Source organism: Streptomyces sp. NPDC087844 (assembly GCF_044742785.1).
Lineage (GTDB): Bacteria > Actinomycetota > Actinomycetes > Streptomycetales > Streptomycetaceae > Streptomyces.
This window is the reverse complement of the sequence record NZ_JBIUVD010000031.1, coordinates 48,893-105,236: the sequence shown is the minus strand read 5'-3', so window position 1 is coordinate 105,236 and position 56,344 is coordinate 48,893. Positions and strand designations below refer to the sequence as shown.

42 protein-coding genes are annotated in these 56,344 nt (G+C 70.9%); 25 read left to right on the top strand and 17 right to left on the bottom strand.

The window, feature by feature from the left end:
• The first annotated feature begins 279 nt into the window (after positions 1–279).
• Both ACIOKD_RS38750 and ACIOKD_RS38745 read left to right on the top strand, forming a co-directional pair.
• Positions 280–642, top strand: a complete 363-nt coding sequence (locus ACIOKD_RS38750; protein ID WP_402092955.1) for an STAS domain-containing protein — start codon at positions 280–282, stop codon at positions 640–642.
• The gene (locus ACIOKD_RS38745) at positions 639–1,565 is read left to right on the top strand and encodes an anti-sigma factor RsbA family regulatory protein (RefSeq protein ID WP_402092954.1); all 927 of its coding nucleotides are present in this window, start codon (positions 639–641) and stop codon (positions 1,563–1,565) included. Before ACIOKD_RS38750 ends, ACIOKD_RS38745 begins: the two co-directional genes overlap by 4 nt.
• Before the next feature lie 419 nt (positions 1,566–1,984).
• Here the strand turns inward: ACIOKD_RS38745 and ACIOKD_RS38740 are convergent, their stop codons facing one another.
• A complete protein-coding gene (locus ACIOKD_RS38740; RefSeq protein WP_402092952.1) occupies positions 1,985–2,845 on the bottom strand; it encodes an alpha/beta fold hydrolase in 861 nt (286 codons plus the stop codon).
• Positions 2,846–2,944: 99 nt separating this feature from the next.
• On the bottom strand, positions 2,945–3,403 hold the full coding sequence (locus ACIOKD_RS38735) for an SRPBCC family protein (protein ID WP_402092951.1): 459 nt from the start codon (positions 3,401–3,403) through the stop codon (positions 2,945–2,947).
• A gap of 149 nt (positions 3,404–3,552) precedes the next feature.
• Between ACIOKD_RS38735 and ACIOKD_RS38730 the strand changes: the two genes are divergently transcribed.
• Positions 3,553–4,560 carry a YihY/virulence factor BrkB family protein gene (locus ACIOKD_RS38730; protein ID WP_402092950.1) on the top strand — a complete coding sequence of 336 codons (1,008 nt, stop codon included), beginning with the start codon at positions 3,553–3,555 and terminating at the stop codon, positions 4,558–4,560.
• 57 nt (positions 4,561–4,617) lie between these two features.
• Here ACIOKD_RS38730 and ACIOKD_RS38725 read toward each other — a convergent pair whose 3' ends face one another.
• Positions 4,618–5,859: an aminotransferase class V-fold PLP-dependent enzyme gene (locus ACIOKD_RS38725; protein ID WP_402092948.1), complete on the bottom strand. Its 1,242-nt coding sequence runs from the start codon at positions 5,857–5,859 to the stop codon at positions 4,618–4,620.
• Positions 5,860–6,142: 283 nt separating this feature from the next.
• Between ACIOKD_RS38725 and ACIOKD_RS38720 the strand changes: the two genes are divergently transcribed.
• Positions 6,143–8,689 (top strand): discoidin domain-containing protein, encoded by a 2,547-nt coding sequence (locus ACIOKD_RS38720; protein WP_402092964.1) that lies wholly within the window; start codon positions 6,143–6,145, stop codon positions 8,687–8,689.
• A 149-nt stretch (positions 8,690–8,838) separates the two neighbouring features.
• Positions 8,839–10,293 (top strand): glyceraldehyde-3-phosphate dehydrogenase, encoded by a 1,455-nt coding sequence (locus tag ACIOKD_RS38715; RefSeq protein WP_402092947.1) that lies wholly within the window; start codon positions 8,839–8,841, stop codon positions 10,291–10,293.
• 97 nt (positions 10,294–10,390) lie between these two features.
• Here the strand turns inward: ACIOKD_RS38715 and ACIOKD_RS38710 are convergent, their stop codons facing one another.
• From ACIOKD_RS38710 to ACIOKD_RS38700, 3 genes are all read right to left on the bottom strand, one after another.
• The gene (locus tag ACIOKD_RS38710; RefSeq protein ID WP_402092946.1) at positions 10,391–13,678 is read right to left on the bottom strand and encodes a family 78 glycoside hydrolase catalytic domain; all 3,288 of its coding nucleotides are present in this window, start codon (positions 13,676–13,678) and stop codon (positions 10,391–10,393) included.
• Between the two features lie 49 nt (positions 13,679–13,727).
• Positions 13,728–17,135, bottom strand: coding sequence for a glycosylhydrolase-like jelly roll fold domain-containing protein (locus tag ACIOKD_RS38705; protein WP_402092944.1), 3,408 nt, complete (start codon positions 17,133–17,135; stop codon positions 13,728–13,730).
• Positions 17,136–17,351: 216 nt separating this feature from the next.
• Positions 17,352–19,907 (bottom strand): beta-L-arabinofuranosidase domain-containing protein, encoded by a 2,556-nt coding sequence (locus ACIOKD_RS38700; RefSeq protein WP_402092942.1) that lies wholly within the window; start codon positions 19,905–19,907, stop codon positions 17,352–17,354.
• 267 nt (positions 19,908–20,174) lie between these two features.
• Here ACIOKD_RS38700 and ACIOKD_RS38695 point away from each other — a divergent pair, with 267 nt between their 5' ends.
• The 4 genes from ACIOKD_RS38695 to ACIOKD_RS38680 all read left to right on the top strand — a co-directional run bounded on the left by ACIOKD_RS38695 (position 20,175) and on the right by ACIOKD_RS38680 (position 23,046).
• Complete coding sequence (locus tag ACIOKD_RS38695; RefSeq protein ID WP_402092940.1) at positions 20,175–20,753, top strand: RNA polymerase sigma factor; 579 nt, start codon at positions 20,175–20,177, stop codon at positions 20,751–20,753.
• The gene (locus ACIOKD_RS38690) at positions 20,740–21,480 is read left to right on the top strand and encodes a hypothetical protein (RefSeq protein ID WP_402092939.1); all 741 of its coding nucleotides are present in this window, start codon (positions 20,740–20,742) and stop codon (positions 21,478–21,480) included. Before ACIOKD_RS38695 ends, ACIOKD_RS38690 begins: the two co-directional genes overlap by 14 nt.
• A gap of 201 nt (positions 21,481–21,681) precedes the next feature.
• Positions 21,682–22,494: an SAM-dependent methyltransferase gene (locus tag ACIOKD_RS38685; RefSeq protein ID WP_402092938.1), complete on the top strand. Its 813-nt coding sequence runs from the start codon at positions 21,682–21,684 to the stop codon at positions 22,492–22,494.
• A gap of 129 nt (positions 22,495–22,623) precedes the next feature.
• Positions 22,624–23,046 carry a PPOX class F420-dependent oxidoreductase gene (locus tag ACIOKD_RS38680; protein ID WP_402092936.1) on the top strand — a complete coding sequence of 141 codons (423 nt, stop codon included), beginning with the start codon at positions 22,624–22,626 and terminating at the stop codon, positions 23,044–23,046.
• 110 nt (positions 23,047–23,156) lie between these two features.
• Here ACIOKD_RS38680 and ACIOKD_RS38675 read toward each other — a convergent pair whose 3' ends face one another.
• The 4 genes from ACIOKD_RS38675 to ACIOKD_RS38660 form a co-directional block, all read right to left on the bottom strand.
• Positions 23,157–25,541: a bifunctional salicylyl-CoA 5-hydroxylase/oxidoreductase gene (locus ACIOKD_RS38675; RefSeq protein ID WP_402092934.1), complete on the bottom strand. Its 2,385-nt coding sequence runs from the start codon at positions 25,539–25,541 to the stop codon at positions 23,157–23,159.
• A 13-nt stretch (positions 25,542–25,554) separates the two neighbouring features.
• On the bottom strand, positions 25,555–27,267 hold the full coding sequence (locus tag ACIOKD_RS38670) for an AMP-binding protein (protein ID WP_402092932.1): 1,713 nt from the start codon (positions 27,265–27,267) through the stop codon (positions 25,555–25,557).
• Positions 27,268–27,348: 81 nt separating this feature from the next.
• The gene (locus ACIOKD_RS38665) at positions 27,349–28,275 is read right to left on the bottom strand and encodes an acyl-CoA thioesterase (RefSeq protein ID WP_402092931.1); all 927 of its coding nucleotides are present in this window, start codon (positions 28,273–28,275) and stop codon (positions 27,349–27,351) included.
• On the bottom strand, positions 28,272–28,754 hold the full coding sequence (locus tag ACIOKD_RS38660; RefSeq protein WP_402092930.1) for a cupin domain-containing protein: 483 nt from the start codon (positions 28,752–28,754) through the stop codon (positions 28,272–28,274). The genes ACIOKD_RS38665 and ACIOKD_RS38660 overlap by 4 nt, the downstream gene beginning before the upstream one ends.
• Positions 28,755–28,944: 190 nt before the next feature.
• Between ACIOKD_RS38660 and ACIOKD_RS38655 the strand changes: the two genes are divergently transcribed.
• From ACIOKD_RS38655 to ACIOKD_RS38630, 6 genes are all read left to right on the top strand, one after another.
• Positions 28,945–29,361, top strand: a complete 417-nt coding sequence (locus tag ACIOKD_RS38655) for a RidA family protein (RefSeq protein ID WP_402092929.1) — start codon at positions 28,945–28,947, stop codon at positions 29,359–29,361.
• Between the two features lie 128 nt (positions 29,362–29,489).
• Positions 29,490–30,989 carry a metallophosphoesterase family protein gene (locus ACIOKD_RS38650; RefSeq protein ID WP_402092928.1) on the top strand — a complete coding sequence of 500 codons (1,500 nt, stop codon included), beginning with the start codon at positions 29,490–29,492 and terminating at the stop codon, positions 30,987–30,989.
• A 157-nt stretch (positions 30,990–31,146) separates the two neighbouring features.
• Positions 31,147–31,509 (top strand): cupin domain-containing protein, encoded by a 363-nt coding sequence (locus tag ACIOKD_RS38645; protein WP_402092927.1) that lies wholly within the window; start codon positions 31,147–31,149, stop codon positions 31,507–31,509.
• Between the two features lie 162 nt (positions 31,510–31,671).
• The gene (locus ACIOKD_RS38640) at positions 31,672–34,044 is read left to right on the top strand and encodes a tetratricopeptide repeat protein (RefSeq protein WP_402092926.1); all 2,373 of its coding nucleotides are present in this window, start codon (positions 31,672–31,674) and stop codon (positions 34,042–34,044) included.
• On the top strand, positions 34,041–35,216 hold the full coding sequence (locus ACIOKD_RS38635) for a hypothetical protein (RefSeq protein ID WP_402092925.1): 1,176 nt from the start codon (positions 34,041–34,043) through the stop codon (positions 35,214–35,216). Before ACIOKD_RS38640 ends, ACIOKD_RS38635 begins: the two co-directional genes overlap by 4 nt.
• Positions 35,213–36,532, top strand: a complete 1,320-nt coding sequence (locus ACIOKD_RS38630) for an alpha-glucoside ABC transporter substrate-binding protein (RefSeq protein ID WP_402092924.1) — start codon at positions 35,213–35,215, stop codon at positions 36,530–36,532. The genes ACIOKD_RS38635 and ACIOKD_RS38630 overlap by 4 nt, the downstream gene beginning before the upstream one ends.
• Before the next feature lie 85 nt (positions 36,533–36,617).
• On the opposite strand, the gene ACIOKD_RS38625 is transcribed toward ACIOKD_RS38630, so the two are convergent.
• The 4 genes from ACIOKD_RS38625 to ACIOKD_RS38610 all read right to left on the bottom strand — a co-directional run bounded on the left by ACIOKD_RS38625 (position 36,618) and on the right by ACIOKD_RS38610 (position 40,309).
• Positions 36,618–37,268, bottom strand: coding sequence for a DUF4360 domain-containing protein (locus tag ACIOKD_RS38625; protein WP_402092922.1), 651 nt, complete (start codon positions 37,266–37,268; stop codon positions 36,618–36,620).
• Between the two features lie 374 nt (positions 37,269–37,642).
• Positions 37,643–38,176 carry a GNAT family N-acetyltransferase gene (locus ACIOKD_RS38620; RefSeq protein WP_402092920.1) on the bottom strand — a complete coding sequence of 178 codons (534 nt, stop codon included), beginning with the start codon at positions 38,174–38,176 and terminating at the stop codon, positions 37,643–37,645.
• Between the two features lie 197 nt (positions 38,177–38,373).
• Positions 38,374–39,252 (bottom strand): SRPBCC family protein, encoded by an 879-nt coding sequence (locus tag ACIOKD_RS38615; protein WP_402092919.1) that lies wholly within the window; start codon positions 39,250–39,252, stop codon positions 38,374–38,376.
• A gap of 97 nt (positions 39,253–39,349) precedes the next feature.
• Complete coding sequence (locus tag ACIOKD_RS38610) at positions 39,350–40,309, bottom strand: LysR family transcriptional regulator (RefSeq protein WP_402092918.1); 960 nt, start codon at positions 40,307–40,309, stop codon at positions 39,350–39,352.
• Positions 40,310–40,484: 175 nt separating this feature from the next.
• On the opposite strand from ACIOKD_RS38610, the gene ACIOKD_RS38605 reads away from it, so the two are divergent.
• From ACIOKD_RS38605 to ACIOKD_RS38580, 6 genes are read left to right on the top strand one after another with little or no spacing between them, the layout of a single operon-like run.
• Entirely contained in the window at positions 40,485–41,375 is an 891-nt protein-coding gene (locus ACIOKD_RS38605) for an FAD binding domain-containing protein (RefSeq protein WP_402092917.1), read from the top strand.
• A gap of 5 nt (positions 41,376–41,380) precedes the next feature.
• The gene (locus ACIOKD_RS38600) at positions 41,381–41,890 is read left to right on the top strand and encodes a (2Fe-2S)-binding protein (RefSeq protein WP_402092963.1); all 510 of its coding nucleotides are present in this window, start codon (positions 41,381–41,383) and stop codon (positions 41,888–41,890) included.
• Positions 41,887–44,274 (top strand): aerobic carbon-monoxide dehydrogenase large subunit, encoded by a 2,388-nt coding sequence (locus tag ACIOKD_RS38595; protein WP_402092916.1) that lies wholly within the window; start codon positions 41,887–41,889, stop codon positions 44,272–44,274. The genes ACIOKD_RS38600 and ACIOKD_RS38595 overlap by 4 nt, the downstream gene beginning before the upstream one ends.
• Positions 44,271–45,296: an XdhC family protein gene (locus tag ACIOKD_RS38590; protein WP_402092914.1), complete on the top strand. Its 1,026-nt coding sequence runs from the start codon at positions 44,271–44,273 to the stop codon at positions 45,294–45,296. Before ACIOKD_RS38595 ends, ACIOKD_RS38590 begins: the two co-directional genes overlap by 4 nt.
• Positions 45,293–46,192 carry an AAA family ATPase gene (locus tag ACIOKD_RS38585; RefSeq protein WP_402092913.1) on the top strand — a complete coding sequence of 300 codons (900 nt, stop codon included), beginning with the start codon at positions 45,293–45,295 and terminating at the stop codon, positions 46,190–46,192. Before ACIOKD_RS38590 ends, ACIOKD_RS38585 begins: the two co-directional genes overlap by 4 nt.
• Positions 46,189–47,448, top strand: a complete 1,260-nt coding sequence (locus tag ACIOKD_RS38580; RefSeq protein ID WP_402092912.1) for a VWA domain-containing protein — start codon at positions 46,189–46,191, stop codon at positions 47,446–47,448. The genes ACIOKD_RS38585 and ACIOKD_RS38580 overlap by 4 nt, the downstream gene beginning before the upstream one ends.
• A 187-nt stretch (positions 47,449–47,635) precedes the next feature.
• Here ACIOKD_RS38580 and ACIOKD_RS38575 read toward each other — a convergent pair whose 3' ends face one another.
• Complete coding sequence (locus tag ACIOKD_RS38575) at positions 47,636–48,655, bottom strand: winged helix-turn-helix domain-containing protein (RefSeq protein WP_402092911.1); 1,020 nt, start codon at positions 48,653–48,655, stop codon at positions 47,636–47,638.
• Positions 48,656–48,855: 200 nt separating this feature from the next.
• Between ACIOKD_RS38575 and ACIOKD_RS38570 the strand changes: the two genes are divergently transcribed.
• Complete coding sequence (locus tag ACIOKD_RS38570; protein ID WP_402092909.1) at positions 48,856–50,331, top strand: hypothetical protein; 1,476 nt, start codon at positions 48,856–48,858, stop codon at positions 50,329–50,331.
• A gap of 63 nt (positions 50,332–50,394) precedes the next feature.
• Here the strand turns inward: ACIOKD_RS38570 and ACIOKD_RS38565 are convergent, their stop codons facing one another.
• Both ACIOKD_RS38565 and ACIOKD_RS38560 read right to left on the bottom strand, forming a co-directional pair.
• Positions 50,395–51,189 (bottom strand): aminotransferase class IV, encoded by a 795-nt coding sequence (locus tag ACIOKD_RS38565; protein WP_402092907.1) that lies wholly within the window; start codon positions 51,187–51,189, stop codon positions 50,395–50,397.
• Between the two features lie 414 nt (positions 51,190–51,603).
• On the bottom strand, positions 51,604–52,593 hold the full coding sequence (locus tag ACIOKD_RS38560; RefSeq protein WP_402092961.1) for a LacI family DNA-binding transcriptional regulator: 990 nt from the start codon (positions 52,591–52,593) through the stop codon (positions 51,604–51,606).
• A gap of 285 nt (positions 52,594–52,878) precedes the next feature.
• On the opposite strand from ACIOKD_RS38560, the gene ACIOKD_RS38555 reads away from it, so the two are divergent.
• The 3 genes from ACIOKD_RS38555 (at position 52,879) to ACIOKD_RS38545 (ending at position 56,204) form a co-directional block, all read left to right on the top strand.
• The gene (locus ACIOKD_RS38555) at positions 52,879–53,805 is read left to right on the top strand and encodes a carbohydrate ABC transporter permease (protein WP_402092906.1); all 927 of its coding nucleotides are present in this window, start codon (positions 52,879–52,881) and stop codon (positions 53,803–53,805) included.
• A gap of 6 nt (positions 53,806–53,811) precedes the next feature.
• Positions 53,812–54,786: a carbohydrate ABC transporter permease gene (locus ACIOKD_RS38550; RefSeq protein ID WP_402092904.1), complete on the top strand. Its 975-nt coding sequence runs from the start codon at positions 53,812–53,814 to the stop codon at positions 54,784–54,786.
• A 77-nt stretch (positions 54,787–54,863) separates the two neighbouring features.
• Positions 54,864–56,204, top strand: a complete 1,341-nt coding sequence (locus ACIOKD_RS38545; RefSeq protein ID WP_402092902.1) for an ABC transporter substrate-binding protein — start codon at positions 54,864–54,866, stop codon at positions 56,202–56,204.
• The last annotated feature ends 140 nt before the right edge of the window (positions 56,205–56,344 follow it).

Here is a 56,344-nt window from a genome sequence, read left to right as displayed (position 1 = left end):
CTACCTCGCAGGCCTCCACCTCCGCGCCTCCATGATCTGGATCAACGACCTGCTGAAGGCAACTGACTGATCACGACATCACACAGGCCCTAGGCGCAGCCCTGGTTTTCGCTTCCCCCGCGCCGGGAAGCGGAAACCGGTCCGTGTCCCACCACGGAAGCGGCACAGGAGCAGCGCAGGAGCGGCACCCGATCGGATCTTCCTTGCCCTGGTGGCTTCACGGGGGTCGCGGAGAGGGAATAATGGGGTGGAAACGACGACACTCCAGGGGTGGTCAGCGTGGACAGAGCGTGGGAGGCGGACCCGCCGGACGTGTCGTCCGCACGGTCCACGGGCACTCTCCAGGTGCGGCCACTGGCCGACCGGACGGGCTGGCAGGCCGCGGGCGAGGTCAGTCTGGCCACGCGCACGGCCTGGGAACGGACGCTGGACCGGCTGGCTCTGGAGGATGTGGAGGTGTGCCACTTGGAACTCTCGGCGGTCACCTTCGTCGACGTCGCCGGTGTCTCCGCCCTCGCGGTGGCGGCTCAAGGTCTTCCCGAAGGACGTCGCATCATGATCGAACAGCCGCCTGCCGCCGTGGAACGGGTACTGGACATGTTCTGGCCCGACCTGCCGGGCGTCGAGGTGGTGGCGCGATGACGGCCCCGCCCTCCGAGTCGTTCGTGCATCCCGCCCTTTTCTACCGGGGCGAGGAGGAGTATGTGGACGGCACTGTGCCGTTCATCCGTGAGGGTCTGGCGGCCGGTGAACCGGTGGCGGTCGCCGTGCCCGGCCCGAAGCTGGACGTCCTGCGCTCAGCCCTGGGCGAGGCCGCCACGGATGTGCGCTTCATCGACATGACGCAGGCCGGACGCAACCCCGGACGGATCATCCCCAAGGTGCTGCGCGTCTTCGCCGACGCCCACCCGAGGACACGGGTCCGGATCATCGGCGAGCCGATCTGGCCCGAACGCACCGGCGTGGAGTACCCGGCCTGCGTGCAGCACGAGGCACTGATCAACTCGGCGTTCGAGGGCCGGGAAGTGACGATCCTCTGTCCGTACGACGAGGCCGGGCTCAGCGAGCAGGTGCTGACCGACGCGTACGCGACGCATCCCGTCGTGATCTCCAACGGCCGGCAGCGCAACAGTCCGTCCTACGCGCCCGAGCGGGTGGTGCAGCGTTACAACGAACCCCTGCCGGTCGCGGAGGCGGCGGAGGGTTACGCCTTCGGGGCGGACGGCCTGCCGGCGGCCCGGGGCTTCGTGGCCGAGCGCGCCGAGCGGTTCGGTCTGTCCGGCGTCCGGCTGGACGATCTGGCGCTGGTCGTGGCCGAGCTGACCATTAACAGCGTGGTGCACGGCGGCGGTTCGGGGACGGTGTATGTGTGGGCCGAGGACGGTCAGGTGGTGTGCGAGGTGCGCGACGGGGGGCAGCTGAAGGATCCGCTCGCCGGGCGGCGGCCTTCCCCGCCTGCGCAACTGGGCGGGCGGGGCCTGCTGCTGGTGAACTACCTCATGGATCTGGTACGCGTTCATACCGGCCCCGACGGCACGGTCGTTCGCTGTTACGTCGACGTCTGAGGGATTCGCCCACCGTCCACCGGGGCGTTCTTGTTCTTGAGGACATTCTTGTTCTTGAGGGGGTGTTCGCGGCTGCGGGTCGGCTGTGGCTGGGTGCGCAGTTCCCCGCGCCCCTAGGGGCTGGGGGACGAGCCCTGCCGAGATGCGTAGGGCAGCCCGAGTGAGGGTGTGCTTGCAGGGGTGCCTTTGCGGCTGCGGGTCGGTCGTGGTCGGGTGCGCAGTTCCCCGCGCCCCTGGGGGCTGGGGGACGAGCCCTGCCGAGATGCGTAGGGCAGCCCGAGTGAGGGTGTGCGTTCGGGGGTGCGGCTGCGGGTCGGTCGTGGCCGGGTGCGCAGTTCGTCGTGCCCCTGGGGGCTGGGGGAAGCCCCGGCGAGATACACAGGTGGGGGCTGCGTCGTGGCCCTTCCTGGGTGGTCTGGTCAGGGGTGGAAGAAGTCGGTCAACGACTCGGCCAGTTCGTCGGGAGCCTGTTCGGCCACGTGGTGGCCGGAGTCGATTCCGTGGCCGCGTACATCGGGGGCCCAGTCGGCCCAGATCTTCAACGGGTCGCCGTAGAGGTCCTCCAGGTCGTCCCGGAGCGACCAGAGCGCCAGCGCGGGGCACGCGATCCGTGTTCCGGCGGCCCGGTCGGCCTCCTCATGTTCCCTGTCGACGGTCAGCCCCGCCCGGTAGTCCTCCAGCATCGCCCGGACCACGTCCGGGTTTCGCATGGCTTCGCGCCACTCGTCGTGGTTCTCCTGCCCCATGCTCCGCGGGTCGCCGTGGTACCAGCTGTCCGGATCGGCGTTGATGACGCGCTCGGGGATGTCCGGCTGCGCGAAGAAGAACCAGTGCCACCACTCGGTGGCGAACTTCGCGGTGATACGGGACAGGTGCTCGCTGAGGGGGAGGCAGTCGATCAGCGCCACGCGCCGGACCGCCTCGGGGTGATCGAGGACCAGACGCAGCGCGACACTGCCTCCGCGGTCGTGCCCGGCCAGCATGAACCGCTCATGACCGAGGTGGCGCATGACCGCCACCACGTCCTGCGCGACAGCGCGCTTGGCGTAACCCGCGTGGTCGGCGGTGAACGCCGGACCACGCGAGCGGCCGTATCCCCGCAGGTCGGGGCAGACGACGGTGAAGCCCCGCTCGACCAGTCGGGGAGCGACCCGGTGCCAGGTCGCGGAGGTCCTGGGGTGGCCGTGCAGCAGGACGACGGGCGGCCCCTCTCCGCCGTGGCGGACGAATGCGGACGACTCCTGGAGCCGGACCACCTCGGAATCGAAACCCTCGAACATCCGTCCGGCCTCCCGGTCCGTTCCTTCTACTGCTCCGGTCGTTCGCCCTGCTGCTCCGGCCTGGCCCCCGCTACGCACCGCACGTGGTGCGCGGCGTGGTCAGCCGGGCGTGACGCGGCCGCGCCAGGAACCGGACGCGCCGCCCTGCTGCTCGATGTACTCCTTGAAGCGCCGCATGTCCCCCTTCACCCGGCGGTCGATCGTCCCCGTCATGTCGGCGGCCTTCTCGGCCACCCCGGTCGGCTCCACGTCCATCACGAGCTGCACCCGCGTACGCGTGTCGTCCAGCCGCTGGAAGCTGACCGTGCCCTTCTGCCTGGTGTCACCGCTGGTGGTGCGCCAGGTGATGCGCTCATCGGGGAACTGGTCGACGATCTCCGTGTCGAACTCGCGCTTCACTCCACCGATCTTGGTGGTCCAGTGGTTGTGGCGGTCGTCGACCTGCCTGATCTCCTCCACGCCCTCCATGAACTTCGGGAACTCCTCGAACTGGGTCCACTGGTTGTAGGCGACGCTGACGGGGACCTCGACCTCGACCGCTTCCTTGACCGTGCTCATCAGGTGGCTCCTTTCCACGTGGATCTCGTCTCGGCGCGGCGGGTACCCGATGAGCGTCTTCCTACAACTCGATGGAGCCATTGCTTCCGGTCAGCAGTCCTCGCCGCCGGTCGGCGCATGGGCGGGGCGGCGCGGGATACCCGGCCGATATGTCAAGGACACCGAAATCCGAGCAGCAGACTCCGGGCCCGGCGGAGCACATAGAGGAACGGGCACCGGACAAGCTCCACGAGTTGCCGAAGCGGTCATGGCTGGCCGTTCTCAAAGGCACGGTCAAGGAGTTCAAGGACGACGAGCTTGCCGACAGGGCCGCGGCACTGACGTACTACGGGGTGCTCTCGCTGTTCCCCGCGCTGCTGCTCCTGGTCTCGCTCCTGGGCATCGCCGGCAAGTCGGCGACCCAGGAGGTCCTGGACAACCTCAAGAAACTGACTCCCGGCTCCGCGCGGGACATCATCAGCGACGCGGTGACGCAGTTGCAGGGCCGGGGCGGCATCGGCTCCGTCATGGCGGTGGTCGGTGTCGTTCTCGCCGTCTGGTCGGCCTCCGGTTATGTGGCGGCCTTCATCCGCTCCGCCAACGCCGTCTACGACATGCCGGAGGGACGCCCCGTCTGGAAGGTGCTGCCCATTCGCGTGGGCGTGACCGTCGTGCTCCTGGTGCTGACGGTGATCAGCGCGCTGATCGTGGTGTTCACCGGTGGCCTGGCCCGCGAGGCGGGCGGCGCGCTGGGCATCGGCGACACGGCGTTGACGGTGTGGTCGATCGCGAAGTGGCCGGTGCTGGTCGTGCTCGTCACGATCATGATCGCCCTTCTCTACTGGGCGACACCGAACGTGAAGGGCCGCGGCTTCAAGTGGATCACTCCCGGTAGCGTGCTGGCCCTGCTGATCTGGATGATCGCCTCGGCCGGGTTCGCGTTCTACGTGGCCAACTTCGGCTCGTACAACAAGACCTACGGCACGCTCGCCGGTGTCATCGTCTTCCTGATCTGGCTGTGGATCAGCAATATCGCGATCCTGCTCGGGCTGGAGTTCGACTCCGAGATGGCACGGCAGCGCGCCATCGCGGGCGGCCTGCCGGACACCGAGGAGCCCTATGTTCCGCCCCGGGACACCCGCGCCTGGAGCGACGAGGAGCAGCGCCGCATGGAATGACGGGCCGCATGGGACGAGGAAGGGGATGACGAGGGAGGGCATGAGGGCGCCGACCGGTCACCCGGCCTTGCGCGCGAGTTCGGCGACGGCCTCCACGGCCCGGTCCAGTTCGGCATGGGTGTTGTAGTAGTGCGGTGAGAGGCGTACCAGGGGGTGGACGTCGCGCACCTCCGTGTCGAACTGGGTGTGCTCGGGGACGGTGGTGCTCACGTTGATCCCCTGCCGCGCGAGCGCCGCGGCGACGTCCGCGGTGGGCACGGCGTCGACCTTCGCGGTCACGATGGCGCACCGGACCCGGCCGAGGTCGTACGTCCTGACGCCGGGCAGAGCGTCGAGGCCCTGGCGCAGATACGCGCCGAGGGCGACGGCCCGCTCCCCGATCGAGTCCATGCCCAGGTCCAGGGCCTGGCGGACGGCCGCTCCCAGCCCCAGTACATTCGCGTAGCTCGCTTCCCAGCTCTCGAAGCGCCGTGCGCCGGCGTGCCAGGTGAAGCCCCGTTCGCCGTCCCAGGTGGCCGCCTCGATGTCGCTGACGAACGGGTCGAGGTACTCCAGGGCCTCGCGGCGGACCCACAGGAAGCCGGTGCCGCGCGGGCCCCGCAGGAACTTGCGGCCGGTGGAGGTGAGCATGTCGCAGCCGATCCGGGTGACGTCGACGGGGAACTGCCCCACGGACTGTGTGGCGTCGAGCAGGAAGGGCACGCCGGCGGCTCGCGCGATCCGGCCGATCTCGTGCGCCGGGTTGACCAGTCCGCCGCTCGTGGGGATGTGGGTGACGCCGATGAGCCTGGTGCGCTCGTCGATCAGTGCGGCCAGCGCCGCGGTGTCGAGTTGGCCGTACTCGTCGTCGGGGACCACCACGATCTCGGCACCGAAACGCCGGGCGGTCTGCAGATAGGCCAGTACGCTGCTGCCGTACTCCGCCCGGCCGGTCAGGATGCGGTCGCCCGGCGTGAAGGTCATCGAGTAGAAGGCGGCGTTCCACGCGTGCGTGGAGTTGTCGAAGAGCGCGATCTCGTCGGGCTGCCCGCCCACCAGTCGGGCGATGGCCGTACGGGTGGCGTCGATGCGGTCCCGTTCCTGGCGGGCGGCCTCGTATCCGCCGATGTCCGCCTCAAGCTCCAGATGGGCGATCATCGTCGCGAGGGTCCGCCGGGTGAGCAGCCCGGCTCCCGCGTTGTTGAGGTGCACCCGGTGCGCGGTACCCGGGGTGTCTTCGCGGAGCGCCTCGATGTCCAGGCCGGGGTGTTCCCCGCTGCTGCTTTCCACGGTGCCTTGTCCCACGCCGGTGTGTTCCATGACGGTGTGTTTCCATCCGTCCGGCCTTCGTATGCGTCTCCCGCCCGGACCAAGACCTCTCCCCCGACACCCGGCCCACGAGCAGCGCCGTAAAGAAGTCGTGTCCGACGGGTTGCCGAGCAGTTGATTCATTACTTAAATCAACACCTGAACTAAGCGTCACAGCATTGGTGTCGGGCCCCTCGCCGCACTGGTTCGGGTTCCTCACGCTCTGGTTCGGGTTCGTCCCGACCGCTCCTCGCCCTCCACACCCGCACGGAGTCAACGTATGAGACGTCAACGTTTGCGACTCAGATCCCTGGGGTTCGCGCTCGCCACAGCGGCCGCGCTCATCACCGTCCCCGCCCAGCTACCGGCCGCCGCGGCCGAAGCACCGCTCTCTCAGGGCAGAACCGCCGCCTCCTCCTCCGACGAGAACGCCGGCACCCCCGCCGCCGGCGCGGTCGACGGTGACACCGGGACCCGGTGGTCGTCGGCCCGTACCGATGCCCAGTGGCTCCAGGTCGACCTCGGGACCTCGGCCACGCTCAGCAAGGTCGTCCTCAACTGGGAGGCGGCCTACGGCAAGGACTACAAGATCCAGGTCTCCGACAACGGCAGCTCCTGGACCGATGTCAAGGCCGTCACCGGCGGCGACGGCGGCACCGATACGCTCGATGTCTCCGGCCAGGGCCGTTACGTCCGGATGCAGGGCGTCTCCCGTGCCACCGAATACGGCTACTCCCTCTGGGAGTTCCAGGTCTTCGGCACCTCCGGCAACCCCCCGGCCGCCGCCTGCTCGACCGCCAACGCCGCCCGGGGCAGGACGGCCACCGCCTCCTCCACGGAGAACGCGGGCACGCCCGCCGCGTCCGCCTTCGACGGCGACACGGGCACCCGCTGGTCCAGCCAGGCGTCCGACCCCCAGTGGGTACGGGTGGACCTCGGCTCGGTCCAGGACATCTGCAAGGTCGACCTCAACTGGGAGGCCGCCTACGGCAAGGACTTCACCGTCCAGGCCTCGGCCGACGGCCAGGCCTGGACGACGTTGAAGGCCGTCACCAACGGCACCGGAGGCACCGCCTCCTACGACGTCAGCGGCTCGGGCCGCTATGTCCGGGTCAACGGGACGGCTCGCGGCACCGGTTACGGCTACTCGCTGTGGGAGGTCGCGGTGCACACCGGCACCGGCGGCAGCACCCCGCCCGTCGAGGGCGGCGGCGACCTCGGCCCCAACGTCATCGTCGTGGACCCGAACACACCGAATCTGCAAGCCAAGTTCGACCAGGTCTTCACCCAGCAGGAGTCCAACCAGTTCGGCTCCGGCCGCTACCAGTTCCTGATGAAGCCGGGCACGTACAACGGCATCAACGCACAACTGGGCTTCTACACCTCGATCTCGGGGCTCGGTCTCAACCCCGACGACGTGAAGATCAACGGTGACATCACCGTGGACGCGGGCTGGTTCGACGGCAACGCCACCCAGAACTTCTGGCGTTCGGCGGAGAACCTGTCGATCAGGCCCGTCAACGGCACGAACCGCTGGGCGGTGGCGCAGGCGGCGCCGTTCCGCCGGATCCACGTCGAGGGCGGCCTCAACCTCGCACCCGCGGGCTACGGCTGGGCCTCCGGCGGTTACATCGCCGACTCGAAGATCGACGGCACGGTCGGTCCGTACTCCCAGCAGCAGTGGTACACCCGCGAGAGTTCGGTCGGCGGCTGGACCAACGGCGTGTGGAACATGACGTTCTCCGGTGTGCAGGGTGCCCCGGCGACGAACTTCGACACCGGTCCGTACACGACGCTGGACACCACACCGGTCTCGCGGGAGAAGCCGTTCCTGTACCTGGACGGCAACGACTACAAGGTGTTCGTGCCCGGCAAGCGGACGAACGCCCGGGGTGTGTCCTGGCCGACGAACGCGGGCGGCACCTCGCTCCCGCTCAGCCAGTTCTACGTGGTGAAGCCCGGCGCGACCGCCGCGACCATCAACGCGGCACTGGCGCAGGGCCTCAACCTCCTGTTCACACCCGGCGTCTACCACCTCGACCAGACCATCAACGTCAACCGCGCCAACACCGTCGTCCTCGGGCTCGGCCTGGCCACGATCATTCCCGACAACGGCGTGGACGCGATGCATGTCGCCGATGTCGACGGGGTCAGGCTGGCGGGCTTCCTCATCGACGCCGGTGCCGCCAAGTCCGACACCCTGCTTCAGGTCGGAGCGCCCGGGTCCTCGGCCGACCACGCCGCCAACCCGACCACCGTGCAGGACGTGTTCGTCCGGATCGGCGGGGCCGGACCCGGCCTGGCCACCCACTCCATGGTCGTCAACAGCGACGACACCATCATCGACCACACGTGGATCTGGCGAGCGGACCACGGTGAGGGGGTCGGCTGGGAGACCAACCGCGCCGACTACGGGCTTGAGGTCAACGGCGACGACGTCCTCGCCACGGGCCTGTTCGTCGAGCACTTCAACAAGTACGACGTGGTCTGGAGCGGCGAACGCGGCCGGACGATCTTCTTCCAGAACGAGAAGGCCTACGACGTGCCGAACGCCGCCGCCGTCACCCATGACGGCATCGTCGGGTACGCCGCCTACAAGGTGGCCGACAGCGTCAACACCCATGAGGCCTGGGGCCTGGGCAGTTACTGCAACTTCACGTCCGACTCGACGATCGTCCAGCACCACGGGTTCCAGGTGCCGGTCAAGTCGGGCGTCAAGCTGCACAGCATCCAGGTGATCTCACTGGGAGGCAAGGGTCAGTACGCCCACGTCGTGAACGACACGGGTGCGCCGACCTCGGGATCGGACACCATCCCTTCCAAGATCACCAGCTTCCCGTGAACCAGCTACCCGTGACAGCCGACTGAGTAGATGAAGAACCTGTGGCCCGCCCTCCCGGCGGGCCACAGGCATGCGGGAGCGGGCCGCGTGCGGGGGGAGATCATCGACCGTTTATCATATGAGCACCGCCTAGCTCGAAAGATAAGCCTGTGACTGTCAATGACGACTCGTTCACCAACTGGAAGAACCGCGAGGAGATCGCGGAGTCGATGATCCCGATCATCGGGAAGCTGCACCGCGAGCGGGACGTCACCGTCCTGCTGCACAGCCGCTCCTTGGTGAACAAGTCGGTGGTCAGCATCCTCAAGACCCACCGGTTCGCCCGGCAGATCACCGGAGTGGAACTGTCGGTCACCGAGACACTGCCCTATCTGCGGGCTCTGACCACGCTCGACCTCGGCCCCTCCCAGATCGACATCGGAATGCTCGCGGCCACGCACCGCGGTGACGACCGCGGCCTCACGGTCGAGGCCTTCACCGCCGAGGCCGTCGCCGGTGCCACGGGCGCCGACAGGATCGGGAGCCGGGAGGGACGCGATGTCGTCCTGTACGGCTTCGGCCGCATCGGCCGTCTCGTCGCCCGCCTGCTCATCGAGAAGGCGGGTTCCGGGAACGGCCTGCGCCTGCGGGCCGTCGTCGTCCGCCGGGGCGGTGGGCGGGCCGCCGAGGATCTCGTCAAGCGCGCCTCGCTGCTGCGCCGCGACTCGATCCACGGCCAGTTCCAGGGCACGATCACCGTCGACGAGGCGAGCAGCACGATCTTCGCCAACGGCAACGCGATCAAGGTGATCTACGCGAACGACCCGTCGGAGGTCGACTACACGGCGTACGGCGTCAAGGACGCCGTCCTCATCGACAACACCGGCATCTGGCGCGACCGCGAGGGCCTGTCGCAGCATCTGCGCCCCGGCATCGACAAGGTCGTGCTGACCGCGCCGGGCAAGGGTGACGTGCCCAACATCGTGCACGGCGTCAACCACGACATGATCAAGCCGGACGAGCGGATCCTGTCCTGCGCGTCCTGCACCACGAACGCGATCGTCCCGCCGCTGAAGGCGATGGCCGACGAGTACGGCGTTGTGCGCGGGCACGTGGAGACCGTCCACTCGTTCACCAACGACCAGAACCTGCTGGACAACTACCACAAGGCCGACCGTCGTGGCCGCTCGGCGCCGCTCAACATGGTGATCACCGAGACGGGCGCCGCCTCCGCCGTGGCCAAGGCGCTGCCCGACCTGGACGCGCCGATCACCGGCAGCTCGATCCGGGTTCCGGTGCCGGACGTCTCGATCGCGATCCTCAGCCTGCGGCTCGGCCGCGAGACGACCCGCGAGGAAGTCCTCGACCATCTGCGGAACGTGTCGCTCACCTCGTCGCTGAAGCGGCAGATCGACTTCACCACCGCCCCCGACGCGGTCTCCAGCGACTTCATGGGCTCGCGCCACGCCTCGATCGTCGATGCCGGCGCCACCAAGGTCGACGGCGACAACGCGATCCTCTACCTCTGGTACGACAACGAGTTCGGCTACTCCTGCCAGGTCGTGCGGGTCGTCCAGCATGTGACGGGGGTCGAGTACCCGACGTACCCGGCGCCCGCGGTCTGATCGCGCCGGCACACCCGGAACGCACGCGGGGAACGCGCACCCAGGTCGCTGACCTGGGTGCGCGTTCGCCGTAGTGCCGCAGGAGACCTCCCCGGCGCTACGAAGCCGCCGAGCGGAAGCTCCAGCGGCCCGACCCGACCTCGTACACCGCCTCGTCGGCGCCCGTACGCACGAGGCGTGCCCCGGCGGGCGCCTGCGCCTTCGCGCCGGAACCGAACAGGGGCACACGCACCTCCGCCGTGCTCCCCGCGGGCACCTCAGCGGTGAGGCGGAACCGGCCGCCGTCCCGCTTCCACTCGGTCCGGGCGACCCCGTACGGAGTGCGGTACGAGCCGGTCGCCGAGGTCATGTCGCCCTCGACGGCCGGGTCGACGAGCAGCTCGGAGTAGCCGACCGAGTCGGCGGTCTGCCCGATGCCCGCGACCCGGGTGGTGAACCAGGAGTCGATGGCGCCGAGCATGAAGTGGTTCTGCGACTGGCCGGGTCCGCCGTCCCAGGACTCGCCGAGCGTGGTGTTGCCGGCGCGCACCTGGTAGCCGTAGCTCGGACTGGTCGTCTGCGTGGCGATCGCGTGGACGATGTCGTCGCGGCCGTTGGTGGACAGGACGCGGAACGCGGCGGGCAGGGAGATCTCGCCGAGGGTCAGGTGGTGGCCGGCGTTCTCGACGGCGGTGGTGAAGTGGCCGAGCAGGCGGTCCTTCTCCCCCGCCGGGTACGCGCCCATGTCGAGGGCGAGGGCTTCGGCGCCCTGTCCTGCGCCACCGAAGGTGCCCGTGGCGGAGTCGTAGTACTTCGCGGCCAGGGCCTGCGTGCTCGCGTCGGCCTTCGCCCGGTAGGTGTCGGCCGCGTCCTGGTCACCGAGGACGGCGGCGGTCCTGCTCAGGGCGTCGACGACACGCCAGTAGCCGTAGGTGCCGGCGACCGCCCGCGGGAAGGTGCGGTCCGGGGTGAACCAGTCGCCGAGGCCGTAGTCGAGGATGCCGCCGGAGACCTGCGTCTCCAGGAAGTCGGCGTACTGCCGCATCCGCGGGTAGTACGTGGCCATCGTGTCCCGGTCCCCGTAGGTGGTGTAGAGCTGCCAGGGGACGAGGACGAACGCGCCGCCCCAGTTGGAGTCGTTGCGGTAGGCGCCGGGCAGGCTGGTGTACTCGGGCACGGTGCTGGGGATCAGCCCGTCCGTGGTCTGCGCGTCGGCCATGTCGCGCACGATCTTGCGCAGGTAGGAGCGCATGTCGTAGTTGCCCGCGAGTGCCGGGAAGACGAGCTGGTTCTGCTCCAGCCAGCCCAGTTTCTCCCGGCTGGGGCAGTCGGTGAGGACGCTCATCATGTTGCCCTCGACGGCACGGCGGATGAGCGAGTGGATGTCGTTGACGAGCGGGTCGGAGCTGCTGAAGTCACCGGCCGAGGTGTTGTCGGTGCGCAGCACCTTGCCGCGTACGGTCACGGTCGCGCCCTCGGGAACGCCTCTGAGTTCCAGGTAGCGGAAGCCGTGGTAGCTGAAGCGCGGATGCCAGGTCTCGCTGCGGGCGCCTCGGGTGGTGTAGCTGTCCCAGAGGGGTGAGCCCACATTGCTGATGGACTGGAACGCGTGGCCGTCCTTGAGGCTTTCGGCCGGGTAGACGCGGACGGCCGTTCCGGCGGGGGCGCTGACGGTGATCTCGGGCCAGCCCGCGATGTTGCGGCCCAGGTCGAACACCCTGCTCTTCGCGGCGCCTTCGACCTCCTTGCCCTTGAGGGTCTCGACGGCCCTGATGGGTTCGGTCTCGCGGGCGCTGAGTTCGGCGAGGTTCTCCGCCGTGCCGGGGCCGGCCACCGTGACGGCCCTGTCCCAGCCGCGCCGGTCGCCGCCCGGCTCGTCCCAGTGGGCGATCTCGCGGCGGGCGTCGTAGTCCTCGCCGCCGTACCAGTTGGAGGAGGTGGTGGGTCCCAGGGTGGTGCGCCAGTCGTCGCCGCTCGTGACGGTACGGACGCTGCCGTCGGCCAGGGTCACCTCCAGGCGGGCGATCAGCTTGGGGTCGCTCAGGTTGCCGTACAGCTTGCGGTAGCGGTCGGCGGTGCTGACGACGTTGGACATGCCGTTGCCGAGGGCGACCCCGAGGGTGTTGGCGCCCGTCCTCAGGCGGTCGGTGACATCGTAGGTCGCGTACTGGACGCGTTCCGCGTAGTCGGTGTTGGCGGGTTCCAGCACGGCGTCACCCACCGGTTCGCCGTTGAGGGTCGCGTCGTAGATACCCAGTCCGCCGATGTGGAGGCGGGCGCTGCGCACCTTCTTCGGGAGCCTGAAGTCGTCGGTGAGCAGGGGGAGTCCGGCCGGGAGGTAGGGCTCGGGGGCCTTCTGTCCGTCCACGTCCGCGAGTGCGGTGAACGGGCCGGTGGCACTGTCGCCGCTCGAAAGCGCGTAGTCCACGGGGAAGTCGGGGACGCGGCCGTCCGCGGTGAGGACGTCGGCGCGCGGGTACAGCGCCACCTCGTCGAAGGTCTTCGCCGACTTGAGGTCGAGGGTGAGGGCCACGGGTGCGCCGGAGACGTCGGCGCCGGTGTGGGCGGCGCTCGCGTATCCGGCGGCCGTCTGCAGGGCGCTGTTGGGCAGACCGTCGACGGCGAGGGCAGGTTCCCAGGTCTTGCGCAGGGTGTTGGTCTCGGAGGCGGTCACCGCGGCGCCGCGGGCGAGGCCGGTGGTGGAGGTGGCGGAGTCACGTACGTCTATCTCGCCGAGCTGGACACGCCAGGTGCGGTCGGGGAAGGCCTCCTCCAGCGGCAGCCCCAACTCGGTGACGTCCAGCCGTACGTAACGGGCCGTGGTGCGGGGGACCTTGACGACGACGGGCTCGACCGTGCGCTCGCTCAGCCGCCAGTCCGGGTGCGTGATCCACTGGGCGTTCCCGCCGGTGTTCCAGTCCGACTGCCGGGTCAGGCCGGTCTCGAAGACGGCGGTGTCGCTCCAGCCGGAGTCGCGCGGCCCGTGCGACGACCAGAGCATGACCCGCCAGTACACGCGGTCACGGGAGCCCAGCTCCTGCCCCGCGTACGTGGTCCCGGGCACCGTCGAGCGGACCTTGCCCGAGTCCCACAGGTCGGGCCGGCCGCGGCGCAGCAGCTCCGGGGAACTGGCCGCCTGGACGCGGTAGGCGCTCTGGCGGGTGTTCGTGGCGCGGGCGTCGGTCTCCCAGCTGAGGTCGGGTGTGGTGTCGTCGATGCCCAGGGCCTGGCTCAGGTGCTGGGTGCGCAGGCGGTCCGGGGTGACGGTGGCGTTGTCGGCCGTGGTGGCGTCGGCGGTGACGGCGCCTGCGAGGACGGTCACGAACGCGGTCAGTCCGGCGAGGAGTACGGGTACGGGCCGCCGGTGTCCGCCGCGGGGACGCGGTCGCGGACGGGGTCTGAGCATGAGGGCTCCATGAAGTGCGTGCGGGGCGGGAGAGAAGCGATAGGGAGAGTCAGTCGCGGGTGAGGTCGACGGTGAGCCGGCGTCGGAAGCGCAGGGTCACCGGTCCGAGCAGGCCGGACGGCAGGGGTTTGTTGCGCTCGTTGGAGAGCGTGTTGGCCACGCGGACGGCGAGGGAGTTGCGACCGGCCTTGACCAGGCGGGTGATGTCGACGGTCCACGGCGCCCACAGCAGCGGCGGGAGTGCGGTGCCGTTGACGGTGACGGCCGCCACGTCACGGACGTCGCCGAGGTCGAGCAGGACGCGGCGCCCGTCGAGGAGCGCCCGCTCGACGTCGAGGTCCCTGGTGTAGGTGCCGCTGCCGGAGAAGAGGCGGTCGTGTTCGACCCAGCTGCCCAGGGGCCCGGTGACCGGTGTGGAGCCCTCGCGTTCCAGGGTGAGGGTCCAGTCGCCGTCCACGGTGACCGCGTCGAGGGGGTCATCGGTACGGGCCGTACCGCGATACGTGTGGGAGCCGTCGGTTCCGGTGAACCGGTGACTGCCGGGAGCCGAGGCCTCCACCGTCGCCCGCAGACCCTTCCCGTGCCGCTCGACCGCGAGGACGGGCAGCGGCGAGGCCGTCAGGTGCGGGACCGCCCGTGCGTCGTGGCGTACGACGACGATCCTGGTCTGGTACGGCTCCAGGGTCAGGGGCAGCTGGATGCCGTTCTTGCCGCTCCGGTGCACGGGAGCGGTGCCGGTGCTGCCCGTCGCGGGGTCCCACAGCTCGGGGACGCCGGTGGCCGGGAGGGTCGCGGTCGTCCCGACGTGCTCGCCGCCCTCGTTGTTGACGATGAAGGCGGTGTCCTCGCCGCGGTGGACCCGTATGACGCGTACCGCGTCCTGGGGTGTCTCCAGCACGGCCGCGGCGACCCCTGCCTCGTGGGTCGCGTCGCGCAGGCCCTCCGGATCGGCGACGCGCACGGCGTGCCCGCGGCCGACCGCCCGGCGACCGGGGACCCGCTCGCCGAACAGGTCCGTCAGCGCTCGGGCGAGGGACCGGTCCTCGCGGTCCGCCTCCTCGGCGGCGAGGGTGCCGACGGCCACGACGGTGCCGCCGGCCCGCGCGAACTCCGCGAGGACGCGCACAGAGGCCACGTCCAGGGTCGGTGTCACGGGCACCACCACCAGGTCGTAACGGGCCGCGCCCACGGTCAGCCGGCCGCCTCGCACGTCCGCGTGGCTCAGCAGGTCCGGGTCGCCGGTCAGGGCGCCCTCGTGGACGAGGTCGAAGTCGACCTGGGCCCGCTCCAGGGCGTAGGCGGCGTCGGTGAGCGCGCCGTCCACCTCGCCCTGCCGGTCGGTGCCGGTCCACTGCTCGGCGGCGCGCTGCGGCTGCAGTACGGCGGTACGGGCCCCGGAGGTGCCGCGTCCGGCCTCCATCACGCGGCCGATCCACTCGGCGAGCGGACGCATCGCCCACCACCAGGGGGCGCGCGGGCCGAACGGCGGTGGGAAGTAGACGCGGACCTCGTCGGTCCACAGGGCGTGCAGGACCGTCAGGTTGACGCCCCGGGCGGCCTGCGCGCCGACCGTGGTGTGCACGAACCCGGGTGTGACCTGCCAGCCCATGTTGCCGAACATCTCCAACAGGGCCCGTTCCCGGCCCATTTGATGCGCGACGGACACGGGATTGCGCGGGATCATGGTGGGCTCACCGGCCACGTACTCGGCGGTGATGCTGTCTCCGCCGGGCACGTGCGCCCACTGGTTGACCTTGTGCAGGTCTCCGGTGGAGGGGATGCGCTTGGCCGGAGACGTCTCGTCGTAGAGCGGGTTGGTGATCAGGGCGACGTCACGCTGCTCGTACCAGCGGGCCTGCTTCTGGAAGTAGCGGGCGAAGCGGTTGGACACGGCCTGCCAGTAGCGGCCCCGGGCGATCCGGCCGTCGCGGCCCAGGTCGTCGAAGGCGGCGGCGTAGGCGATGCCCGGCTCGACGTCCACCGCCCGCAGTGCCTGGTCGAGCGTGGGCGACCAGGGAAGGCGTTTGAAGTGCGCCTCGGCCGAGGCGAAGAACGGCTCGTCGTCCCAGAAGCCCGGGACGACCGTGCCGAAGTAGCGGCGGAAACGGCGGTGGTACTCACCCGGGACGATGTCGAGGAACAGTTCCACGGGCTCGTCGTCGAGCAGGTCGATGTAACTGCGGCTGTAGCCCTGCGTGTCGTCGACGAGGGGGGCTCCGCCGAACAGGTCGAGCTGCCAGCGACCCGCCGGGACCTGCCAGGTGTGCGCGCCGCTCAACCGGGCGGTCAGGTCGAGGACTTCGCCGGCGTCCTTGGTGCCCACCGGGCGGGCCGCGGCGGCGACGGCCGTGGCGTCGGCGGCGAGTCGGGCGCGTTCGGGGAAGTCCCCCGCGTCGGCCGGGTCGTCGAAGGTCGTGGTGTGGAGCGAGGTGCCGTCGGCGCCCGTGACCGTGAGGTTGTCCCACAGGGAGCGCTGGTCGGCGACGGCCCGTACGCCCGCCCCGCCGGTCGCGTACCGGTCGTCGGCGACCGTGCCCTTGTCCTTGCCGTCGAGGGTGACGGACAGGCTGCCCCCTCGGACGGTGACGGCCACCGTGTGGAACTTGGTCTTGTTGAAGCCGTCGGTGCGGGTGCTGCGCAGCAGTTCGACCGGGTCCGTGCCGCGGGCGAGGCGCAGGACGGTGACGACCCCGGTCTGGTCGAAGGTGACGGCGTACCCGTCGAGTCCGTCGGCGGAGGCGCGGACTACGAGACCGGCTGCGGTGTGTTCGGCCTTGGCGCTGCCGGTGACGGTGCAGTCCGTCCAGCCGTCGCCGCCCCGCAGCACGGCGGCGCCGTCGAGCACGGCGGCGTCGGCGACCAGTTGTCCGGCCGCCACGCCCACCCCGCTGCTGCGGCGCAGGTCGACGGTGGCGGGGCCTTCGACGACGGTGGTGGAGCGCCAGAGTGCCTTCAGGCGCAGATCGGGCCGCGGCTCGTACGTGCGGGAGCCGACCGTGCCGCCCTTGACGATGTACTCCCCGGCGCGGCCACTGGGAAAGTGGTCGTCGTTGAACAGCCACACCCGCATGCCGGTGCGTTCCGCGGTGCGCAGTACGTGTCCGACGATGTCGAACCATTCCTCGGTGAAGAACACCGGACGCATCTCGGCGTTGTCGAAGGGGAAGAGCACCACCTCGTACATGCCCTTGTCCCGCAGGTCGGCCATCTGCCGGTCCACGAGTTCGGGGGTGACGGGCCCGTTCCAGTACCAGTAGACGGTCGGTCTGCTGTCCCGCCGGGGGTCTGTGAAGTGCTGGGCCGAGAAGGAGCGTTCGGCGGTCAGGGCCGTGGCGCCGGTGCCCGTGGCCGCCTCTTCCGCGGCGAGGGCGGCATCGGGCAGGCCGACCGCGAGAACGGTGCCCGCGGCACCGGCCGCGGCCACGAAGCGGCGTCTGGACAGGTCGTCGTGAGACATGGTGGGACTCCTGCGTGAACGGCGGGCACCGGGGGCGCCCGCCGGACGGAACGGTGTGCTGGGGAATCGGGTCGTTGCGCTATCGGCGTCGCTGCGGAATCGGAGTCGTTGCGGAATCGGGGTCGGAGAGGGGCCGGGGTCGGAGAGGGGCCGGGGTCGGAGAGGGGCCGGGGTCGGAGAGGGGCCGGGGTGCGGTGGAGCACCGAAGGCAGCGGGTCAGCCGGCTGCCAGGCGCGCCGCCTCGGAGGCGCTCAGGGCCCGGTTGTGCAGGCGGAAGTCACGGACCGCGCCGTGCAGGTACGGGTGGGTGCTGTTCTGGGAGCGGCCCAGGTGGTTGCGGGTGCTCGCGCCGAGCAGGAGCGGGCTCGCGACCATGGCGTCGTTGCGTCCCGCCTCGACACCGTCGAGGTAGAGGACACCGGTGCCGCCGCCCAGGGTGAGGGCCACGTGGACCCACTGCCCGACGGGGAGCGGGCCGCCCGCGTCGATGACGTCCTCGGACTCCATACCGGCGATCTTCAGGGCGGCCCGTGCGCGCCGGGCACCGGTGGTCGCCGCCAGGAACAGGTAGGTGTCCTTGTGGTACCCCAGGTCGAAGACACGGGCGGAGGCGGTCAAGGTGTCCACGCGGACCCGGACGCTGACGGTCAGTTCGTCGAGTCCGCCGGGCAGTCCGGCCGGCAGGACGACGTGGGCGCCCCGCCCGTCCAGGAACACGGACCGAACACCGCCGGCTTCGGCCTCGGCCTCGGACCAGGTCGCGCCTGACGCGAGGGTCGCGTCGGCGAAGGTGCGGGTACGGTCGGCCGCCGAGGTTCCGGTCCCCTCGTCGAAGGGGTAGCGGGCGATGTCCCGTTCGTGTGCGGGGCGCGGCTCCACGGCCCAGTAGACGTTGTAGCGCTGGTGGTGCACCTCGTGGAACGGCCGCAGGGACACGCGGCGGTCGTCGGCGAGAGCGGTGAACGCCGTACCGCTGCCGGGCACCGGACGCAGAGTCTCCGGCCGGATCGCGGGGAGCGTGGCGAGCGCGGTGTCGCCGTACTCCCCCGCGAGGACCAGGGGCCCGTACGAGACCGACTGCACCTGCGGGTTGTCCGGGGCTGCCTGCCAGACGGGCCGTCGGGGAAGCACGAGTTCAACCGTGTCCCCGGCGCGCCAGTGCCGTTCCACGGCGGCGTACGTACCCGGCTTCAGCCGGCCGGGAAGGCGCCGGCCGTTGACCTCCAACCGGGGCTCTCGGCCGCTGTCGGCCACCCAGCCGGGGACACGCACCCTCAGTGTGAAGCGGGCGGCTCCCCCGGTGACGGTGAGGCGGGTGCGATCGGTCGTGGGGTGGCCGGTGTCCTGACGTACCGTCACACCTATTTCGGGCCATCGCAGTTCGGAGGGAATGAACAGGTTGACGTACAGAGAGGGCCCGCGCGTATCACGCGTGCGGAAGTAGATGCTGTCCGCGAACTTGGTGTGGGTCTCCAGACCGGAGCCGTGGTCGCAGGAGAAGTTGTCGTAGTCCCCGCTGTAACTGCCGGGCGCCGAGCCGAGGCCGCCCTTGGGCTGCCGCTCCGACCCCGCCCACATTCCGGTGTAGTAGGTGACGAAACCGTGCTCGGAGACGGGATCCTGTTCCCCGAGCATCTGGTTGTAGAGCGTCCACTCGTAGTGGTCCATGTACGCCGAGCGGGAGGGGCGGTGCAGGAACAGGTGCCGGCCGAGCTTGAGCATGTTGTAGCTGTTGCAGTTCTCGCAGGTCACCTCGGACAGCCGGCTCACGATCTCGCCGGGCGGCCCGAACAGCTCCTGGTCGGAGTTGCCACCGATGGCGTACGAATGGTCCCGCACGACCGTCGTCCAGAAGTGCTCGGCGATGTCGAGGTAGCGCTTCTCTCCCGTGGCCTCGTAACCCGGTACCGCTCCCACCACCTTGGCGATCTCGGTGTTGGCGTGGCGGCCCGCGAGTTCGTCCCGGCCCGCGGCCAGCGGGGCGTACAGCTCCTCGTGGTCGAAGCGCCGGGCGGTCCGCAGGTGCGCCGCATCGCCCGTCACCAGGTGGAGGCGGGCGAGTACGTCGTTCATGCCGCCGAACTCCACTTTCAGCACCGTCTGCATCCGCTCGGCGGAGAGCGGTGCGGTGCGGGCGTCCACCCAGGCCGCCATGTCCAGCAGCACCGCCAACGCCTGTTTGTCACCGCCCAGTTCGTACTGGTCGAGCAGCCCCGCCATGATCTTGTGGAGGGTGTAGTACGGGGCCCAGGGCTTGCCGCCGGCCTCCAGCTGGTCGAAGACGGACTCGGGAAACGCGGACAGATATCCCGCGTGGTACCCGGCCGCCGGGGCGGCCCGCTGGCACTCGGCCAGCGCTGACACCAGGGAACGCGCCTTGGCCGCGTAGGCGTCGTCGCCGGTGTTGGCGTACGCCTGGGCCAGTGCGCCGAGCAGATGTCCGGTGGTGTGGCCGCGCAGTTGGACGCCCGGCGCCTCCCAGCCGCCGCAGGGTTCGGCGGCGGAGGGCAGCCCCACGTTCAGCCGGAAGGTGTGCAGCAGCCTGTCGGTGTCGACGAAGAGCAGATACGCGCAGGTGCGCCGCATGTTGGCGAGGAACGGGCTCTCCAGCAGGCGGACGTCGGCCAGGTGGAAGGCGGTGAGGACCGACCGCGGTCCGGCCGTCGCGGCTGTGGCTTCTCGCGGGGCGAGCGAGGCGACGGCTGCCGCCGCGGAGGCGGCGGCCAGGATCTGGCGGCGGGACGGGCGAGGCATGTCGTGCGGTGCGGGCAAGACGCCGTGCTCCTTCCGGGCAGGGAGGTACCAGACGCAAAGCAGAGGTGGCGAACCGAGCAAACTTGAATCGTTTTACATCGTCCGCGGGAGACGGTAAGTGTGCACACCACACGCGTCAAGGGTTCGCGCACGGTGGGACGTTGCCAGGCAGGCCCCCTCTGATTTGAATCGTTCAAAGTGATCAAGGAAGCCTCCGCGGCACGCTCGGGGTGAAGTCCTGGCGTTACGCGGTAAGGGATCGGGACGTGGTGGACATTGCTGGGCATGGATGGGAACGAACGGGGTGAACGGCTGGAGCGACTGTTCCGGCCGACGTATCGAAGGGTGATGGCGTACTGCCTGCGCCGGACCGGTGAAGCGGCGGCCCATGACGCGGTGGCCGAGGTGTACGCGGTGGCATGGCGCCGTCGTCGGCAGTTGCCCGACGAGGACGAGGAGGCGGTGCTGTGGCTGCTGGGCATCGCGCGCCGCGTGCTGGCCAACCAGGAACGCGGGCTGCGTCGTTGGGCGAGGCTGCTGTCACGGGTTGCCGAGCTGCGGGTGACCGAACGGAGCGTTCCCGGTCCGCCGCACGGTGAGGACACCACCGACATGGGCGACGCGCTCTCGGCGGCGCTCGCGCGGCTGCCCGCCGCCGACCGGGAGCTGCTGCGCCTGGCCTACTGGGACGACCTGTCCCGGGCCGGCCTCGCGTCCGTGCTGGGAATCTCCGTCGGCGCCGTCGACACCCGTATGCACCGGGCCCGGCAGCGGCTGAAGCAGCACCTGGCCGCGGCGAACCCGGAGCAGGATCCGACGGATGCGACGGATGCGATGAAGGAGAAGGATCATGCTGAGCGATGAGGCACTCGATCGGATGCTGCACGACAGCGATCCGGATCCCGGGGAACGGGCCACGGACCCGGACTCGCCCGTGGCGACAAGCGTTCTCGCCCGGGTGCGGCAGCGCGCACGGCGGCGGCGCAGGCGTGCGCTGGTCATGGTGCCGACCGTGGCGCTGGTCGTGACGGGGGCGACCGCGGGCACGTACGCGTGGGTGGCCGGTGACGGCCGGGGCCACACCCTCGACTCGACCGGCCTGTCCTGCGTCAGCTCGGACAACGGTGACGCCGTGATGAACTTCGACCCCGGCACGGACGATCCCGTGGCCACCTGCCGGGTGCGGTGGCCCGAGCTGTTCGGGCAGGCGGCTCCCGCCGAGCTCACCGCCTGCGTCGACAGCTCGCGGCAGGGGTCGGTCAATGTGTACCCGGGCGGCCGGGACCAGTGCCGGAGCCATCGCTCGGACCCGTATCTCGGGCCCACGGAGGAGCAACTCCGTTTCTCGCGCTTCCGGGCCGACCTCAAGAAGGAGTTCGCCGACCGCACCTGCGTGCCCCATCCGGAGTTCAGGAAGGTGGTCGGACGGCTGCTGGACCGGCACGGCCTCCAGGGCTGGACGGCACGCCACTTCCAGACCGCCGACCGGGAACCCGAGGGCCCCTGCGCGGACGTGGGCTTCTACGACGAGACCGAAAGGATCATCTGGCTCGGCGACCACAAGGCCGGGACGCCCCTCTCCTGGCCCTGAGCCGCCCCACGGGTACTTCGGGATTCCGGTCCGCCCGCGAGAGAAGGCCCGCGAGATGTCATGGGCAGGCGTACCGGAATCCCGGGACGGCGTGATCAACAGGCGGCAGAATGGCGGGGACGACGGTTCGGTGCCGCCACGGCGGCCGCAGACGCCCAGGACACGCGCGGCATGCCCGGGCGTGTCCGGGAGAGGAAAGACATGAGTGAGAACCAGGCCCCGTCCAGCGGTTCCGGAAGGCTCAACACCGGGGTGGCGCACAACGCCCGGGTCTGGAACTACTGGATCGGCGGGAAGGACAACTACGAGGTCGACCAGGCCGTCGGCGACCAGGTCGCCGGGATGTTCCCGGTGATCCGCGACGTGGCCCGCGCCGACCGGGAGTTCCTCGGACGTGCGGTCCGCCATCTGGTCGAGGAGCGCGGGGTGCGGCAGTTCCTGGACATCGGCACCGGTCTGCCGACCCTGGACAACACGCACGAGATAGCCCAGCGGTCCGCGCCCGACGCGCGCATCGTGTACGTCGACAACGACCCGATCGTGCTCGCCCACGCCCGGACCCTGCTGACCAGCACTCCCGAGGGCGCCACCGACTACATCGACGCCGACGTCCACCACCCCGAGGGCATCATCGAGCGTGCCTCGGGGACCCTGGACCTCGACCGGCCCGTCGCGGTGATGATGCTGGGCATCCTCAACTTCGTCCTCGACACCCACAAGGCCCGGGACATCGCGCACCAGGTCCTGGCGGCGGTCCCGTCCGGCAGCTACCTGGTCCTCACCCACCCCACCACCGACCCCGACCTCGGCGGCGAGGGCAACGTGGCGGCGATGAGGTTCTGGAACGAGAACGCCACCCCGCCGATCACCGCCCGCACCCGCGCGGAGGTCGCCTCCTTCTTCGACGGTCTGGAGTTCCTCGAACCGGGCCTGGTCTCCTGCGCGCACTGGCACCCCGGCACCGGCTCTCCCGCCACGGTCCCTCAGTTCGGCGCGGTGGCCGTGAAGCCCTGACGGGCCGTGAACCCCTGACGGGCGGCTGCGTCGAGTGGCGGGGGCGTCGAGTGGCGGGGGCGAACGCCGGGTACGAGGATGCATCGCGAGGTCCTCACCCTGCGGGCCAGCCCAGATGGAGGAGTGCACATGTCCAAGCCGCCGCTTCCGCCCGAGGCCGTCGAACTGCTGAGCCGCCCGAACGCGGCCGTCATCGCCACGGTGCGTTCGGACGGTGCGCCCGTGTCCACACCCACCTGGTACCTGTGGGAGGACGGTCGGGCGCTGATCAGCATGGACCTGGGCCGGGTGCGCCTGAAACACCTGCGCCGCGACCCCCGGGTGACCCTCACCGTCCTCGACGGGGACGACTGGTACACCCATGTCACCCTCTTGGGCCAGGTGACGGACATGAAGGACGACGAGGGCCTGGCCGACATCGACCGCATCTCCCGCCACTACACCGGTGAGGCCTATCCCGATCGCGTCCGCGACCGGGTCAGCGCCTTCATCGAGGTCGACCGGTGGCACGGCTGGGGCGCGCTGAAGGACAACGACCAGGCGTCGACGTAGGAACTGTCCGTGCGAGCGGTGCGGCACCCGGAGTGATCAGCGCGAGCGACGGCTCGTCGGTGCCCTGCGGGACGTACAGCGGATGGCGGCCGGTGATGGCGCGTTCGGGGTCAGTGCTCGACGGCGGCCGGTTTCCGGGGCGGGATCCAGCGCAGGTGGACGGTGTGTCCGGGGTCCTCGGCCCGTAGCAGGGAGAGCCGTGGGCGGACGGCGTCGGTGCGTGCGCCGGGCGGCTTGCGGGCGCCGGCCCGGTACGGGAGCGGCCACTGGCCGGCGCTGTCCCGGTACTCCTGCTCGGCCGCCGCGTGCAGGGTCCAGTGCGGATCGTAGAGGTGGGTGCGGCCGAGGGCGCACAGATCCGCGCGGCCGGCGAGGAGGAGCGAGTTCACGTCGTCGTAGGACGCGATGGCCCCGACCGCGATGACGGCCGTCCCGGTGGCCGCCGCGACCTCGTGGCGGATCCGGTCGGCGAACGGCGTCTGGTACGACCGGCCGTACGCGGGCCGCTCGTCCTTGGTGACCTGTCCGGAGGAGACGTCGATCGCGTCCGCGCCGTGGGCGATGAAGGCGCGGGCGATCTCCACGGCGTCATGCCCGGTGTTGCCGTCCGGAACCCAGTCCGTCGCGGAGATCCGTACGATCATCGGCCGCTCGGCGGGCCAGGCGGCGCGGACGGCGTCGAAGACCTCCAGGGGGAACCGGAGCCGGCCCCGCAGCGAACCGCCGTACTCGTCGGTGCGGTGGTTCGACGTGGGCGAGAGGAACGAGGACAGCAAGTAGCCGTGGGCGCAGTGGAGTTCGAGCAGATCGAACCCCGCCTCGGCGCCCCGGCGGGCGGCGGTGACGAAGTCGGCGACAGTCGCGTCCATGCCGGCGCGGTCGAGTTCCCGGGGGACGGCCGATCCGGGACCGTACGGCAGCGGGGACGGCCCGACAGGCTCCCAGTTGCCGTCCGGCAGCGGGTCGTCCATGCCCTCCCACATGATCCGGGTGGAGCCCTTGCGGCCGGAGTGACCGAGCTGGAGACCGATCCGGGCGGTGCTGCGGTCGTGGACGAAGGACACGATCCGCGCCCACGAGTCGCGCTGCCCGTCCGTCCACAGACCCGTGCAACCGGGGGTGATGCGCCCCTCGGGCGAGACGCACACCATCTCCGTCATCACCAGTCCGGCGCCGCCCATCGCCTTCGACCCGAGGTGGACCAGGTGGAAGTCACCGGGTACGCCGTCGACGGCCGAGTACATGTCCATCGGAGACACGATCACCCGGTTCTTCAGCCGCAGCTCCCCCAGCCGAAAGGGCTGGAACATCGCCGGAGCGGTGTCCGGCAGGCCCTGGGAGGCCGCGAAGGCCGCGTCGACCCGGTCGGCGAACTCCTGGTCGCGGGTGCGGAGGTTGTCGTACGTGATGCGGCGGGAGCGGGTCAGCAGGTTGAAGCAGAACTGGGTGGGTTCCTGATGGGCGTACATGCCGATGTTCTCGAACCACTCCAGGGACGCCTGGGCGGCCCGCTGCGTGGACTCGACGACAGGGCGCCTCTCCGCTTCGTACGCCGACAACGCGCTGTCGGTGTCCCGGTGTTCGTGCAGGCACGCGGCGAGGGCGAGGGAGTCCTCCATCGCCAGTTTGGTGCCCGACCCGATCGAGAAGTGCGCGGTGTGCGCGGCGTCCCCGACGAGGACGAGGTTGCCGTGGTGCCAGCGCTCGTTGCGTACGGTGGTGAAGCCGAGCCACTTCGAGTTGTTGGCGAACACCCGATGCCCGGCCAGTTCCTCCGCGAAGAGCCCGCGGACACGCTGGACGGCCTGCTCGTCCGAGGCCCCCGGTGGGAACTCGGTCTCCTCGGTGACGTCGAAGCCGGCCCGGCGCCACACGTCCTCGTGCATCTCGACGATGAAGGTGGAGCCGGTCTCGGAGTAGGGGTAGCCGTGCACCTGCATGGTCCCCCACTCCGTCTGCCTGACGAAGAACTGGAACGCCTCGAAGACCCGGTCCGTGCCCAGCCACATGTACTTGTTGTGCCGCTGGTCGAGCGTGGGACGGAAGACATCCCGATGGGCGGCCCTGACCCGCGAGTTGACTCCGTCCGCGCCCACCACCAGGTCGTACGAGGCACGCAGGACGTCGGTGTCGGGGGCGGCCGTGGAGAAGCGGACGCTCACCCCCAGGTCCTGGCAGCGGCGCTGCAGCAGTCCGAGCAGTTCCCGGCGGCCCATCGCGGCGAAGCCCTGGCCGCCCACGGTGTGGGTCCGGCCGCGGTAGTGGATGTCGATGTCGGTCCAGCGGGCGAAGCTGAGGGCCATCGCGTCGGCGAACTCACGGTCCGCGTTCTCGATGCCGCCGAGTGTCTCGTCGGAGAACACCACGCCGAAACCGAAGGTGTCGTCCGGGGCGTCGCGCTCCCACACGGTGATCTCATGAGCCGGGTCGAGCTGTTTCATGAGGGCGGCGAAGTAGAGGCCGCCGGGGCCGCCGCCAACGATCGCGATCTTCACGGGGGTTCCTCTTTCAGTGCTCACCGGCGGCCGTGGCGGCCTGCTCGTCCTCGACGGCCGCGCGGAGTGCGAACCGCTGCAGTTTGCCGCTGGCGTTGCGCGGCAGGGACCGGCGGAACCGCACGTCCCGTGGGTACTTGTAGGGCGCGATGACCTCCTTGACGTGGCCCTGGATCTCCTCGGCCTTGGCGGCGTCACCCCTCACGCCGTCCCGCAGGACGACGAAGGCGCAGACGACCTCGCCGCGTTCCGCGTCGCTCCGGCCGACGACGGCGCACTCCAGGACGTCGGGGTGGGTGTCTATGGCGGCCTCGACCTCGGGGCCGCCGATGTTGTAGCCGGAGGAGACGATCATGTTGTCGCCGCGGGCGTGGTAGTGGAAGTAGCCGTCCTCGTCGCGGTGGAAGACGTCACCGGTGACGTTCCAGCCGTTCACGACGTAGTCCTTCTGGCGTTCGTCGTCGAGGTAGCGGCAGCCGACCGGGCCGATGACGCCCAGCCTGCCCGGCTCACCGGGGCCCAGTTCCGTGCCGTCGGGGCCGAGGATCGTGGCGCGGAAGCCCGGTACCGGTCTTCCGGTGGCGCCGGGGCGGATGTCGTCGCCCGCCGCCGAGATGAAGATGTGCAGCAGTTCGGTGGCGCCGATGCCGTCGATGACCCGCAGTCCGACGCGGTCGCGCAGCTGCTCCCAGGTGCCGACGGGTATGTGTTCGCCGGCCGAGACGCCGACACGCAGTCCGGCGAGCTGCTGTTCGCGGCCCTCGCGCAGGATCGCCTTGTACGCCGTGGGCGCTGTCGCGAGCACGGTGACGCCCTGCCGCTCGACGAGTTCCGCCATGCCCGGCGGGGTCACGGCCTCGGTCAGCAGCGCGCAGGCACCGGCCCGCAGCGGGAAGACGACGAGCATGCCGAGGCCGAAGGTGAAGGCGAAGGGGGCGCTGCAGGCGACCAGGTCGTCCGGGAGCAGCCGCAGCACATGACGGCCGAAGGTGTCGTCGATGGCCAGGATGTCCCGGTGGAAGTGCATGGTGATCTTCGGGGTGCCGGTGCTGCCGGAGGTCGGCGCGAGGAGTGCCACGTCGTCGGCGGCGGTGTCCACGGCGGTGAACTCGCCGGACTTCGCCGAGGCGCGGGCCACGAGGTCGCCCGGCCCGGTGGCGCCGAACTCCACGACCTTCAGCGAGGGCAGCACGGTGTCGCGTACGACGTGGACGTCCTCGGCGCATCGGTGGTCCACCAGGGCGAGGGCGGGCAGGGTCCGCTCGGCGACCGGGGCGATCTCGCGGGCGCGCAACGCGGCCATGACGGTGACGACGACTCCCCCGGCCTTGAGCACGCCGAGCCAACTCGCGACGGTCCACGGGGTGTTGGGCGAGCGGAGCAGGACGCGCTGTCCCGGCTCCAGGCCGAAATCCTCGGTGAGCACCTGGGCGACCTGGTTGGCGCGCCTCCCCAGTTCCCCGTAGGTCCAGGTCTCCCCGGCCGGCGTGCGCAGTGCCGGGCGGTCGGCCCCGAACGCCGATGTGGGGCGGTCGATGAGTTCGGTGGCTGCGTTGAGCCGTTCCAGGTGGGGCGGGTGGAGCGGTTCGGGTGCGGCGAGCTCGATCGTCGGCCACAGATGCGCGGGAGGGAGGTGGTCGCGGGCGAAGGAGTCCGCGTACGCCGAGGGAGAGAACGGCTGAGGTCGCAGCGGTGGCCGGGGTGGGTGCGGTGGCGGAAGAGTCAACGGAGGAGTCCTTCCGGGAGCCCGTCGGTGCCGGGCGGGGCCGCTCGGTACGGTCGATGCCGAGCCGTACCGGGCGGCGGGTCAGGCGGGGCGGATCATTCCCTCCTGGACGACGGTGGCCAGGTGACGGTGGTCGCGCGTGAAGAAGCGGCCGGTGCCCAGTCCGCGGCCCGCGTCGGCGGCGACCGCTTCCTGGACGTAGAGGAGCCAGTCGCCGACCGGCCCCGGGCGGTGGAACCACATGGCGTGGTCGAGGCTTGCGGTGACGAGCCCGGGGTCGGCCCAGGCGAGGTCCAGTACACGCAGGACGGGTTCGAGGATCGTGTAGTCGCAGACGTACGCCAGCGCGGCCAGGTCCCGCTGGGCGCCGGTCAGCCCTTCGACGGTGCGCAGCCTGTCGAACGGCCGCACCCAGACCGCCTGTCGCGGCAGCCGTTTGCCCTCGACGGTCAGGTAGACCGGGCCGGGCACATGCCGCATGTCGAAGCTGCGGCCGGCGGACCAGTAGGCCTTCGACTCCTCGGTCATCGAGCCGCCGCTGCGCTCTTCGAGGTACGCCGCCGCCCCGGGCAGGTCCTCCGGGTCGGGGACGACCTCCGCGAACTCCGCGTGGAAGGTCCCGCCGGGCTCCCCCGCGGCGAAGTTGGCCAGGCAGACGTAGAGCGGTCTGCCGTTCTGGTAGCCGCGTACCTGCCGGGTGCTGTAGCCGCGGCCGTCGCGCAGCACCTCCACCTCGTAGCGCACCTGGGCGCCGATGTCGGCGGGGCGCAGGAAGTAGCTGTGCATCGAGTGCAGCGTCTTGGCGTCGGTCACGGACCGCATCGCCGCTGCCGCCGCCGCCGCGACGAGGTCGCCGCCGTACGCCTTGGGCCAGGGGCAGGGCTGGGTGACGGCGGTGAAGGCCAGGTCGAAGTGCTCGGGCGGGGTGGGTGTGAGCGTGACCGCCTCGGTGAAGAAGGCCGAGGTCGGTGGCGTACCGCTCGGCGTCGACGCGGGCCCCGGCGTCATCGGTCGAGCCAGTCGCGGAGGTCGGCGTCGGCGACGTCGGACAGATTGACGACGATGTTCTCCGGCGTCCGGGTGGTCATCCAGGTCAGCGGCTCGGTGCGGGAGAGGTTGCACTCGATGTGCGGCATGAACGGCGGGACGAAGACCCAGTCGCCCTCCGCCATGTCGACGTAGTCCTCGAACTTCTCGCCGAAGTAGATGCGGGCCCGCCCCGACAGGACGTAGCCGCCGGTCTCGGCCTCGCCGTGGTGGTGGGTGACCGAGCGGTAGCCGGGGTCGTTGCCGACCTTGCCGAACCACAGTTTCGTGGCGGGTGTGTGCTGGATGCTGACGCCCGAGATCCGGACGGCCCCTCCGGAGTCGGCGGTGTCGCCGCTCTCCGCTCCGGCACGCGTCACCACGGGAGCGACGATCCCGCTGGGCAGCCGGTACATCGAGGCGTCACCCTCCAGGCGGTACTTGCTGAGGTCGGGCTCCATGGGGGTTGGCTCCGTTCCGGTCGTGCGGCCTCGGGAGCGGGCGATCGTCGGCACGGTTCGTGTTCGTCGGCACGGCTCGTGTGGTATCTCGTTTTTTTCACGACCGTCATTTATTGTCAATACAGCATGCCGACCCGACCGGAGCAGACCCGTCGAGCCGGACCGCCACCCCCGAACCCACGGAGGCCACGTGACTCCCCTCGCCGTGAACCCGGGAGCGCTGCCGACGCCCCGTGGCTACTCGCACGGAACCCTCGCGGGAAACACGCTTCACCTGGGCGGGCAGACCGCTCTCGACGCCGACATGAAGATCGTGCCGGGTGGGATCGTCGAGCAGTTCCGGCAGGCGTTCGGCAACGTCCTGACGACCCTGCGCGAGGTGGGCGGGGAGCCGCGGGATCTGGTGAGTGTGACGATCTACCTCACCGACATTCCCGACTACCAGGCGCACGGCAAGGAGATCGGCGCGGTGTGGCGGGAGCTCGCCGGGACCGTCTATCCGGCGATGGCCGGGATCGGCTGCACGGCGCTGTGGCAGCCGGAAGCGATGATCGAGATCCTCGGCGTCGCCGTGATCCCGGACGACCGCCTGACGCTCCGCCCATAAACCGCGCGCAGTCCTCCTACACCCTCAAAGATCGCGCGGTTCCCCGTGCCCCCAGGCAACTGGGCCCACCCCATGCCCTCAAGGGGCGCGGGGAACCGCGCGGCCGACCGCGTTGTTAACGTTCGCGGATGTCTGAATCTTCACGCGACACCGCGGCCGGCGCCGGCTGGGGCACCGCGGAACGCGGCGCGTACACGCGCCTGATGCCACAACGGACCGGGAAGTTGTCCTGGGTGAACCCCAAGACCCTGTGGCCCGCCCGCAACGGCACACTCGCCTCGCTGTTCGGCGACCCGACGGGCCACACCCGCGGCCGCTGGGTGGCGCAACGGACGGCCGCCGGAGCGCCGGCCGACATGGTGGTCGGACTCGACACCCCGGACCACTTCTCCTTCATGGTCATCGGAGACACCGGCGAGGGCGACGACCCCCAGTACGCCGTCGTGCCGGGCTTCCTGAAGGCCGGTCAGGGCACGGAGTTCACCGTGCTCGCCAGCGACGTGATCTACCCGGTCGGCGCCGCCGACGACTACGGGACGAAGTTCTTCCGCCCCTACCAGGACTACCAGGCGCCGATCTACGCGATACCCGGCAACCACGACTGGTACGAGGACCTCGACGGCTTCATGCGCGTCTTCTGCGACGCACCGCCCCTCGCGCCACCGCCCCCGCCCCGCCGGCTGTCGTCCGCCTGGTGGCGGTCACTGCTGTGGCACAAGCCGCGCGTCCCGGACGAACAACGCCTGGCAGAGGCGCGGAAGTTGCGTTCGGCCCCCGCCCAACAGGCCGTCCAGCCGGGCCCGTACTGGGCCGTCGACGCGGGCCCGGTGCGGATCATAGGCATCGACACCGGCCTGCTCGGAACCGTGGACGCCGAGCAGGGCCGCTGGCTCCGCGAGGTCTCCCAGGGGGACACCCCCAAGATCCTCGTCACCGGCTCCCCCTTGTACGTGGACGCCGAGCACCACCCCTGCCCCATCGAGGGCGGCGGCACGGTCGACGACATCGTGCGCGATCCCGCCCATCACTACGTGGCCGCGATAGGGGGTGACATCCACAACTACCAGCGCTACCCCGTGGCGGTGGACGGCCGCACCATCCAGTACGTGGTCGCCGGGGGCGGCGGGGCCTTCATGCACGCCACCCACACCATGCCGCGTGTCTCCGTCGCCGGTGTCACCGAGGACGACTTCCGCTGCTATCCGCTGCGCGGCGACTCACTGGCCTTCTACAGCGGGCTCTACGGGCGCCGGCTGCGTATGCGGCGTCTCCTCACGCTCACCGAGGACCAGGCGACCGCCGTCGTCTCCGAGCGTCTCGGCATCCCCCCGACCCGGGCCCGGGTCGGGTCCACCCGTGTCACCCCGCGCACCCGCCTCGTCGCGAGCCTGCTGGGCGCGGGTGGCCGTCCCGACCGCACCTCACGTCTGCGCCTGCCGGTGCGCGAGGCCTACACCCGGCTCTTCTCGCCGGGTTCGGCGACGTACAGTCCGCCGTTCTTCAAGTGCTTCCTGCGCCTGGACGTCACCCCGGAGTCCGTCCGGCTGCGCTGCTTCTCGGCGACGGGAAACCTGCCGCAGGAACTCGATCCGCCCGTCGAGGACGAGGTGGTCATCCCCCTGGTGTGACGCGGGGTGATCCACAAGGCCGTTAGCCCGAATGGCGGCGCCCGGCTTGCGGGCGGACGATGAGGAGGAGGGGGCTGCGATCCGCGTGTCCGTGGAGGTCATGGGAACGGCGACCGGGCCCCGAGGCTGCTGGACCGGATCGATTGGAGGGACCGTCATGATCGAGATCAAGGCGGTCGAGAAGCCGGACGAACGGCGGGACTTCCCGCACGGGCACCTGGAGGCCGTGCACCTCACCGGGCTCGACTTCGCCGTGGCGACGTTCGAGCCGGGCTGGCGCTGGTCCGAGTCCGTGGGACCGATCTCGGGCACCGAGAGCTGCCTGGTCCATCACAACGGTTACGTCGTCCGGGGCCGCATGCGGATCCGGCTGGACGACGGCGCCGAGAGCGAGGTCGGCGCCGGCGACGTCTTCGTCTGTCCGCCCGGCCACGACGCCTGGGTCGTGGGGGACGAACCCACCGTGGTGTTCGACTTCGCCGGAGGCATGGCACAGGAGTACGCGAAGGCCACCGGCTGACACCGTCCGGACCGACACCCCGGCCGACGCCGCAACCATCGGGCGGCTCCCCCAGGTCAGCCGCCCCCCTGGACATCTCCTGGACACGCCGGTCCACTCCGACACAGCATCTCCCCCTCGGCACGGGGTCATTCGGAGCCGCCGCGTCTATTCTGGGGTCGCATGGAGGGGGCAGCGAGCAGCGGGGCGACCGGTGAACTGCCGGAGTCCAGTGCGTCTTTCGGCCCGCTCGTGGTGTCGCCGCCGATTCTGCGGGCCGCGCACGTAGTCCTGCCCGAGGAGAGCCCCGACCCGGTGCTGCTGCCGTCGATCACCCTGCTGGACCGGGCGGCGTCCCACGGCGGCGACCGGGAAGAACTGCCCCTGCCCCCGGGGCGACTGCTCGCGGGGCAGTACCGCCTGATCCGGCCGCTGGGCTACGGCGGGATGGGCAAGGTGTATCTCGCGCACGACACCAAGGTCGACAACCGCGAGGTCGCCATCAAGATCCTCCACCCCCAGCAGGCGTCGGCGTCGTCGGATGCCCTGGTCCAGGAGCGGCGGGCCGTGGTCGACCTCAGCCACGGCGACATCATCCGCGTCTTCAACTACGGGCACCACCCGAAGATCGGCGACTTCCTCGTACTGCAGTACGTGGACGGCCTCACGCTCGAAGAGGTACGGGCACGGGTCCAGGTGAACCCGGACGAATTCGGCGGCGGTCGCTTCCCCGAGTTCGTATGCGCCTACGGGGTGCGGATCCTGGCCGCTCTCGGGCATCTGCACGCCGACCGGCCCGGCAAGGTCTACGGCGACCTCAAGCCGGACAACGTGATGCACGACGGCACCGCCACGAAGATCATCGATGTGGGGAGCGTCCGCGCGGCCGGGCTGCCCGGTCACACCACGGAGGGCTTCCGGGCCCCGACCGTCGGCCCGAACGGCCAGTCCACCGGCCAGGACGACCTGTTCAGTCTCGGGGAGACCCTGCGGCGGCTGAGCGGCCTGGGGCGCTGCCCCGACGACCTGGCGGAGCTGGGACGACTGGACGTGACCGGTCCGCCGGCCGGCAGGCCGGAGCCACCCGGCGGAGGCGAATCCCCTCGGACTGCGGGGGCACCCCCCATGACGGCGCCCCCTCCCCACGGACTCGGCCTGGTGTCGCTGGCCCGGGTGCTGCACCGCGCCACCCGGGCCGAACGGGCCGAACGGTTCGCCTCCGCGCACGAGATGGAGGAACAACTGCGCGGTGTCTTCAGGGAGTTGCGGTCGCTGCGGACCGGCCTGGAGACCTTTGAGCCGTCACCGCTCTTCTTCCAGTCGCCGTACGCGCTCGACGCGGCTCTCGGTTCGGCACCGCCCGTCACGCGGTGGGCCGCACCGGACGCGCCCGCCCCGTACGCACCGCCGTCGCCCGCCGAGGTCGCCAGCCGGCTGCCCGTGCCGCGGCCCGATCCGCAGGACCTCCATCACGCCGAGCTGAGCAGGCTGGCCGACGCCGCTCCCGAGGCGCTGCTGCAGCACACCGGGGACTGGCAGGACTCGCCGGAGGTCCTGCTGCTGCGCTGCCGTCTGCGCTTGCGCAGCGCCGGGAGCGGCACCTCGGCCGCCGAACGGGAACTGCGGTCCGCCGCGACGCTGATCGACGCCGAGCACGTCCCTCATGACTGGCGACTCGGCTGGCACCGCGGACTGCTCGCACTCGGACAGGACCGGGTCGGCGCGGCCCGGCGCCACTTCGACGAGGTGTTCGCGGCGATCCCGGGCGAGTACGCGCCGAAGCTGGCCCTCGGCTACTGCGCCGAGCGCCTCGGCCGCTGGCAGGAGGCGCTGACGTTCTACGAGGCGGTCCGGCTGCGCAACCCGTCCCTCGGCAGCGCCGCGTTCGGCGCCGCGCGGGCCCGTCTCGCGCTGGGCGGGGAGCCGGCGTGGGACGACGCCGTACGGGCGCTGGACGCGGTGCCGCAGCACTCACGGCACCGGACCGCCGCACGGACGGCCGCCGTACGCGTCGGCGTCGAGCACGTGCGCACCGCCGGGCACCCGGACGAGGCGGCCGACCGGCTCCGCGAGGTGCTCGCCAGGCTCGCCCGGCTGTTCCACGCGCACGGGCTGACGGACGAGCAGGCCAGGGTCCGTATGACCGCGGAGGTGTGGGAGGCGGTACGGGGAGCCCTCGTCCGGGGTGTGATCGACGCGGCGGAGCTCGCCGGGCTCGCCGCGGGCGCCGACGCGCGGCTGGGACTCCCGTCCGACGAGCCCGGGCTGCGCAGAGAACTCTCCCGTCTCTATCTCACCCTCGCGCACCAGGCCGCCCGTTCCGCCACCGCCGAGGACGGGGCCGTCGCCGAGACCCTGCTGGACCGTGCCTACGCGGTCCGCCCGCTCGCCTTCCGGCACCACCGGGACAGCCCATGGCTCGGGAAGAGGGCGGTGGCCTGGCTGCGGACGATCGCCCACACGCCGTCACCGGGATCACAGAAGCCTCAGGGCTCACAGGAATCTCAGGGCTCACAGGGCTCACAGGGCGAGAGCGCCCGGACGGTCCGCGAGTGACCGGTGCGGCACGACGCGGACGTACGGCCCGGGGAGCGGTGGTCGTCGTCGTCGAACTCGCCCGCCGGCTCTGGCGCTACCTGTGGCCGTCCCCCACCGGCCGCCGCAACCGCGCCTTCCTGCGGGACCGGCTCATCGCGCTGCCCCTGCTCATCGTGGTGGCGTTCGGCACGCTCGGGTGGGCGTACACGGACGTACGGGACGACTCGAAGTATCTGCGGGACCGGCTGGCGCCCGCGCTGGTCGGCCTCGCGAACGCCAAGGCGTCGCTGTTCATCGCGCAGGGCGAGGCCGAGAAGAACCTCGCCGAGGCGGGGGCGGCCGAACTCGGCGGCCTCAGCGAGCGGTACCGCACGCGGGTGGCGCGGGCGACGCAGAGCCTCAACCAGGTCACCCGCAGCGGAGCCCTGACGGTGGCCGAGGAGCAGGAGCTGCGTGTGGTGTCCGCGCTGGTCGTCGACTACACGGGATGGATCGGCCGGGCCCAGGGCCACGCGAACGACGCCGTACTGCGGGACGCCGAGCTGACGTACGCGCGCAGCATGCTCTGTACGGAGCCGGTCGCCGCCGCGGACCGGCAGGACCGCTACCCGCCGTGTCCGTCGGCGGCCGGTTCCGGCGCGACCTCGATCGTGGACCGCGTCACGGGACTGGAGCGGCAGTTGCGCGAACGGCTCGGGGAACGGGCCGCCTGGGGCGGGAGCGTGCTCGCCGCGGCCGTGGTCTCCGGTCTCGCCCTCGTGCTGCTCGCCGTCGGTCTCTGGCGCACCGTGGTGTTCCTGCGCCGCCGCTTCCGGATCCGGCTCAGCGTTCCGCTGGCGGCAGCCGCCCTGCCGCTGCTCGCCGTACCGCTCCTGACGGCCGACGCGCTGCTCGCGCAGGACGCGCAGACACGGTCCGCGCCCCTGGCCGACGCGCTCGCCGAGCGGACCTCTCCGGAGACGGAGACGATCGCCGAGGAACGCCCCTTCGACGGCCCCGACCCGCAGGCCGTCGCCGTACTGGAGACCCGGATCGACGAGACGCTGTCCGACGGCCGGCTCGCCTTCCTCGACGGAGTCGCGCCCTTCGTCCTCCCCGCGGGTCTGCTCGCCGCCGGTCTCGTCGGCGGCGCCCTGCACGCGTACCGCCGCGAGTATCTCGTGGTCGCCCGCCCGGGAGCCGTCTCATGACCCGCCCTCCGCGTGCCCTGCCCGGGTTGCGTGGGCCGCGCGTCCTGCGTGGGCTGCGCGTCCTGATGGCCGGGTGTCTGCTCGCCCTGGTGCCCGGGTGCGCCTCGGACGACCCCGCCCCCCTCGTCGTCCTCGGCCCGTGGACCGGCAAGGAGGGCGAGGCCTTCGAGGCCGCGCTCCAGCGGCTCGACGACGGGACCGGCAGGACCTACACCTACGAGGGCACCCGCTCCCTGCGCGAGACCCTCGTCTCGCAGCTGGAGGCGGACACCCCGCCGGACGTGGCGGTCCTCAACAGCATCGGCGAACTCACCGAGTACGCCCGCCGCGACAAGCTGAAGCCGCTCGCCGAGCCGACCCGCGAACGCGCCTTCTCCCCCTGGGCGCCGGAACTCCTGGTGGACGGCAGCCGCCGCACCTACTGGGTGCCGCTGAAAGTCGACCTGAAGAGCCTGGTGTGGAGCAAGAAGGGCACGCCGAGCGACGATCCGACGTGGTGCGTGGGGCTCGCCTCGCAGGCCACCTCGGGCTGGCCCGGTACGGACTGGATCGAGGACATCCTGCTCCATCAGGCGGGTGACGGCCCGTACGAGCGATGGGCCACGAGCAGGCTCAGCTGGCGCGATCCGGACGTCGTACGGGCGTGGACGACCTGGGCGGAGCTGCTCGCGGGCCGCACCGACGACTCCGTCGAACAGTCCCTGACCACGTCGTACGAGGGCACGTCCGGGCCGGCCGGGCCCCGCGGACTGCTGAACTCCCCCGGCTTCGAGTGCACTCATGAACACCAGAGCGCCTTCATCCGGTACGTGTACGCGGGCGACGACATCCGTGTGGAACCGTCGGCCCGGTTCCTGCGCGGGCGGGCCGAGAACCGCGACGCGTTCGAGGTCGCCGGGGACATGGCCGCCGTCTTCAGCGACGACCCGGACGCCCAGGAACTGGTCGAGCGGCTGTCGAGCCCGGCCGGGCGGGAGCGGTGGCGGGCCGAGGCGGACCCGGCGGTGCGTCCGCTGTTCCCGGACACGAAGGGGCTGCCGCCCACGGCGCCCGCGAACGCCATCGAGCAGGAGATCGACGGCCTGCTCAACTCGACGGCCCGCACCCTGTGTTTCGACGCCTCGGACGTGATGCCGCCCGAGCTGCGTGACGCCTTCCACCGGGCGGTCCTGGAGTTCTTCCGCGACCCCGCGAAGAGGCATCTCACCTCGCTGCTGCAGCAGTTGGAGACCGTACGGGTCCAGGTGGACGAGGACGCGGACGACGCCGGCTCGTTCCGGCCGCCCGAGCACATCTGCGCCGGCCCGGGCGGCTGAATCCCGTACGCCGGTGGTACGCCCTTGGCCGGCTCCCGGTGCGGAGGAGCCGGCCAAGGGGACCCGGTTCGGGCTCTTCAGACTCTCAGGAGGCGGGGCACTCCTTCCATGCCACGTGGTAGATGGTGCTGAGCTCACCGTCCGTCGAGTCCATGGTCATGAAGCTGGTACTGCTCGGAGCCGACGTGCCCGCGTTGACGCGGACTTCGGTGTTGATGTTGAAGTTCCGCTGGACACCGCAGGGCGACCAGACCAGTTGGGCCCATTCCGTGGTGTCCGTGGCCTGCCAGTTGTCGGCGTAGGGGCCTGCGAAGGGGTGCGTGACGGAGGCCGTGTTCGACGAGCCCTGGAAGTAGTACGAGGCCTTCTGGGTACTGGTCGCGCCCGCCTTGAGCGAGGCGAAGCCCCGGTAGTCCGCGCTGGCGATGGCGTAGGTGAAGCCTCCCGGCACGGCGACGATCAGGTTGAGCTGGCAGTTCTTGCGGAACGCGGTGGGATCGGAGGTGCCTCCGACCTGGGCGAGGTAGTCGCTGTAGGTCACCGTGAAGGCGGTGTTGTCGGGGGACACGGCGACGGCGGCGGTGCCCTGGGGGCAGCCGGAGCCGTTCACCGTGGCGACCTTGATGACGATCTTGTCCGGGGGCGGGTCGATGATCCCCGTGGACGGGTCGTGCGCGGGCAGTGCGGTGGCGAACAGAGCGGCGATCGCGCCACTCAGAAGCAGCCCACCGGTCATGGTGTTCCCATCCGTTGCGTCGGTGTTGCGGCGGCGGGGAGCGTGCCCCACCGCGCACTGGGGGGTGCGGCCTCCGCGTTCAGGGGGCCGTCGCGGACCAGGTGCTCGGGATCAGGCGATCAGACGATCAAGCAGGGAGCGATGGAGCGGCAGAGCGCCGAGTAGTCATGTACATGTCAATCAATCAACTACATCTCCCTCACTCGGACGCACACTCGGACCCACCCCTGTGAAGCTTCAATGAAGGGGCTGTGAAGGCCGGGAGCGATCGCATCGTACGTAGCCCGACCGTGACAGGCCAGGGCGAACTCCAGCCATTCGCGCGCACGGCCGTCGGCGCGTCCGCCGGCGGCCGTGCGCGCGCGTCACGCCGGTCAGCCCTCGTACTCCGTCAGGTCGATCGTGTACAGCCGGAGGTCGTGTCCGTGGACCGGGTCCTGTACGGCACCCTCCATCTTCATGCCGAGCTTCTCCAGTACGTTCGCGGAGGCGCTGTCGCCCGGCCGTGGCGCGGCGACGACCCGGTCGATGCCGCGGTCCTGGAGGGCGAACTCAAGCGCTGCGTGGGCGGCCTCCGACGCGTACCCCTGGCCCCAGTAGACCCGTCCGAGCCGCCAGGTGATGGCGATCCGGTCCGCGATCTCGGGCGGCGAGTCGGCGACGTACAGACCGACCGCTCCGGCGAGTTCTCCCGAGCCGAGGAGTTCGACGGCGAAGACCCCGAAACCCTCCTCGTCCCACTCCTCCTCCCACGCCTCGATGTCCTCCGCGGTCTCCTCCAGGGAGCGCGGCCGGCCGTCGCCGATCCACTGCATCACCGTGGGGTCGGCGTGGATCTCGGACAGGGGAAGGAGGTCGTCGTCCTGCCAGCGGCGCAGCAGCAGGCGGGGGGTACGGATGTCGTTCATGCCCCCATCCTGTCGATACGCGGGCGCGAGTGCGAAATCCACGGGGCGCGGGCTCGCTCGCGGCCCCGGCGGAACGCGTGGCCGTCGGCCGGCCGGCCGCGAGGCGTGCGCCGCTGCCGCGTCCGGCGCCGCGCCCCGCGAGAGACCGGCGGGACACCGCGGCAGTGCGGGCGAGCCCGGCTGCGGGACCGGCGGTTCTATCGTGTGAGCCAGACGGTCAGGGCGATGGCGATCGCGGCCAGCACCAGCGCTGCCGGGAGGGCGCGCTTCAGGACGGCGCCGCGGGCCACGCTCATCAGGTCCAGGGGTCGCACCGCCGCCGGGGCGGGCGGCGTGGACGCGGGGCGGGCCCCGTTCGACACGGGGGTGGCGGGAGCTGCCGGGCTCGTCGCAGCGGCCTTCCGCGCGGCTGCGGTCGCGGAACCGTCCGCTGCGGTGCCGTTGGCCGCGGTGGCGTCCGGGGCGGCAGCGGTCGGCGCCGAGACCTGCGGGCGGGTGCCGGGCCCGGTGTCGGACCCCACCGTGCCCTTCGCCGCCGGGGCCGGCCCAGAGCCGAGCCCAGGGCCGGTCGCGGGCACCGGTGCCTGCGCCAGTGGTTCGCCGGTGACGTCCGCGGCCGGCCCCCGGCGCCTCTCCGCCGCGAGCTGCCCCTCCAGGTTGTCGACGAACTGGGTCAGCAGCCGCCCGCTGATCTCCTCGATCATCCCTTTGCCGAACTGCGCGACCCGGCCCGTGATGGTGAGGCGGGTGTCCACGGTGACCCGCGTTCCGTCCCCGTCCGGGACGAGCCGGGCGGTGACGCGGGCGTCGGCGTTCCCCTGGCCCCGGGTGTCACGGCCCCGCGCGTGCAGCACCGCCGTACGCCCCGCCTCGTCCTTCTCCTCGAAGGAGACGACCCCCTTGTACTGGACGGTCATGGGGCCGACCTTGACCTTCACGACACCGTCGTAGGCATCGCCGTCCACGCCGGTGAGCTGCGCACCCGGCATACAGGGAGCGATCCGCTCCACGTCGGTCAGCAGGGCCCACGCCCCGTCGGGCGGCAGGTTCACTCGGAACTCGTTGGTGAAGTCCATGACGGACACACGATGGGCGCAGCCCGCCGGAGCGTCAACGTGGTCTTCAGCCTTTGCTTAAGACGCCCGGCGGGCGGACGTGGCGGCGTGGCGGACGTCAGCTCCAGATCGTGACGTGGACCGGCGGACGGAACTCGTTCATGGGAACTCCGTTGGACCGGGTCAGCAGCGCCTGCGTCGCGGCCGGCGTCGTCACGAAGCGGCACAGGGCGGCGGCCGTCGTCGAGCGGCGTTCGCCGGTGAGCGCGCTCGCGTACAGCATGCCGCCCAGTCCGGCGCCCGCGACATCGAGCCGGATCAGTGAGCCGCGCCGCAGGTCGTCGCGTACGACGTGCAGGAAGGCCACGGACAGACCGGCCCCGGCGGCCACCGCGTTGAGCGAGGCCGTGACGCTGGGGAAGGCCTTGGCGCCGGTGGCCTCGACGCCGATGTGGGCGAGGAAGGCGCCGGACAGGGTGTCCGGATCGAGCCCGGCCGGACCCAGCAGCCACGGCTCGTGGGCCAGTTGGGAGGAACCCAGCCGTTGCCGGTGTCTCAGCGGGTGGTCCGGTGCGGCGACGACGGCCAGCTGGAAGCGCAGGAACGGTACGGACTCGACGGCCGGTGCCGGATGCGGGGCCGGACCGATCGTGACATCGGCACGGCGGTCGCGGAGCAGGTCGCCGAAGCTCGCCACCGGTACGGCCAGGGTCTCCACGTCCAGGTCGGGCTGCCTGCGCCCGAAGGACGTCAGCAGTGCGGGGAGCACCTGTTCCACACCGGCCTCGGTGGACGCCACGCGCAGATGGGCGGTGCCGGAACTCGCCTGGCGGACCCGGTGCCGGGTCTCCTCGGCGAGACCGACGATCTCGGCGGCGCCCGCGGCCAGCCTGCTGCCACCCGGAGTGAGGCTGATCCCGCCCGCGGCCCGGATGTAGAGCACGTCGCCCAGTTCGCGGCGGAGCGCGGCGACCGCTCCGGAGACGGCTGCCTCGGTCACCCCGAGCGACTGGGCGGCACCCTTCACGGAACCCAGGCGGGCCACTGTGACGAACGCGCGCAGCTGAGTCAGCGTCATGTTCGCCATTACAACGGCTGTTCGGCCGGTAGGACCCGTTCCGTTACCGGCCGACTTAAGCATTCGCTTGAGTCGCCGTTGACCGGCCCGTACGTCCGCGCGATCGTTCCCCCCGGACCCCCGGACCTTCGGATCGCCGGACACCGGTCAGGTCCTCAAGGGGAGGGAACGTGCCGTGCAGGTACCCGCTTCGTTCGACTACCGGCGTGCGACGAGCGTGGCCGAGGCGCTGGAGCTGCTGCGGCGCTACGGCGAGGAGGCCAGGGTCGTGGCCGGCGGGCACAGCCTGCTGCCCATGATGAAGTTGCGCCTCGCCGGGCCCGAACTGCTCGTCGACATCAATGACCTGCACGAACTCGACCACATCGAGCAGGTCGGGAAAGAGCTGCACATCGGCGCGCTGACCCGGCACCGCACCCTCCTGGAGTCGCCGCTGGTCGGCCGGTACTTCCCCATCGTCCACGACGCGGAGAAGGTGATCGCCGACCCGCCGGTCCGCAACCGGGGCACCATCGGCGGCTCCCTGTGCCAGGCGGACCCGTCGGAGGACCTGTCCGCGGTGTGCGGGGCGCTGCACGCGCGTGTCGTGATCCGCGGGGAGGACGGCGAACGGATCGTGCCCATGGCCGACTTCCACCAGGGCCCGTACGAGACCGCGGTGGGCGTCGGCGAGATGCTGGTCCAGGTGCGGATCCCGGTCCTGCCGGGGGCGGGCAGCGCGTACGAGAAGGTCGAGCGCAAGTCCGGGGACTGGGCCGTCGCCGCCGCCGGGGTCGCCCTGACCCTGCGCGAGGGACGGATCGCCGACTCGGGCGTTGGCCTGGCGGCGGTGGGCGCGGGCGCGCTGAACCTCGACGCGGTCCAGGAGCTGCTGAACGGCGGCGAACCGTCCGAGGCACTGTACGAGGAGGCGGGCCGGCTGGCCTCCGCGAACTGTTCGCCGGTCACCGACGGCCGCGGCAGCGCCGAGTACAAGCGCCATCTGGCCGGCGAACTCACCAGGCGGGCCCTGCGGCGGTCCGTCGCAAGGGCACGGACCGCCCAGGGCACCACAGGGGAGGCATGAGGCGTATGCGGATCACCGTCGGCGTCAACGGTGAGGACCGGACCCGGGAGGTCGAACCCCGCCATCTGCTGGTGCGCTTCCTCCGCGACGACCTGGAGCTGACGGGCACGCACTGGGGGTGCGACACCAGCAACTGCGGCACCTGTGTGGTGCTGATGGACGGCGAGCCCGTGAAGAGCTGCACGGTCCTGGCGGTGATGGCGGCCGGTCATGAGATCCGTACGGTCGAGGACCTGGCGGACGGCGAGCGGCTCGACCCCGTGCAGCAGGGGTTCATCGAACAGCACGGCCTGCAGTGCGGGTTCTGCACCCCGGGCATGATGCTGACCGGCCGGGCGCTCCTCGACCGCAATCCGGACCCGTCCGACCAGGAGATCCGTGAGGCCATCTCCGGCCAGTTGTGCCGGTGCACCGGCTATCTGAACATCGTCAGGTCCATCCAGTGGGCGGCCAGGGAGCAGGCCGCTGCCGCCGCCCCGGAAGCCACTGCCACGGCCACGGGGAGCCAGGCATGACCGCCGTCGACGAACCCCCGGTGACACCCCGGGAGCAGCAGCCCGAGCGGCCCATCGGCTTCGGCCGGATGAAGCGCAAGGAGGACCCCCGCTTCGTACGCGGCAAGGGCCGCTATGTCGACGACATCAAGCTGCCCGGCATGCTGCACGGGGCGGTCCTGCGCAGCCCGTTCGCGCACGCCCGCATCCTCTCCGTCGACACATCGGCCGCAGAAGCGCACCCCAAGGTCAAAGCGGTGATCACCGGTGAGACCCTGGCCGGTCTGGGGCTCGCCTGGATGCCGACCCTGTCGATGGACACCCAGGCCGTGCTCGCCACCGACAAGGTCCGCTTCCAGGGCCAGGAGGTCGCGTTCGTGGTCGCCGAGGACCACTACGCGGCGCGCGACGCGATCGAGCTGATCGACGTCGAGTACGAGCCGCTGGACCCGGTCGTCAACGCCCGGCACGCCCTCGCCGCCGAGGCTCCCGTCATCCGGGACGACCTGGAGGGCCGCACGGACAACCACGTCTTCGACTGGGAGGCGGGTGACAGCGCGGCCACCGAGGAGGTGTTCGCGCGGGCCGACGTCGTCGTGCGGCAGACCATGCTCTATCCGCGGGTCCACCCCGCGCCGCTGGAGACCTGCGGCGCGGTCGCCTCGATGGACCCGGTCGACGGCAAGCTCACCCTCTACTCCACCACGCAGGCCCCGCACGCCCACCGCACCCTCTACGCGATGGTGGCCGGCATCCCCGAGCACAAGATCCGGGTGGTGGCCCCCGACATCGGCGGCGGTTTCGGCAACAAGGTCGGTATCTATCCGGGGTACGTCTGCGCGATCGTCGGATCGATCGTCACCGGGAAGCCCGTCAAGTGGATGGAGGACCGCTCCGAGAACCTGATGAGCACGTCCTTCGCCCGCGACTACCACATGGCCGGCGAGATCGCGGCGACGCGGGAGGGGAGGATCCTGGGCGTCCGGGTCAAGGTCCTCGCCGACCACGGCGCCTTCAACTCCACGGCACAGCCCACCAAGTACCCGGCCGGCTTCTTCCACATCTTCACCGGCTCGTACGACATCGAGGCCGCGCACTGCCAGGTCACGGGCGTCTACACCAACAAGGCGCCCGGCGGTGTCGCGTACGCCTGCTCCTTCCGGGTCACCGAGGCGGTCTATCTCATCGAGCGCCTGGTGGACTGTCTGGCCGACGAACTGGGCGCGGATCCGGCGGAGTTGAGGATGCTCAATCTGCTGCGCCCGGAGCAGTTCCCGTACGAGAACAAGACCGGCTGGACGTACGACTCCGGTGACTACCCCGCCTGTCTGCGCAAGGCCCTGGATCTCGTGGGGTACGAGGAGCTGCGCAAGGAGCAGAGCGAGAAGCGGGCCCGGGGTGAACTCATGGGCGTCGGGCTCTCCTTCTTCACCGAGACCGTCGGCGCCGGGCCGCGCAAGCACATGGACATCCTGGGTCTCGGTATGGCGGACGGCTGCGAACTGCGCGTCCATCCGACCGGCAAGGCGGTCGTCCGGCTGAGCGTGCAGACGCAGGGGCAGGGCCACGAGACGACCTTCGCGCAGATCATCGCGGAGGAACTGGGCATCCCGCCCGAGGACATCGACGTCGTGCACGGCGACACCGACCAGACGCCGTTCGGACTCGGTACGTACGGCAGCCGCTCCACGCCGGTCTCGGGGGCCGCGGCGGCCGTGGTGGCGCGCAAGGTGCGGGACAAGGCGCGGATCATCGCGGGCGCGATGCTGGAGGTCGCCCCGGACGATCTCGCCTGGACGAAGGGCCGCTGGTCGGTCAAGGGTGATCCCGCGATGACGAGGACCATCCAGGAGATCGCGCTGGCCGCCCACGGGTCGCTGGAGCTGCCGGACGGCGTGGAGGGCCATCTGGAGGCGACGACCGTCTACAACCCGCCGAGCATGACGTACCCGTTCGGCGCGTACGTCTGCGTGGTCGACGTCGATCCCGGTACGGGCTCGGTGAAGGTGCGGCGGTTCGTCGCGGTCGACGACTGCGGGACCCGGATCAACCCGATGATCATCGAGGGGCAGGTGCACGGCGGTCTCGCCGACGGCGTCGGGATGGCGCTGATGGAGATCATCGGCTTCGACGAGGACGGCAACTGTCTCTCCGGGTCCTTCATGGACTATCTGCTGCCGACCGCGCTGGAGGTGCCCGCCTGGGAGCTGGACCACACCGTCACGCCCTCTCCGCACCATCCGTTCGGGGCGAAGGGCATCGGCGAGTCCGCGACCGTCGGCTCACCGCCGGCCGTCGTCAACGCCGTGCTCGACGCCATCGGCGTACGCCATGCCGACATGCCGCTGACCCCGAGCCGGGTGTGGCAGGCGCTGCAGGGCGGCGAGGTGGAGGCACCGCAATGAGTCTTGTCGTACCCGTCGTACCCTTCGCACCGCCGCGGGCCGGGCCGCTCGAAGCACGCATGGCCGAACTGACCGGTCGGCGGGTGCCGTTCGTGAGGGCCACCGTCGTGCGCGCCCGGCGCCCGGCGAGCGCGCGCCCCGGCGACACCGCGCTGGTCCTCGCCGACGGCAGGATCGAGGGTTTCGTCGGTGGCGTCTGCGCGGAGGCCACGGTACGCGTCCAGGCCCTGCGGATCCTGCGTGACGGTGAGTCCCTGCTGCTGCGCATCTCACCGGACGAGACGGCCGACGGCACCGGGGAACCGGTCGTCGAGGAGGGCGCGGTCAGTGTCCGCAACCCGTGCCTGTCCGGCGGTGCACTGGAGATCTTCCTGGAACCGCTGCGGCCCGCGCCCCGCGTGCTGGTGTTCGGCGAGTCCCCCGTCGCGCGGGCCCTGCTCGACTTCGCACCGGCGCTCGGTTACGGGATCACACCGGTGTCCGGCGCCGACGAGCCCGACACCCCCGGTGTCGAATCCCTGGCCGGGACCCGGGCCGTGGTGATCGCCTCCCACGGCCGCGACGAGGAACGGGCCCTGCTGTCGGCGGTACGGGCCGGGGTGCCGTACGTGGGTCTGGTCGCCAGTCCCCGGCGCGGGGCCGCGGTGCTGGCCGGGCTCGCCCACGAGCTGGACGAGGAGCAGCGGGCCCGCGTCCGCACTCCGGCGGGCCTGTGGATCGGGGCCCGCACACCGGGCGAGATCGCGCTGTCGATCCTTGCGGAGGTGGTCCAAGCGGTGCGTTCACCGGTGGCTGAGGTGGTGGAGGCGGAAGCGGCCCGGTCGGGCGCCCCGGTGACGGTGACGGCCACCGACCCGGTCTGCGGGATGGAGGTCGCCGGCTCGGCGGCCACCACCCCGTACTCGGACGCGGGCGGCGCGGGCAGGCGGTGGTTCTGCTGCCCCTCCTGCCGCGAGGCGTACGAGAAGGACCCCGTCCGGTACGCGCGGGCACGGGCCCGGACGGAGGCCGGGGCTTCGTGAGCGAGTACGTCGAGCGCTGCCTCCCGGGTGTCGGGAGTCTGCGCGCCGCGCTGGACGCGCTGGGCTATCTCGCCGACGACGGCCTGGTCACCGCCCTCTTCCTGGCGCTGCGCCTCCCCCAGCCGCTGCTGCTTGAGGGCGAGGCGGGCGTCGGCAAGACCGAGGCGGCCAAGTCGGTGGCCGCCGTCCTGGGCAGCCCGCTGATCCGGCTGCAGTGCTACGACGGTCTGGACGCGGCCGAGGCGCTGTACGAGTGGAACCATCCCCGCCAGTTGCTCGGCATCCGGCTCGCCGAGGCACGGCACGAACAGATCGGTGAGGACGACCTGTTCAGCGAGGCGTACCTGTTGCGGCGGCCCGTGCTCGCCGCGCTCAGCCATCCCGGCCCCGCACCCGCCGTCCTGCTCATCGACGAGATCGACCGCGCCGACGACGACTTCGAGGCGTTCCTCCTTGAGGTGCTCGCCGAGGCCGCCGTCACCATTCCCGAACTGGGCACCGTACGGGCCAAGGTGCCCCCCGTCGTGCTGCTCACCTCCAACCGCACGCGTGACCTCCACGACGCGCTGAAACGCCGGTGCCTGTACCACTGGATCGACTATCCGCCGACCGAGCGGCTCATCGAGATCGTGCGCCGCCGGGTGCCCGGAACGTCACGCGAGCTGGCGGTCGCGGTGGCGGCTGCCGTGCGGCGGCTGCGGGCGCTGGAGCTCCAGAAGGCGCCGGGCATCGCCGAGACCATCGACTGGATCTCCGCGCTGCACCTGCTCGGTGTGGACGTCCTGGACGCGGGGATCGCCGGAAGCACCCTCGGCTCGCTGCTCAAGTACCGGGAGGACCAGGAGTCGGTGCGCGAACGCGGTCTGCACTGGCTGGTCGCGGGCCGGCAGCCGTGACCGCGGTGCGGTTTCCGCTCTTCGACCGGGCCGAGTTCGGCGTCCGGCTGGGTGCGGAACTGCGCCGCGGCGGGGTGGTGGTGACGCCGGAGCGGTCGGTGCGGTTCCTGGAGGCGCTGCGTCTGCTGCCGCCGGTGGACCGTGCGGCGCTGTACTGGGCGGCACGGCTGGCCTTCGTGACGGGGCGGGAGCAGATCGGTCCGTTCGACCGGGTCTTCGAGACGGTCTTCGCAGGCCTGCCGCGTTCGCTGTCCGTCTCCGTACGCCGGGACCGCGGACGGGCCGTGCCGGGGGCGGGCGCCGAGCCGCATCCCGTGGGCGGGCGGGCCTCGGTGCCTCCCGGGGCCGGTCCGGACGTCGTCACCACCTCGCAGCTGCCGGGCGGCGCCCTCGGCGCGGTGTCGGACCGCGACCGCGCACGAGAACCGGGGCGGGACGGGCGGACCGGGGCGCTGCCCTCCGTGGGCAGTGCGGCCGAGGTGCTCGGGCACAAGGACTTCGCCGCCCTCGACGCCGGTGAACTGGCCGAGGTCGACGGACTGCTCGCCCTGTTGGCGCTGCGGACGCCGTTGCGCCGCGGTCGCCGCCAGGAGACCGACAGGCGGGGGCGCCGCATCGACCTGCGCCGTACCCTGCGCGCCGGACAGCGCACGGGTGGCGAGGTGCTGTCACTGGCACGCAGCCGCGACCGGCTCCGGCGGCGACGGCTGGTGCTGCTGTGCGACGTCTCCCGCTCGATGGAACCGTACACACGTGCCTACTTGCGGCTCTTTCCGCGCGCCGCGGCCGGGGGCGCGGCGGAGGCGTTCGTCTTCGCGACCCGGCTCACCCGGCTCACTCCCGTGCTGCGGCACACCGGGCCGTCCGGCGTGGACGCGGCGCTGCGCCGGGTGGGCGGCGCGGCCTCCGACTGGTCGGGCGGCACCCGGATCGGCCACGCGCTGGCCGAGTTCAACAACCGCTACGGCCGTCGGGGCATGGCGCGCGGAGCGGTGGTGGTGGTCTTCTCCGACGGGTGGGAGGGCGAGGATCCCGGTGCGGTCGGGCGCGAGATGTCCCGCCTCGCGCGGCTCGCCCATCGGATCGTCTGGGTCAACCCGCGCAGGGCGGCGCCCGGTTACGCGCCGCGCACCGGCGGGATGGCCGCCGCCCTCCCCCACTGCGACGCGTTCGTGAGCGGGCACAGCCTCACGGCACTCACCGAGGTGATCGAGGCGATCGCGGACGACGGAAACCGGCGAACCCGGCGACGCTGAGCCATGTCGTCGATGTCCCGCCGGGCCGGGCCGGACCCGTCGGTTCACGGTGTGCGCGCGACGCCGCCCCGCGCGAGTTGCGGCACCGTCGAGTCGATCCGCGCCAACACCGCCCATGTCGGGAGCGGACGAGTCCTGGGTCGCGGGCAACCTCCCCGCGGGCACCCATCGTTGGTCATGGAGTACGTCAGTGCTGCGGGCCGGGCGGACCTGTCCCGTACGGCAGGTCGTCGATCGGCAGGTGTCCCTCGATCAGTGCCAGGCCCAGCGGGGTCAGGGTGTGCCGTGCGGTGTCGGCGACCCGGTCCGTGGCGATCAGACCGGTGCTCCGCAGGACGGCGGTGTGGTCGCTCGCCGATGCCGGCGACATGCCGAGCCGCCGCGCGAGGTCTGCCTCTGCCGTTCCGCCGGACAGGGCGATCTCCTCCAGCACGGACGCCCGGGTCCGTCCCAGCAGCCGGGCCAGCGCCGAGCGGCCCGGTCGTTCGGGTCCCGTGAGCAGGTGCAGGCCGCGATTGGCCGGATAGACGAGGACCGGTGTCAACTCCTCGTCGAGCAGGGTGATGGGCCTTCGCCAGCAGAAGTACGAGGGAATCAACCGCAGCCCCCTGCCCCGGAGGCGGAGCTCCTGGTCGAGGGGGTAGTCCACCGTCAGCACCGGTGGCTCCCAGCGGGCCGGTGGGCCGAGGCCGCCGAGCAGTCTCTCGACTCCGCCGTCCAGGAAGTCGCGGGCGCGCAGGGTTCGTTCGGCCTCGGTCACCGCGCGGATGCGGTCCCAACGGCGAGCGAGCACGCGGTCGTGGTAGCGGTGCAGGGCGCTGCCGAGCCGGCCCATCGTCTCGGCGTCTCCCTCCGCCAGCAGCCGAGTCCAGGAGGGTGTCCGGCGCCGGACGGCGAACTGTGCGAGCTCGGCACGCAGCCGCCTGCGGCCGGTACTGAGCACGGCGTCGACGGCGGAGCGCACATCGGTGGCACCGGCGGGGGTGAGGAAGTCGGGCGAATACCCCCGGGGCGGCGCCAGCGCGAGCAGCATGCGCGTCGAGGAGTCGAGGCCGGTCAGCGTCTCGGACCTCCACGGGCCGAAGACCACGTGATCGGCCGGGCCACCCAGGGCGTGCAGGCTGAGCAGGATCTCCCAGGCCGGATCCGGCTCCTGGGCGATGCGGACCCGGCTCAGATCCGCTGTGGAGAAATGTATGCGGAGCACGGATGATCCCCCGAGTCACAGAGCTTCTGGCTCGGGAGCAGGATCTCACGGCCACCGCGCCGGCCCGGGGCTCCGGTCGTGCACGGTCCGGTCACGAACTCAATGAACGCAATGATCAAGCCATGGGTTTTCGCCGGGCCTCTCCCTAGCATCGGCCCCGCCGCGCAACGGTGCGCCGACGAGGAGAGGGAGAGCACGTCATGGACAGGACGAGGCCGAGTACGCCGGGAATCCAGGGCGGGTCCGGTTTCCTCCGGCGCCGCCGGGCGGCGGTGGCCGCCGGCATCGCGGGAATCCTCCTCGGCACACTCTCCGGGCCTGCCTCCGCGACCACGGCCACGGCCACGAACGCACCGGCAGCCGTCGAGTGCCCGGCGAACCTCGCGGGGAAGGCCACCTGCTACACCGGCCGGGACGCCGACGGCGCCTACTACGCGATCGCCGTCCCGAAGAACTGGAACAGGTCCCTCGTCGTGCACGCGCACGGCGGCCCCGACCTCGGCGCGGAGTCCGACCCGCAGCGCAGCACGGGTGACCTGGAACGCTGGTCGGTGATGGTGGACGAGGGCTACGCGTGGGCCGGCTCCTCGTACCGCCGTGGTGGATACGGAACCCGGATGGCGGCCGCCGACACGGAGAAGGTGCGCCGACTGTTCGTCGAGGAGTTCGGCAAGCCGAAGCGGACGTATGTGCACGGGCAGTCCTGGGGCGGCGATGTGGCCGCGAAGGTCGTGGAGACGTACGGCGCGGGGAAGCGCGGCCCCTACGACGGGGCGCTGCTGACCAACGGCGTCCTCGGCGGTGGGTCGCGCGGCTACGACTACCGCGTGGACCTGCGCGTGGTCTACCAGTACTACTGCCGGAACCATCCCCGTCCCACCGAGGCCCGGTACCCGCTGTGGGAAGGGCTGCGGGAGAGCTCCACCATGACGTCCGCCGGGCTCGGCGCCCGTCTGCAGGAATGCACGGGCTTCGAGTCAGCGCCGCAGGACCGGACCGCTGTGCAGCAGCGCAATCTGGACGACATCCTCGGTGTCACGGGAGTTCCCGAGCGCACTCTGGAGTCGCATCTGCGCTTCGCGACGTTCACCTTCCGGGACATCGTGCACAACCGCCTGGGCGGTCGCAATCCGTTCAGCAACCAGGGTGTGCGCTACTCCGGATCCCATGACGACAAGGCGCTCAACGCGGGCGTCGAGCGCTTCTCCGCCGATCCCACCGCCGTGCGCGATCTCTCGTACGACAGTGATCTGACGGGCAAGGTCGACATTCCGGTGCTCACGCTCCACGCGATCGACGATCCGACGGCGTTCGTCGAGCACGAGTCGGCGTACCGGGACAGCCTCCGGGGCGCGGGCCGGGAGCGGAACCTCGTGCAGACCTTCTCCCGGGAGAGCGAGCACAGCGGGCTGAGCGACTCCGAGTACGCCAACTCGGTCGCCGCGCTGGACTCCTGGGTGCGCACGGGCAGGAAGCCGACGCCGAAGTCGGTCGCGGCGTCCTGCCCCGCCTTCGACGCCGACCACGGCACCGGCTGCTTCTACGACCCGGGCTTTCGGCCCGGCTCGTACGCCTCGAAGGTCGCAGCCCGTCCGGGCGGGCTGCGCTGGCCGGCCATGACGTCCGCCCAGGAGAGGGCCTGGAGCCGGGTCGACGGGGTGGGCATCGCTTACTGAGTGCCCTGTGGCGGGGACGGGGAGCAGGCGTACGACGGTCGCGTGGGTCAGTCGGTCAGTCGGTCAGTCGGCCGGCAGAGGTTCCATTCGGCCGTCCAGCCACTCCTGCCATTCCTTCGCGCGTGGAGCCGGGCCCACGTCCATGGGCCGTCCCTCCCAGCCGACCACCGGACGAATACCGTGCAGGGCGTTCACCAGCCACACCTCGCGGCCGGCCAGCTGGTCCAGGGTTCGTTCGCGGTGGGCCAACTGGATGCCGCTGCGCAGGGCGTGCTCCTGGACGAGGCCCGTGGTGACGCCGGCCAGGATCGGCAGCCGCGGCGGGGGCAGGCACAGGACGTCGTCCTCCCACCACAGGACGCTGGAGGTGGCCGCCTCAAGCACCAGGCCGGACGGGGCGATCAGCACCGCCTCCTGCGCGCCCTGCCCGGACGCCCGCTGCCGGACCCGGGCAAGCACGTCCAGGTCCGGTCCCTTGCGGCGCGGCACGGTGCGCGGATCGGGCTGGCCCGCCGCCCACACCCGCACTTCCGGGACCAGAGGCGGGGCGTGCCTCAGGAGCAGTCTCAGCTGGAGGGAGCCGGCCACCAGCTCGACGCGCGGGAACCACGATCCCGTGCGGGGCAGGGCTGCCGTCATGTTCCGCCAGAACTCGGTGAGTTGTTGGAGAGACGGTCCTCCGCAGTCGCCGCAGGCCCGCAGGAACCGCTCCCGGTGCCGGTCGAAGCCGCGCACCTGCCCGTCCCTGAGCAGCCAGGAGTCCGCGACCAGCAGCTGTGTGTCGGCCGCGAGCCCCGCGATCAGCCCGTGGCCGGGCACCCACGCCAACAGTCCTTCTGCGGTTGCCGGTTGTGTCATCAAAGAATCTCTCCTCTCAGTACATCCGTCAGTACGTCCGCCGACGCCTGCGGATTCAACTCCGGCGCGTCCGCCTGATCAGCACCTCCGGCCGGCACTCGCCGGTGAGCCGTGTCCGGGGCAGGAGAATTGACGTGATAGTGCCAGGAATCGCTTACCCGACACTCGAACGAGGTGACAGCATCCATCCCGGAACATCAGCGCCTGAATGTGCCGGAGGAGATCACGTCCGTCGCGGCGCCCGACGGGCGTTCCCCCGCATACTCGCCGCGTCGTCCCTCTTCTCCGCGGTGGCGTGTACCGCGGCTTCCTCCGGTGGGGACGGCGGCGGTGCGGCAGCCTGCGCGTTCGCGGTGCGGGTCCCAGCCGCGCACCGGCCGGGCCCCGCACCGAGCGCCGGCCACCCCGCGTGGCCTACCGCGACCGCGGCGCCCCCGCGCTGTCCCGCACCACGAGCCGCGTCGGCACCAGCGTCGTGCCGTGCTCAGGGGTGTCCTGGCGCATCTGCCGCAGCACGCCCTCGACACAGCGTCGCCCCACCTCGGCGAAGTCCTGGTGGACGGTGGTCAGGGGCGGCAGGAAGGAGCCCGCCTCGGGGATGTCGTCGAAGCCGATGACACTGACGTCGCCGGGCACGTACCGGCCCCGTTCGTGCAGCGCCCGCAGCAGACCCAGCGCCATCTGGTCGTTGGCGGCGAACACGGCGGTGCAGTCCGGCTGTTCGGCGAGTTCGAGGCCCGCCCGGTAGCCGGACTCGGCCGACCAGTCGCCGCGTACCAGCGGGGGCGTCGGGCGGCCCGCCCCGGTGAGTTCGGCGCGCCAGGCGTCGGCCCGGCGCTGTGCCGCGAAGGACTCCTCGGGACCCGCCAGGTGCCAGACCGTCTCGTGGCCGAGGCCGAGCAGATAGCGCACGGCGTCACGGCTGCCGCCCGCCTGGTCGGTGTCGACCACGGTGTAGCGGTCACCGGCGTCCGAGTCGGCCACCACGACCTTGATGTGGGGCGGCAGGGAGAGGGCCACCGCGTCGAGCAGGTGGACCTCCAGGATGACGATGACGGCGTCGACGGCCAGCTCCCCCAGCCGGGAGAACGCGCCGCGCACCTCGTCCTGGGTGGGCACGGCGACGGGCAGCAGCGTCACGGCGTAGCCCTCGTGCGCGGCGGAGGTCGCGATCGCCTCCAGGGTGCGGACGTTGCCGGTGGTCGACAGACCGAAGGTGATCACACCTATGGTGCGGAACTCGCCACGCTTGAGCGCACGGGCCGCGCTGTTGGGCCGGTAGCCCAGTTCACGCATGGCCTCCAGCACCTGCTGCCGTGTCTCCTCGTTCACACCCTCGTAACCGTTGGAGACCCGCGAGACGGTCTGCGAGGAGACGCCGGCCAGTCGGGCGACGTCCGCCATGGAGGCGTTCTGCGTCCGGCGGGAACCACGTTTCCTGGTACGCGCCGCCGCCTGCGGCCTGCTCGCCGAGGCGCTGTCCGCTGTGTCCACCCGTCTCCCTCGCCGTCCGAACCGGAGTTTCCTCAAATGACCCTTGACCACCGTCAACGGGGCAGTGTAGACATGCCGCCATCAGATGTTTACGTAAACATAACAGGCCACGGGCCTCTGAGGGCCTTCGTGTTTACGCAAACATCATCGGCGCGGGACGCCGGGTTTTCGCGAGAGGGACGAGCGAGGAACGACATGACGACGCTACAACCGCCGGCGGCCACCAAGCCGCACAGGTCACGGCCACCGGCACAGGGTGACCGCCGCTCCTGGACCGGGTGGGGTTTCATCGGTCCCTTCGTGGCCGTGTTCGCCCTCGTCTTCCTGGCCCCGATCGCGTACTCGATCTATCTGAGCCTGTTCCGGGACCAGTTGATCGGCGGCACCCAGTTCGTCGGCTTCGACAACTACCAGCAGGCGCTGCAGGACGAGCGGTTCTGGGACTCGCTCGGCCGGGTCTCGCTCTTCCTGGCCGTCCAGGTGCCGATCATGCTCTTCATCGGCCTGCTGATCGCCCTCGCGCTGGACAGCGGCCGTCTCTACGGCACGGACTTCTTCCGCATCGCGATCTTCCTGCCGTACGCAGTGCCCGCCGTGGTCGCCACCCTCATGTGGGGCTTCATGTACGGCACCAAGTACGGGCTGGTGGGTGACATCAACGACGCGTTCGGCGTCACCCTGCCCGACCCGCTCTCCAGCGACCTGGTGCTGGCCTCCATCGGCAACATCGTGACCTGGGAGTTCATCGGCTACAACATGCTGATCTTCTACTCCGCGCTGAAGGTCATCCCGAACTCGCTCTACGAGGCCGCGGAGATCGACGGAGCCGGACAGTTGCGGGTCATCACCGCCATCAAGCTCCCCGCGATCCGCGGTGCCCTCGTCATCGCGACGATCTTCTCGATCATCGGCAGCTTCCAGCTCTTCAACGAGCCGAGCATCCTGCGGCCGCTGGCCCGCAACGCCATCACGACCGACTTCACCCCGAACTTCTACACGTACTCGCTGTCCTTCAACGGCCAGCAGCACAACTACTCCGCGGCGGTCGCCATCATCATGGGGCTGATCACCATGGTCATCGCCTATGTCGTGCAGCTTCGCGGCATGCGCAAGGGAGCGTGACCAGCAATGAGCAGCATGAGCGGCACGAACGGCACCAGCGGTTCGGCCACCACCGCCTCCCCGTCCGCATCCGTTCCGGCCACCGGTACGACCAAGAGTGTGCCCCGGCTGCGCAAGCGCCGTGAGCACTCCGCGGGGCGCCCGAAGCGCAGCGTCCTGCTGACCGTGCTCACCGGCCTGATCCTGGTCTACACCGTGGTGCCCCTGATCTGGCTCGTGATCAGCGCCACCAAGACCCAGGAAGGGCTCGCCGACTCGTCCGGACTGTGGTTCGCCGACGACTTCGCCCTCTGGTCCAACATCCGCGACACGTTCACGTACCACGACGGCATCTTCGTCCGCTGGCTGCTGAACACCCTGCTGTACGTCGGGCTCGGGGCCGGCGGTGCGACCTTCCTGGCGATCCTGGGCGGTTACGCGCTGGCCAAGTTCGACTTCCCCGGCAAGCGCGGTGTGTTCGCCGTGGTCATCGGTGCCGTCGCCGTCCCGGGAACCGCGCTTGCGGTGCCGACCTTCCTGATGTTCAGCAAGATGGGACTGACCGACACCCCGTGGGCGGTCATCATCCCCTCGCTGGTCTCGCCCTTCGGTCTGTACCTGATGTGGGTCTTCGCCACCGAGGCGATCCCCGTCGAACTGCTGGAGGCCGCCCGGATCGACGGGGCGGGCGAGGCGCGCACCTTCTTCACGGTCGCCCTGCCGCTGCTCGCTCCCGGCATCGTGACCGTCCTGCTCTTCACCACGGTCGCCACCTGGAACAACTACTTCCTGCCGCTGATCATGCTGAAGGACCCGGACTGGTACCCGCTGACCCTGGGTCTGGACGCCTGGAACAACCAGGCCCAGACGATCGGCGGCGACGTGATCTTCAACCTGGTGATCACCGGTTCGCTGCTCACCATCGTGCCGCTGATCGCCGCGTTCCTGCTGCTGCAGAAGTACTGGCAGTCCGGCCTCGCCGCCGGAAGCGTCAAGGAATGACCCGCCCACAGGCCCCCCTCGGTTGCACCTCTACCACCCTCACCCTGTCCCGCCCACGAAGAAGTGGAAGCACCTCCATGCGCAGAACGACCAGCCGCCTGATGCGCGGCCTCGCCGTCCTCTCCGTCCTCACCCTGGGCGCGACCGCCTGCGGTGGCTCCGACGACGACAGCTCCGGCTCGAAGCCGGTCTCCGCCGGTGACGTACAGGCTGCCCTCAAGAAGGGCGGCTCGGTCACCGTCTGGGCCTGGGAGCCCACGCTGAAGACGGTCGCCGCCGACTTCCAGAAGAAGTACCCCAAGGTCAAGATCAACCTCGTCGCCGAGCGGTCGGGCGACAAGCACTACACCGCGCTGTCGAACGCCATCTCGGCCGAGAAGGGCGTCCCCGACGTCGCGCAGGTCGAGTACTTCGCGCTGGGCCAGTACGCCCTCACCAAGGGCCTCAGCGACCTGGCTCCCTACGGCGCCGACAAGCTCAAGTCCAAGTACACCCCCGGTCCGTGGAACGCCGTGACCCAGGGCAGTGACAAGGTCTACGGCCTGCCGATGGACTCGGGCCCCATGGCGCTGTACTACAACAAGAAGATCTTCGACAAGTACAAGGTCGCGGTACCGACCACCTGGGACGAGTACCTCGACGCGGCCCGCAAGCTGCACAAGGCCGACCCGAAGGTCTACATCGCCAACGACGCCGGCGACGCGGGTCTCACCACCAGCCTGCTGTGGCAGGCCGGTTCGCGCCCCTACAAGGTCGACGGCACCAACGTGAAGGTCGACTTCTCCGACGCGGGCGCCAAGAAGTACACCGACGTCTGGCAGAAGCTGATCGACGAGAAGCTCGTCGCACCGATCAACGGCTGGACCGACGACTGGTACAAGGGCCTGGGCGACGGCACCCTCGCCACCCTCCCCAGCGGTGCCTGGATGCCCGCCAACTTCGTCACCGGCGTCCCGAACGCCGCCGGTGACTGGCGCGCGGCGCCCATGCCGGCCTGGACCAAGGGCGACAAGGCGAGCGCGGAGAACGGCGGCAGCTCGCTGACCCTGCCCGCGCTCGGCAAGAACAAGGAACTCGCCTACGCCTTCGTCGAGTACGCCAACTCCGGCGCCGGTGTGCAGAGCCGTGTCAAGGAGGGCGCCTTCCCGGCGACCAACGCGGAGCTCCAGTCGGACTCGTTCCTCAACACCGAGTTCGAGTACTTCGGCGGCCAGAAGGCCAACGAGATCTTCGCGGACTCCGCCGCCAACGTCGCCGACGACTGGTCGTACCTGCCCTTCCAGCAGTACGCCAACTCGATCTTCAACGACACCGTCGGCAAGGCCTACGTCGGCAACACCAAGCTCACCGACGGCCTGAAGTCCTGGCAGGACGCCTCCGTCAAGTACGGCGAGGAGCAGGGCTTCACCGTCGAGTAGACGAGCCCGAATCCCCCGACGCCGCCCCCAGGTCCTGGCGGGGGGGGGGCGCCCGCCCGGGCCCGCCCCCCCCCGCCCCCCCCGACCCCCCCCCGGCCCCCCCCAATAGCCACACCCCCGGGCCCCCCGCCGGGGGCGGC

Coding starts and splice junctions, on each gene's coding strand:
- ACIOKD_RS38745 (WP_402092954.1), top strand. CDS start 639: ATGACGGCCCCGCCCTCCGAGTCGTTCGTGCATCCCGCCCTTTTCTAC.
- ACIOKD_RS38740 (WP_402092952.1), bottom strand. CDS start 2,845: ATGTTCGAGGGTTTCGATTCCGAGGTGGTCCGGCTCCAGGAGTCGTCC.
- ACIOKD_RS38735 (WP_402092951.1), bottom strand. CDS start 3,403: ATGAGCACGGTCAAGGAAGCGGTCGAGGTCGAGGTCCCCGTCAGCGTC.
- ACIOKD_RS38730 (WP_402092950.1), top strand. CDS start 3,553: ATGTCAAGGACACCGAAATCCGAGCAGCAGACTCCGGGCCCGGCGGAG.
- ACIOKD_RS38725 (WP_402092948.1), bottom strand. CDS start 5,859: ATGGAACACACCGGCGTGGGACAAGGCACCGTGGAAAGCAGCAGCGGG.
- ACIOKD_RS38710 (WP_402092946.1), bottom strand. CDS start 13,678: ATGCTCAGACCCCGTCCGCGACCGCGTCCCCGCGGCGGACACCGGCGG.
- ACIOKD_RS38705 (WP_402092944.1), bottom strand. CDS start 17,135: ATGTCTCACGACGACCTGTCCAGACGCCGCTTCGTGGCCGCGGCCGGT.
- ACIOKD_RS38695 (WP_402092940.1), top strand. CDS start 20,175: ATGGATGGGAACGAACGGGGTGAACGGCTGGAGCGACTGTTCCGGCCG.
- ACIOKD_RS38690 (WP_402092939.1), top strand. CDS start 20,740: ATGCTGAGCGATGAGGCACTCGATCGGATGCTGCACGACAGCGATCCG.
- ACIOKD_RS38685 (WP_402092938.1), top strand. CDS start 21,682: ATGAGTGAGAACCAGGCCCCGTCCAGCGGTTCCGGAAGGCTCAACACC.
- ACIOKD_RS38680 (WP_402092936.1), top strand. CDS start 22,624: ATGTCCAAGCCGCCGCTTCCGCCCGAGGCCGTCGAACTGCTGAGCCGC.
- ACIOKD_RS38665 (WP_402092931.1), bottom strand. CDS start 28,275: ATGACGCCGGGGCCCGCGTCGACGCCGAGCGGTACGCCACCGACCTCG.
- ACIOKD_RS38660 (WP_402092930.1), bottom strand. CDS start 28,754: ATGGAGCCCGACCTCAGCAAGTACCGCCTGGAGGGTGACGCCTCGATG.
- ACIOKD_RS38650 (WP_402092928.1), top strand. CDS start 29,490: ATGTCTGAATCTTCACGCGACACCGCGGCCGGCGCCGGCTGGGGCACC.
- ACIOKD_RS38645 (WP_402092927.1), top strand. CDS start 31,147: ATGATCGAGATCAAGGCGGTCGAGAAGCCGGACGAACGGCGGGACTTC.
- ACIOKD_RS38640 (WP_402092926.1), top strand. CDS start 31,672: ATGGAGGGGGCAGCGAGCAGCGGGGCGACCGGTGAACTGCCGGAGTCC.
- ACIOKD_RS38630 (WP_402092924.1), top strand. CDS start 35,213: ATGACCCGCCCTCCGCGTGCCCTGCCCGGGTTGCGTGGGCCGCGCGTC.
- ACIOKD_RS38625 (WP_402092922.1), bottom strand. CDS start 37,268: ATGACCGGTGGGCTGCTTCTGAGTGGCGCGATCGCCGCTCTGTTCGCC.
- ACIOKD_RS38620 (WP_402092920.1), bottom strand. CDS start 38,176: ATGAACGACATCCGTACCCCCCGCCTGCTGCTGCGCCGCTGGCAGGAC.
- ACIOKD_RS38615 (WP_402092919.1), bottom strand. CDS start 39,252: ATGGACTTCACCAACGAGTTCCGAGTGAACCTGCCGCCCGACGGGGCG.
- ACIOKD_RS38610 (WP_402092918.1), bottom strand. CDS start 40,309: ATGACGCTGACTCAGCTGCGCGCGTTCGTCACAGTGGCCCGCCTGGGT.
- ACIOKD_RS38600 (WP_402092963.1), top strand. CDS start 41,381: ATGCGGATCACCGTCGGCGTCAACGGTGAGGACCGGACCCGGGAGGTC.
- ACIOKD_RS38595 (WP_402092916.1), top strand. CDS start 41,887: ATGACCGCCGTCGACGAACCCCCGGTGACACCCCGGGAGCAGCAGCCC.
- ACIOKD_RS38590 (WP_402092914.1), top strand. CDS start 44,271: ATGAGTCTTGTCGTACCCGTCGTACCCTTCGCACCGCCGCGGGCCGGG.
- ACIOKD_RS38570 (WP_402092909.1), top strand. CDS start 48,856: ATGGACAGGACGAGGCCGAGTACGCCGGGAATCCAGGGCGGGTCCGGT.
- ACIOKD_RS38565 (WP_402092907.1), bottom strand. CDS start 51,189: ATGACACAACCGGCAACCGCAGAAGGACTGTTGGCGTGGGTGCCCGGC.
- ACIOKD_RS38560 (WP_402092961.1), bottom strand. CDS start 52,593: ATGGCGGACGTCGCCCGACTGGCCGGCGTCTCCTCGCAGACCGTCTCG.
- ACIOKD_RS38555 (WP_402092906.1), top strand. CDS start 52,879: ATGACGACGCTACAACCGCCGGCGGCCACCAAGCCGCACAGGTCACGG.
- ACIOKD_RS38550 (WP_402092904.1), top strand. CDS start 53,812: ATGAGCAGCATGAGCGGCACGAACGGCACCAGCGGTTCGGCCACCACC.
- ACIOKD_RS38545 (WP_402092902.1), top strand. CDS start 54,864: ATGCGCAGAACGACCAGCCGCCTGATGCGCGGCCTCGCCGTCCTCTCC.